The sequence below is a fragment of the Snuella sedimenti genome (assembly GCF_016428595.1).
GTDB classification, from domain to species: domain Bacteria; phylum Bacteroidota; class Bacteroidia; order Flavobacteriales; family Flavobacteriaceae; genus Snuella; species Snuella sedimenti.
This window is the reverse complement of record NZ_JAELVQ010000009.1, coordinates 1-57,671: the sequence shown is the minus strand read 5'-3', so window position 1 is coordinate 57,671 and position 57,671 is coordinate 1. Positions and strand designations below refer to the sequence as shown.

51 protein-coding genes, 1 pseudogene and 1 riboswitch (1 of these 53 running past the window's edge) are annotated in these 57,671 nt (G+C 35.1%); of the genes and pseudogenes, 7 read left to right on the top strand and 45 right to left on the bottom strand.

Translation table 11 applies throughout. The features are described from left to right. The 6 genes from JF259_RS08815 to porW all read right to left on the bottom strand — a co-directional run. Positions 1 to 417 carry the 5' portion of a F0F1 ATP synthase subunit B gene (locus JF259_RS08815; RefSeq protein ID WP_199114951.1) on the bottom strand. The gene continues 84 nt to the left of window position 1, outside the view, so 417 of the gene's 501 nt are visible here — the first part of the coding sequence; its start codon is at positions 415 to 417; its stop codon lies off the left edge, out of view. 77 nt (positions 418 to 494) lie between these two features. Further along, positions 495 to 686 carry an ATP synthase F0 subunit C gene (gene atpE / locus JF259_RS08810; RefSeq protein ID WP_199114950.1) on the bottom strand — a complete coding sequence of 64 codons (192 nt, stop codon included), beginning with the start codon at positions 684 to 686 and terminating at the stop codon, positions 495 to 497. A 38-nt stretch (positions 687 to 724) separates the two neighbouring features. Beyond that, a complete protein-coding gene (atpB, locus tag JF259_RS08805) occupies positions 725 to 1,804 on the bottom strand; it encodes a F0F1 ATP synthase subunit A (protein WP_199114949.1) in 1,080 nt (359 codons plus the stop codon). Between the two features lie 503 nt (positions 1,805 to 2,307). Further along, positions 2,308 to 2,538, bottom strand: coding sequence for an AtpZ/AtpI family protein (locus JF259_RS08800; RefSeq protein WP_199114948.1), 231 nt, complete (start codon positions 2,536 to 2,538; stop codon positions 2,308 to 2,310). Then, positions 2,498 to 2,911, bottom strand: a complete 414-nt coding sequence (locus tag JF259_RS08795; RefSeq protein ID WP_199114947.1) for a bactofilin family protein — start codon at positions 2,909 to 2,911, stop codon at positions 2,498 to 2,500. Before JF259_RS08795 ends, JF259_RS08800 begins: the two co-directional genes overlap by 41 nt. A gap of 5 nt (positions 2,912 to 2,916) precedes the next feature. Beyond that, positions 2,917 to 5,481 (bottom strand): type IX secretion system periplasmic lipoprotein PorW/SprE, encoded by a 2,565-nt coding sequence (gene porW / locus JF259_RS08790; RefSeq protein ID WP_199114946.1) that lies wholly within the window; start codon positions 5,479 to 5,481, stop codon positions 2,917 to 2,919. A 330-nt stretch (positions 5,482 to 5,811) separates the two neighbouring features. Here porW and JF259_RS08785 point away from each other — a divergent pair, with 330 nt between their 5' ends. After that, a complete protein-coding gene (locus tag JF259_RS08785; RefSeq protein WP_199114945.1) occupies positions 5,812 to 6,867 on the top strand; it encodes a ferredoxin--NADP reductase in 1,056 nt (351 codons plus the stop codon). 117 nt (positions 6,868 to 6,984) lie between these two features. Here JF259_RS08785 and JF259_RS08780 read toward each other — a convergent pair whose 3' ends face one another. The 3 genes from JF259_RS08780 to JF259_RS08770 form a co-directional block, all read right to left on the bottom strand. Further along, positions 6,985 to 7,986, bottom strand: coding sequence for a glycosyltransferase family 9 protein (locus tag JF259_RS08780; RefSeq protein ID WP_199115024.1), 1,002 nt, complete (start codon positions 7,984 to 7,986; stop codon positions 6,985 to 6,987). 126 nt (positions 7,987 to 8,112) lie between these two features. Continuing rightward, positions 8,113 to 8,718, bottom strand: coding sequence for a DUF4254 domain-containing protein (locus JF259_RS08775; protein ID WP_199114944.1), 606 nt, complete (start codon positions 8,716 to 8,718; stop codon positions 8,113 to 8,115). A 114-nt stretch (positions 8,719 to 8,832) separates the two neighbouring features. Beyond that, positions 8,833 to 9,756, bottom strand: coding sequence for a DUF6427 family protein (locus JF259_RS08770; protein ID WP_199114943.1), 924 nt, complete (start codon positions 9,754 to 9,756; stop codon positions 8,833 to 8,835). A gap of 71 nt (positions 9,757 to 9,827) precedes the next feature. Between JF259_RS08770 and JF259_RS08765 the strand changes: the two genes are divergently transcribed. Beyond that, a complete protein-coding gene (locus JF259_RS08765) occupies positions 9,828 to 10,055 on the top strand; it encodes a DUF6341 family protein (protein WP_199114942.1) in 228 nt (75 codons plus the stop codon). Here the strand turns inward: JF259_RS08765 and purD are convergent. Then, positions 10,050 to 11,321 (bottom strand): phosphoribosylamine--glycine ligase, encoded by a 1,272-nt coding sequence (purD, locus tag JF259_RS08760; RefSeq protein ID WP_199114941.1) that lies wholly within the window; start codon positions 11,319 to 11,321, stop codon positions 10,050 to 10,052. The genes JF259_RS08765 and purD overlap by 6 nt on opposite strands. Positions 11,322 to 11,475: 154 nt before the next feature. Here purD and JF259_RS08755 point away from each other — a divergent pair, with 154 nt between their 5' ends. The 3 genes from JF259_RS08755 to JF259_RS08745 are packed head-to-tail and all read left to right on the top strand — an operon-like array spanning position 11,476 to position 15,052. Next, the gene (locus JF259_RS08755) at positions 11,476 to 12,795 is read left to right on the top strand and encodes a phenylacetate--CoA ligase family protein (RefSeq protein ID WP_199114940.1); all 1,320 of its coding nucleotides are present in this window, start codon (positions 11,476 to 11,478) and stop codon (positions 12,793 to 12,795) included. Further along, on the top strand, positions 12,792 to 13,889 hold the full coding sequence (gene wecB, locus JF259_RS08750) for a non-hydrolyzing UDP-N-acetylglucosamine 2-epimerase (RefSeq protein ID WP_199114939.1): 1,098 nt from the start codon (positions 12,792 to 12,794) through the stop codon (positions 13,887 to 13,889). Before JF259_RS08755 ends, wecB begins: the two co-directional genes overlap by 4 nt. Further along, positions 13,886 to 15,052, top strand: a complete 1,167-nt coding sequence (locus tag JF259_RS08745; protein ID WP_199114938.1) for a glycosyltransferase family 4 protein — start codon at positions 13,886 to 13,888, stop codon at positions 15,050 to 15,052. Before wecB ends, JF259_RS08745 begins: the two co-directional genes overlap by 4 nt. Here the strand turns inward: JF259_RS08745 and thiH are convergent. The 7 genes from thiH to thiS form a co-directional block, all read right to left on the bottom strand. Continuing rightward, positions 15,042 to 16,145, bottom strand: coding sequence for a 2-iminoacetate synthase ThiH (thiH, locus tag JF259_RS08740; protein WP_199114937.1), 1,104 nt, complete (start codon positions 16,143 to 16,145; stop codon positions 15,042 to 15,044). The genes JF259_RS08745 and thiH overlap by 11 nt on opposite strands. A 30-nt stretch (positions 16,146 to 16,175) precedes the next feature. Continuing rightward, a complete protein-coding gene (locus JF259_RS08735) occupies positions 16,176 to 16,946 on the bottom strand; it encodes a thiazole synthase (protein ID WP_199114936.1) in 771 nt (256 codons plus the stop codon). 78 nt (positions 16,947 to 17,024) lie between these two features. Next, on the bottom strand, positions 17,025 to 17,696 hold the full coding sequence (thiE, locus tag JF259_RS08730) for a thiamine phosphate synthase (RefSeq protein WP_199114935.1): 672 nt from the start codon (positions 17,694 to 17,696) through the stop codon (positions 17,025 to 17,027). After that, entirely contained in the window at positions 17,693 to 18,457 is a 765-nt protein-coding gene (locus tag JF259_RS08725) for a hydroxymethylpyrimidine/phosphomethylpyrimidine kinase (protein WP_199114934.1), read from the bottom strand. Before JF259_RS08725 ends, thiE begins: the two co-directional genes overlap by 4 nt. After that, positions 18,447 to 19,046 (bottom strand): thiamine phosphate synthase, encoded by a 600-nt coding sequence (locus tag JF259_RS08720; protein ID WP_199114933.1) that lies wholly within the window; start codon positions 19,044 to 19,046, stop codon positions 18,447 to 18,449. Before JF259_RS08720 ends, JF259_RS08725 begins: the two co-directional genes overlap by 11 nt. A gap of 3 nt (positions 19,047 to 19,049) precedes the next feature. Next, the gene (thiC, locus tag JF259_RS08715) at positions 19,050 to 20,909 is read right to left on the bottom strand and encodes a phosphomethylpyrimidine synthase ThiC (protein WP_199114932.1); all 1,860 of its coding nucleotides are present in this window, start codon (positions 20,907 to 20,909) and stop codon (positions 19,050 to 19,052) included. A 41-nt stretch (positions 20,910 to 20,950) separates the two neighbouring features. Next, positions 20,951 to 21,154 carry a sulfur carrier protein ThiS gene (gene thiS / locus JF259_RS08710; RefSeq protein WP_199114931.1) on the bottom strand — a complete coding sequence of 68 codons (204 nt, stop codon included), beginning with the start codon at positions 21,152 to 21,154 and terminating at the stop codon, positions 20,951 to 20,953. 110 nt (positions 21,155 to 21,264) lie between these two features. After that, a riboswitch (TPP riboswitch) is annotated at positions 21,265 to 21,361 on the bottom strand. A 290-nt stretch (positions 21,362 to 21,651) separates the two neighbouring features. Here thiS and JF259_RS08705 point away from each other — a divergent pair. Further along, on the top strand, positions 21,652 to 23,523 hold the full coding sequence (locus tag JF259_RS08705) for an endonuclease/exonuclease/phosphatase family protein (protein ID WP_199114930.1): 1,872 nt from the start codon (positions 21,652 to 21,654) through the stop codon (positions 23,521 to 23,523). A gap of 159 nt (positions 23,524 to 23,682) precedes the next feature. Here the strand turns inward: JF259_RS08705 and JF259_RS08700 are convergent, their stop codons facing one another. The 3 genes from JF259_RS08700 to JF259_RS08690 are packed head-to-tail and all read right to left on the bottom strand — an operon-like array spanning position 23,683 to position 27,196. Continuing rightward, positions 23,683 to 25,038 (bottom strand): exopolysaccharide biosynthesis polyprenyl glycosylphosphotransferase, encoded by a 1,356-nt coding sequence (locus JF259_RS08700; protein ID WP_233164182.1) that lies wholly within the window; start codon positions 25,036 to 25,038, stop codon positions 23,683 to 23,685. A gap of 1 nt (position 25,039) precedes the next feature. After that, a complete protein-coding gene (locus JF259_RS08695) occupies positions 25,040 to 26,026 on the bottom strand; it encodes a UDP-glucuronic acid decarboxylase family protein (protein ID WP_199114929.1) in 987 nt (328 codons plus the stop codon). Positions 26,027 to 26,038: 12 nt separating this feature from the next. Next, positions 26,039 to 27,196, bottom strand: coding sequence for an ATP-binding protein (locus JF259_RS08690; protein ID WP_199114928.1), 1,158 nt, complete (start codon positions 27,194 to 27,196; stop codon positions 26,039 to 26,041). 883 nt (positions 27,197 to 28,079) lie between these two features. Here JF259_RS08690 and JF259_RS08685 point away from each other — a divergent pair. After that, positions 28,080 to 28,334, top strand: a complete 255-nt coding sequence (locus tag JF259_RS08685) for a GIY-YIG nuclease family protein (RefSeq protein ID WP_199114927.1) — start codon at positions 28,080 to 28,082, stop codon at positions 28,332 to 28,334. A 46-nt stretch (positions 28,335 to 28,380) separates the two neighbouring features. Here the strand turns inward: JF259_RS08685 and tnpA are convergent, their stop codons facing one another. The 25 genes and pseudogenes from tnpA to rfbA all read right to left on the bottom strand — a co-directional run bounded on the left by tnpA (position 28,381) and on the right by rfbA (position 57,445). Beyond that, positions 28,381 to 28,785 (bottom strand): IS200/IS605 family transposase, encoded by a 405-nt coding sequence (gene tnpA, locus JF259_RS08680; RefSeq protein WP_199114926.1) that lies wholly within the window; start codon positions 28,783 to 28,785, stop codon positions 28,381 to 28,383. A 1,769-nt stretch (positions 28,786 to 30,554) separates the two neighbouring features. Beyond that, on the bottom strand, positions 30,555 to 31,952 hold the full coding sequence (locus JF259_RS08675; protein ID WP_199114925.1) for a UDP-glucose 6-dehydrogenase: 1,398 nt from the start codon (positions 31,950 to 31,952) through the stop codon (positions 30,555 to 30,557). After that, entirely contained in the window at positions 31,949 to 33,094 is a 1,146-nt protein-coding gene (locus JF259_RS08670) for a glycosyltransferase family 4 protein (RefSeq protein WP_317192072.1), read from the bottom strand. The genes JF259_RS08675 and JF259_RS08670 overlap by 4 nt, the downstream gene beginning before the upstream one ends. Positions 33,095 to 33,204: 110 nt before the next feature. Next, positions 33,205 to 34,395: a glycosyltransferase gene (locus JF259_RS08665; protein ID WP_199114924.1), complete on the bottom strand. Its 1,191-nt coding sequence runs from the start codon at positions 34,393 to 34,395 to the stop codon at positions 33,205 to 33,207. Positions 34,396 to 34,525: 130 nt separating this feature from the next. Beyond that, complete coding sequence (locus JF259_RS08660; RefSeq protein ID WP_199114923.1) at positions 34,526 to 35,698, bottom strand: O-antigen polymerase; 1,173 nt, start codon at positions 35,696 to 35,698, stop codon at positions 34,526 to 34,528. A gap of 224 nt (positions 35,699 to 35,922) precedes the next feature. Beyond that, positions 35,923 to 37,050, bottom strand: a complete 1,128-nt coding sequence (locus tag JF259_RS08655; protein WP_199114922.1) for a glycosyltransferase — start codon at positions 37,048 to 37,050, stop codon at positions 35,923 to 35,925. Between the two features lie 11 nt (positions 37,051 to 37,061). Further along, positions 37,062 to 38,255, bottom strand: coding sequence for a hypothetical protein (locus tag JF259_RS08650; protein ID WP_199114921.1), 1,194 nt, complete (start codon positions 38,253 to 38,255; stop codon positions 37,062 to 37,064). Between the two features lie 7 nt (positions 38,256 to 38,262). After that, the gene (locus tag JF259_RS08645) at positions 38,263 to 39,411 is read right to left on the bottom strand and encodes a glycosyltransferase (RefSeq protein ID WP_199114920.1); all 1,149 of its coding nucleotides are present in this window, start codon (positions 39,409 to 39,411) and stop codon (positions 38,263 to 38,265) included. Next, positions 39,395 to 40,915, bottom strand: coding sequence for an oligosaccharide flippase family protein (locus JF259_RS08640; protein WP_199114919.1), 1,521 nt, complete (start codon positions 40,913 to 40,915; stop codon positions 39,395 to 39,397). The genes JF259_RS08645 and JF259_RS08640 overlap by 17 nt, the downstream gene beginning before the upstream one ends. Positions 40,916 to 41,106: 191 nt before the next feature. Then, a complete protein-coding gene (locus tag JF259_RS08635) occupies positions 41,107 to 41,844 on the bottom strand; it encodes a formyltransferase family protein (protein ID WP_199114918.1) in 738 nt (245 codons plus the stop codon). A gap of 1 nt (position 41,845) precedes the next feature. Continuing rightward, positions 41,846 to 42,517, bottom strand: coding sequence for a hypothetical protein (locus tag JF259_RS08630; protein ID WP_199114917.1), 672 nt, complete (start codon positions 42,515 to 42,517; stop codon positions 41,846 to 41,848). Beyond that, positions 42,514 to 43,584 carry a DegT/DnrJ/EryC1/StrS family aminotransferase gene (locus JF259_RS08625; RefSeq protein WP_199114916.1) on the bottom strand — a complete coding sequence of 357 codons (1,071 nt, stop codon included), beginning with the start codon at positions 43,582 to 43,584 and terminating at the stop codon, positions 42,514 to 42,516. The genes JF259_RS08630 and JF259_RS08625 overlap by 4 nt, the downstream gene beginning before the upstream one ends. Positions 43,585 to 43,605: 21 nt before the next feature. After that, entirely contained in the window at positions 43,606 to 44,694 is a 1,089-nt protein-coding gene (locus JF259_RS08620) for a DegT/DnrJ/EryC1/StrS family aminotransferase (RefSeq protein WP_199114915.1), read from the bottom strand. Between the two features lie 8 nt (positions 44,695 to 44,702). Beyond that, positions 44,703 to 45,734 (bottom strand): polysaccharide biosynthesis protein, encoded by a 1,032-nt coding sequence (locus JF259_RS08615; protein ID WP_199114914.1) that lies wholly within the window; start codon positions 45,732 to 45,734, stop codon positions 44,703 to 44,705. 105 nt (positions 45,735 to 45,839) lie between these two features. Then, entirely contained in the window at positions 45,840 to 47,108 is a 1,269-nt protein-coding gene (locus tag JF259_RS08610; RefSeq protein WP_199114913.1) for a nucleotide sugar dehydrogenase, read from the bottom strand. Positions 47,109 to 47,227: 119 nt separating this feature from the next. After that, positions 47,228 to 48,238: pseudogene (gene pseB / locus JF259_RS08605) on the bottom strand (UDP-N-acetylglucosamine 4,6-dehydratase (inverting)). A 418-nt stretch (positions 48,239 to 48,656) separates the two neighbouring features. After that, complete coding sequence (locus tag JF259_RS08600) at positions 48,657 to 49,790, bottom strand: aminotransferase class I/II-fold pyridoxal phosphate-dependent enzyme (protein WP_199114912.1); 1,134 nt, start codon at positions 49,788 to 49,790, stop codon at positions 48,657 to 48,659. A gap of 872 nt (positions 49,791 to 50,662) precedes the next feature. Continuing rightward, positions 50,663 to 51,274, bottom strand: coding sequence for a sugar transferase (locus tag JF259_RS08595; RefSeq protein ID WP_262894892.1), 612 nt, complete (start codon positions 51,272 to 51,274; stop codon positions 50,663 to 50,665). Positions 51,275 to 51,897: 623 nt separating this feature from the next. Continuing rightward, on the bottom strand, positions 51,898 to 53,163 hold the full coding sequence (locus tag JF259_RS08590) for a nucleotide sugar dehydrogenase (RefSeq protein ID WP_199114911.1): 1,266 nt from the start codon (positions 53,161 to 53,163) through the stop codon (positions 51,898 to 51,900). Between the two features lie 208 nt (positions 53,164 to 53,371). Then, a complete protein-coding gene (gene rfbD, locus JF259_RS08585) occupies positions 53,372 to 54,292 on the bottom strand; it encodes a dTDP-4-dehydrorhamnose reductase (RefSeq protein ID WP_199114910.1) in 921 nt (306 codons plus the stop codon). 326 nt (positions 54,293 to 54,618) lie between these two features. Further along, complete coding sequence (locus tag JF259_RS08580) at positions 54,619 to 54,918, bottom strand: type II toxin-antitoxin system RelE/ParE family toxin (RefSeq protein ID WP_199114909.1); 300 nt, start codon at positions 54,916 to 54,918, stop codon at positions 54,619 to 54,621. Next, positions 54,911 to 55,162, bottom strand: a complete 252-nt coding sequence (locus JF259_RS08575; protein ID WP_199114908.1) for a type II toxin-antitoxin system ParD family antitoxin — start codon at positions 55,160 to 55,162, stop codon at positions 54,911 to 54,913. Before JF259_RS08575 ends, JF259_RS08580 begins: the two co-directional genes overlap by 8 nt. Before the next feature lie 155 nt (positions 55,163 to 55,317). Further along, entirely contained in the window at positions 55,318 to 55,863 is a 546-nt protein-coding gene (gene rfbC / locus JF259_RS08570; protein ID WP_199114907.1) for a dTDP-4-dehydrorhamnose 3,5-epimerase, read from the bottom strand. Positions 55,864 to 55,896: 33 nt separating this feature from the next. Then, positions 55,897 to 56,193, bottom strand: coding sequence for a four helix bundle protein (locus JF259_RS08565; RefSeq protein ID WP_199114906.1), 297 nt, complete (start codon positions 56,191 to 56,193; stop codon positions 55,897 to 55,899). A gap of 388 nt (positions 56,194 to 56,581) precedes the next feature. Continuing rightward, positions 56,582 to 57,445 (bottom strand): glucose-1-phosphate thymidylyltransferase RfbA, encoded by an 864-nt coding sequence (gene rfbA / locus JF259_RS08560; protein ID WP_199114905.1) that lies wholly within the window; start codon positions 57,443 to 57,445, stop codon positions 56,582 to 56,584. Positions 57,446 to 57,671: the final 226 nt, after the last annotated feature.

Here is a 57,671-nt window from a genome sequence, read left to right as displayed (position 1 = left end):
TTCTGCAATTTCTATAGACAGTCCAGCAACATGGTTTTTAAGTTCTGCCATAGCAGACTTCTTTTCTCCTTCAATAGCTGCTTGTGCTTGCTGAATCATTTTATTGGCTTGATCTTGTGCTTCCTCTTTAGCATCTTCTATCATTTTTGATTTGATATCCCTAGCTTCTTTAAGCATGGCTTCACGCTCCATTCTAGCTTCTTTTAAAAGCTTCTCATTATCGGCCTGCAAGTTCTCCATATCCAACTTTGCTTTCTCTGCAGAATCCAAAGCATCTTTAATTCCTTCTTCGCGTTTTTCAACTGCATCAAGAATGGGTTTCCAAGCAAATTTTCTTAACAATAAAACTAAGCCTACAAATAATACCAATTGCCAAAAGAACAATCCAATTGAAAATTCATTAATTAACTTTTCCATGTATATCTATGTTATAATCTTAACTAATCTTTTTTAACAACAGCTATAACCAACCGTTATAGCTGTTGCTAGTGTTACTAAGCTGCGAATAAAGCAGCAAATCCAATACCTTCAATAAGTGCAGCTGCAATAAGCATAGCTGTTTGGATTTTTCCAGAAGCTTCTGGTTGACGGGCAATAGCTTCCATAGCTTGTCCTCCAATTCTACCAATACCTAAACCGGCACCGATAACAATTAATCCTGCTCCTACGATACTTGGAATTTCCATAAAATATATATTAAAAAATTAAACATTCAACTTTTAAATTAATGATCGTGGTGCTCTTCTACTGCCGATCCAAAATACAATGCCGACAACATTGTAAAAATATACGCCTGCAATGCTGCTACTAACAACTCTAGTAATGATAAAGCAAATGCTAAACCAAATGACAGCGAACTTCCTAGCCAATTCTTGAAGATAAACATTAAGCCAATAATACTCATCAACACAATATGACCTGCTGTAATATTAGCGTACAAACGTATTAACAACGAAAATGGTTTAATAAATATCCCTAATAATTCAATTGGGGCTAATACAATTTTCATAGGCCATGGCACACCCGGCATCCAAAAAATATGTCCCCAGTAATTTTTGTTCGCCGTAAAGTTGGTTATAAAAAAGGTCAATAAGGCCAAGGCCAATGTTACAGCTATATTGTTTGTTACGTTAACTCCAAGTGGCGTTAACCCTAACAAGTTTATAATCCAGATGAAGAAAAATATAGTAAGCAAGAAACTCATGTAACGCTTATAATGTTTTTTTCCGATATTAGGAATAGCAATATCATCACGAATATAAAGCACTATAGGCTCTAACAAACGCCCCATTCCTTTTGGCAACGCTCCTTTACGGTAGGACTTAGCCATAGAGCTAAACATGTACAGCATTAACAACCCAACCAAAATGATTGTAAACACATTTTTAGTTATTGACAAATCCAAAGGCTTCGCATTGGTTGGATGATGGTGATCATCGTAAGTTATTGTACCAGAAGCATCCGTTTTATAAATTTTACCATGGTAAGATTTATAATAATTCCCATCTACCTCAGCAACTGTTTCTCCATGGTGAAACTTAGATGACCAAAACACTTGCAAACCATTGTCCCATAAAATAACCGGAAGCGGCGCCCCAATATAAACATGCTCTCCTTGATCGTTTGTATAAGAATACAAACTAAAATCGTAAGAATCCTTTAAATGGTGCTGGATATATTCCTTAATTTCTGTTTTTATATCGCTCTTTGGCTCCCCATCAGAATGTCCTTCTTTAGCAAAAGAAGCAAATGTTATTAAAAACAGTAGTAGTGTTATTGGTTTTAAAGATATTTTTCTACGCATATCACTTTAAATAATAGTGGCTTAAAAATCGCTGCAAAGGTAGGTTTTTATCTCAAAAACAAAAACTATTTTTCTTTTTATTTCAATTCACTTATTAATAAGAATTTAAGGAGCAATTAATCCATTTTATTTAACCATTTGCTCAGGCTAATAGTTTCTATAATTAAGCCCAAACCATAAGGCACAAAAAAAGCCATGAATTCAAGTCTTGAAACCTCATTGTCCTGTTTATAAAAAGGATAGAAAAACACGAAGAACATTGCAAACTTGAAAAAACTACCCATCATAAAAAGAAAGCCTAATTGACTTTTGTACTTATACCTCATCAAATAAAGAAAGCCAAAAACCCCAATAATTAATAAAAGATTAATCGCATAAGCCAAAACAATCCTGTTATCGAATAAAGGCAAGTTAAAAACAGACAATATACTTATGTGAATGCAAAAAGCCAACAACAAAAATATGCTTGCCTTTATTGTAAAACTTAAAAAAGGATTTATCATTTAATCTTGAATTCGGTTAAGCTGTTTCAAAACTACATACAATGAAACACCAACCCCTAGAAGTGTAAAAATTATTAAAAACGCTTTACCGCCAACATTATAGGTAGCATCTAGCCACCTACCCAAAAGCACAAACAAATAGATAATAACACCCATTTGGATACCAACTCCTGTAAGTACCGCAATTTGCTTAAGCGGATTGTTCGGCTTTTGTCCCTTTTTGCCCACCATTAATTTCTTTTACAGATCCCTTCATAACACAGGTTACGTTAAATGTTGCCCCTGGCTCGACGGCTAACTTTCCTGCCACCACTTCTCCTTCAATATGTGCCGAGGATTTTAACGTTAAAGTACCCGAAAGTGTTAATTTACCTGAAAATTCACCTTCAAAATAGGCATCGGTACCCTGTAAAGTTCCTTTTATTAAACCTGCCTTTCCTACCACTACTTTTCCAGATGTTGTAACATTGCCTTCAACAACACCATCAATCCTAAAGTCTCCTTCACTAATAAGGTCACCGACTATTTTAGTGCCTTGTGCTATAATATTCTGACTTGACGATCCCTCTACCATTTGCTTTTCTTTTTTATTATCAGAAAACATAATATCTATTTATTGGTTCTATTTAAGTATATACCTAAATTCTTGTGGATTTGGATGATTTGATAATTTTCAGACGCCATTACAAAATAAGGTACCTGTATTTTTTGTCGATCTTCCTTTGTCAACAATTGATCAAAAGTTTTAGCTACCTGAGCTGTTTTTAATCCATGAACAACAACTAAAGCAGTACTCTGGTCATATATATCCAGAGAGGTTTTTAAATCGTAATACTTTATATTTTTTAAAACAGTATCCAACACTTTCTGAAAAGGCTTAGCTTCTAACAGTGTTTCGTCTTGAAACTTAAAAATCACCTTAAAATTATTTGACATATTATCTTCGACAAAATCCTTATTGGCTAATATAGGTAAGACGTTATTTTCAATTGTTTGTGCTTGCATCCCTTCTGGCGTATTTGCATAAGTCACAGCAATGTAATTAATCGCTTTACTATATTTTTCGAAACCATACAAACGTCCCATAGCGGTCGCCTTTAACAGTTCAAACTTAGGAACTATAGGTTCTCCATCGAATTTATTAATGTAGGTCTCGCAGGCTGTAATCACCTTAGCGTATTCTTGATCTTCATGTTGTTCATATAGCGCTTCATACAAACGCTCTGGACTATCGCCATCTTCTGTGTCTGCTAACTCGGGGTTGTTTAAAATTGCTGCATAACGTGATTCTGAGTACTTTGTGACAATGTCTTGTTTTGCAATAGTTGCTTCATCATTTTCACCTAAAACCGTATAAATCTTATACAAATTATATTTAGATGGAAGCACCAAGCGTTCTTCTGGGTTATTGTTGAGCAAGGTTTTAAATTTGCTTTTCGCTAAGGGGTATTCTTTAAATTTTTCCTTATAAATAAGCCCTAATTGATAATAGGCAAAATTGCGTTCTTTGGAAATGCTATCTATTTCTTTTTCTTCGGATGGGATTTTAGAAATGTAAAATTGCGGATCGTACAATTCGTCTTCTGAAGCCGATGCCAGAATATCTTGGCTCGAAGTATTATTGACCGTTCCTGTGCCTCCTTTGGACGACCACCTCCAATTATCCTCCAGGGCACGATCTCCCCAAATTTTAACAAACTCATTCTTACCATAAGCAACCGTTGTTGGATTGTAAAAATAAAACATTGACGCCTGTCCTGGAACACCTCTTCCAGAAAGCTGCTGTCCGCCCGGAACGTTATTTACAGCGACACCTCCTCTATTGCGTTCTATAGCTTCTTGGCGTTCTTTTTCTTCTTTTTCTTCCTGGGCTTTTAGCCTCAAGCGTTCTATAAACGATTCGAAGTACTGCACACGATCTACATCCGACAAACTCACTAACTCCAAGATGCTATCATTAACCCGAGCAACGGTTTCATAAAATATAACATCTTCCAAATTATCACGCTTACGCTTTATAACACGATAAGGTTTAGAGTCAACAACCAAATTACCCATAGTGCTATCGTAGTAAGCACCGGCATCACGATACAACAATTTATCAAAACTCATATCGCCAAGTATTTCATAATTCTTAGCTTTTAACAATCTATCTTGTGTATTGGTCCGCAACGATTTATTATAATACGACACAGCCAAGGTATCCGATCCATTTTTTAAATGATAGGTTGCTATCTGATGGTAAATTTTATCTAAAAAAGGCCTGTTTTCTCTATTTTCTTCAAGCTCGGTAAGACGCTCCAATAGCTCTAGTTTGTTGCCACTTTTATAATCAAAATTTTTTATCTTTTCAATATGGGCGCTTATTAAATAAATGCGCGGCGTTTTTCTATTTAGTTCAATTACTTTATCAAAAGCATAATTAGCACTATCGGTTTTTCCTAAAGTATTATATAGCTGTCCTTGTATAAACCGGTATCTACCTCGTTCATCATTTCGCTTGGTCGCATTGGCAGCAACTTCCAATTGGGTAATAGCACTATCTACAGCCTTGGTATTTAAGTATGCCTGCGCCAACATGGAAGTAGCATCCGCTAAATCTTGATCTTCTAGTGCTTCTTGTTTTAGCAAACGCTTTAAATTATTGATTGCCAACTCATCATTTTCTAAACGTATGTTCGTTTTTTCCCGCCAAATCTTGGCCTGATTTATCTTGTCGCTCGCTGGATACTTGTAAAGAATGTAATTGAATGCTTCAAGTGCAGGAACAAAGCGCTGATCGAAATACCTTGCCTTTCCCAAAAGCAGGTACGCTTCGTCTATTTGCGGATTCTTCTCCTTTCCTTGAAAATTCATACTATGCTTTTGTATGGTTTTCACGGCTTTTTCCTCTGCCTTGGAAAAAAGTTCACTTTTAGATTGCCCAGGAAGCATAACCTCATCGGTAACTTCCATACGTTCTATAGGAAGTACTTCCCAATAATTATCAAAATAACTTTCATTAAGACTAGTACGTCCCTGCTCTAAAACATCATACCCATTGTATAACGTATTAAATTCTGCAGTGACTGCGTGGTAATTACGACTTACGAAGCTATTCTTTTTTCTTGAACAACTCGCCACTAAAAAAGTAGAAACTACTAAAACAAGTATGACTCTATAAACTGTTCTCAATGCTGGTTTTTTAGTCTAATAAATAACTTAAAACTCTCTTTATTATTATATATAGAGGTAAAAATAAGCATCTTTTTGGATTTAGCTATAAAAATGGAACTTTTAACGAGGCTTTGACTCTTGACAAAAAACTGCCAGCAAACATCCATTTAGCTTACAGAAGATTGCCGAAAAAATCAAAAACCCTGTTTTATTCTACTCTTTTCGATTTATTATGACCTATCAAATTCTTATTCACCAGTATACGCCATCTGTTACATTATCTTAAAATTAGTTAAAAACAACATCCTATTTACAAATCAACTTATTATTTTTGTCAAAAATTTACACATGTCATCATTTCACAAACTTAGCATAAAGGAAATAAAAAGAGAGGCAAACAAAGCCATCAGCATTGCTTTTAACCTCCCTGAAAACTTAAAAGAAACCTTTGCTTTTCAAGCAGGTCAATATATTACTTTAAAAACGACTCTTAATGGCACTGAAATACGTCGTGACTATTCACTTTGTGTTTCGCCCAAAAGCGGCGAATTAAAGGTAGCCGTAAAAGAGGTAAAGGACGGTACGTTCTCATCATACGCAAACAATGTATTGCAAATAGGAGACACATTGGATGTAGCACCGCCTAAAGGACATTTTACTTTCGAGCCCAACGACTCTATAACCAAGAACATCGCTGCCTTTGCCGCAGGAAGTGGCATCACACCTATTTTGAGTATTATTAAATGTGCTTTAGAGGAAGAAGTACACAGCAAGATTATTTTAGTTTATGGCAACAAGACCACTAAAGACACTATGTTTTTAGATGAATTACTAAATCTACAGCATCAATACAAAGAACGTTTTTCCATCCAGTTTGTGTTTAGTCAGGCAGATGAAGAGGATGCCATATTTGGCCGTATTGAAAAGAGCACCGTAAATTATATTATGAAAAACAAGCATAAACATATAGAGGTTGATGCTTTTTATCTTTGCGGCCCAGAAGCCATGATACATACTGTTAAAGATGTTTTAACCGATCATGGCATTGATGAAAACAGAATCCATTTCGAACTCTTTAAAGCTGCAAAGCCAGCCGAAATTGATGTGGCACCCATTAAAAGTGGGAAAACACAAATCACCATTACTGTTGATGATGAAACGACCACTTTTGAAATGTCCCAAAAACAAACGGTTCTTGAAGCTGCCCTAGATGAAGATTTAGACGCGCCTTACTCATGTCAAGGAGGCATTTGTAGTAGCTGTTTGGCTCGTATAACCGAAGGTGAAGTGATCATGAGACAAAATAATATCCTAACAGACAGTGAAGTTGCAGAAGGCCTTATTTTAACATGTCAAGCACATCCAACAACCTCTACGCTTTCTGTTGATTACGACGATGTTTAGGCTCCTTCTATCCTTTAGAAAGTCCCATAAGAGGAAACATAAACACTAAATTTTTCGTCATTGCGATGATCGATCGCAGAGCGAGAAGAAGCAATCTCTCTGTTTTTAATAATGGGATTACTTCGTTGTTCGCCCCTCACGCCTCGTAATGACGGATTTGATTTTCTCCACAACAACTTTAGGAAGAATACTTCCAGCCGCTGTTTTGTAGCCCTCGGGGTATTTGTTACCATAAACCGACGTAGGGATATCCGGAAATTGTGTTCTATCTGCCAGTAAGGCATAATCTTCTGGTTGGTTAAATGGTGCAAAGCCAGCATAAGGATGGGTAACCCCCCAAATAGTAACAACCTTTACGCCTAACATCGCTGCTATATGGGCATTACCAGAATCCATTGACAACATGACATCCAAATTCGAAATAACATCCATTTCCTCTTCCAGAGACAATTTTCCGGCTATATTAACAACATTCTTGAAGTTTTTTTCAACAGCATCTAGAATCGCAATTTCCGATGCGCCCCCTCCAAACAGAATCACCTGATAATCCTTGGATAAGGCTTCTATAACCCGCCGCATCAAATTTAAAGGGTACATCTTTCCCTCATGTGCAGCAAAAGGTGCAATACCTATACACTTCTTGACATTTTCACCTAAAAGACGTAAAGTCTTTTTATTTAAAACCGATGGATCCGGAAATACAGGATGTGATAAATCCAACTGGAACCCCAAGGTTTCAAAAACACGCGCATACCGCTGATGTGTGGTGGTTAGGGGCTTAAAAACGCGGCCTGAAGTTAGCTGTTTTTTCTCTTTTCGCCCTTTATCAATAGAAACAAAACGCTTGGTCTTTAAAAATTGCTTTAACAATTTACTCCTTAACACATTATGCAAGTCGGCAATAGCATAAAACTTATTTTTATTAAGTTCACGAGCTAGTTTATACAATCCAAAAACGCCTTTGTGCTGTCCTTTTAAATCTACTGGAAAAACCGTTACATTTTTTATGTCTCTAAAAAATGGAATGAAAAAAGTCCGTGTTAGAACCGTTATTTTAAGTTCTGGATATTGTTCGGTCAATGCTCGCAATACGGGAACGGTCATAGCCACATCGCCCATAGCGGATAGGCGGATAACTAAGATGTGTTTGGACTTAATTTGCATAACCTTTCCGTATTTCAATTTTGAAAAATTGAAATCCACCTTTCCTTAAAAGGGAAAGGATTTTTTTATATTATGACCCTATTATTTCTGTGAACGCAATACTGGGTTAAGCTCCTCGTCATTATACATTTTCATTTGCTTATACACTTTCATATACTTATCGCCACTTTCGATATCGCCCAACAAAGTATCGATTGCTGTTGATAGGTCTACACGCTGCTCCAATAAGACATTTAACTTTTTTTGGCATGCAGCACGGTGTTCATCTGAGGCATCAGCTCTTGTTGCCTCTTCATTCATATGATATATTTTTAAAGCTAAAATAGATAGCCTGTCAATACCCCATGCAGGGCTTTCAGTATTTATTGTGGCACCATCCTTAGGTGTTATATCTTTATATTTTTCAAGAAAATAACTATCGATATACTCTACCATATCTGTACGGTCTTGATTTGAAGCATCAATCTGTCGCTTCAATTTTAGTGCAGCTACAGGGTTAATTTCCGGATCACGGATTATATCCTCATAATGCCACTGTACGGTATCGATCCAACATTTCCTGTATAATAGATGCTCTATCAAATTGCTTTCACCATAAGCGTTCTCAAATGGCTGATCTACAGTGTTAATAATATGGTATTTTTCTATTACTTGCTGAAATATTTTATTCGCCTTACTTGTAAACATATGCTTTTAATTTAAACCGTAAATATACATCTATTTGGTCAACTTTAAATCTGATACAGCTATGAAATTACCTAAAAAAAGACCAACCTAAAGCATTCTTATCTTGAAACTCCTCTAAATGAACAACAACACAAAAGGCACTAAAAACAATATAGCAAGGAAGAGTTCCTTAAACCATGTCTCCTCAATAGTTTCAATATAATTGGTAATAATAACTGCAGAGGGTGCAAATAAAAACAAAAATTCACTACCATTCTTTTCGGGCGCCAGTACAATTATGGCAGTCGCTATGACAGCTGCTATGATTACAACTGTAAATGAAGGCCGAAATGCTTTCTTCTTTTGTTTTAAATTTTTAATATAAAATAAGGAAGACCATAATCCAAAGGAAAACAATGTCGTTATAAACAACAAAAACTTAAGCGTATTGTAATTTTTAAAGTCATAACTCCATTCCGGCAAGTTTACAAATATGCCAAAGAAACTACCATTCCAAACAATAGAAATGCTTACACATATAACAAAAACAGTTACGACTCCCACAAAAGGAATAATCCAATGCTTTATTTTATTGTCTGTATACAATAGCAACGTAATAGGAATCAATATAAAAAATAATAGCGCCCAAAAGTAAAACAAGGAAGCTATTGCAATCCAAAAAGCGGTGTCGAACAACTTTTTCCTAACATGTAACTGAGAGCGCAAACTTATTATACGCCGTATGGCCAATAACACAAAAAAATTAGCCAACAGAATATTTGCATCACCTGTGCTCTGTGGTAATGCCAATAAAAATAGGCTAAACAGTAGTATTTCATAATTACCAAACCGCGTTAGGCTGTTTTTACTCACAATAAAATTAAGCAATAACACCGACCCCAAACAAACAAAGAGCAATCCTAATTCTTTAAAAACAAGCCCTATAGTAATTGCTTCATTTACCAACTGAACTCTAGCGATTAAAAATGCTAAAAGCACAATAAAAAAAACAACTATAAAATTTATAGGCTTAGATTTACTAAAAATGCTTGTAATCATTAACTGTTTTTGTATTTTTGTCGGGTAAATATACTAACTATAAATGGTTAGAAAACAATAAAAACAAACACATGAAAGATTTCTTTTACGCAATACAGGATTTATTTGTGGATCACCTTTTTGCCCCCTTTGACGCTTTAAGAGCATTAGAGCTTGAGAATTGGTTTGCAGCAAATATTTTTTCTTGGATTTTTATGCTGATAGGCTTTGTTGCGTTCGTATACTGGATGAAACAATTAAAAACCTATAACGATAACAACGAAGAAGATAAAAGTATTTCTTCGCACTCGTTTTTATAAATCGAATCCAATATCCTTACGATAATACATCGTATCGAAATGTAGTTTTTCTATATTTTGATACGATTTTTTTATGGCCTCTTGATACGATTCCCCATAAGAGGTAACAGCCATCACACGTCCTCCTGAAGTTACAATTCTACCATCTTGTAACTGCGCCCCTGCATGAAATAAAATAGAATCTTCAACAGACTTTACACCTGTTATTTCCTTTCCTTTTTGGTAAGCTTCTGGATATCCCCCAGACACAAGCATAATGGTTGTCGCTGCGCGCTCATCGATTTCAATGTCGATCGTGTTTAATGTTCCATTGGCCATGGCTTGTAATATCTCTACGAAATCGTTTTTAAGTCTCGGTAAAACCACTTCGGTTTCGGGATCTCCCATACGCACGTTATATTCAATTACTTTCGGGTCGTCTCCCACTTTAATAAGTCCTATAAAAACAAATCCAACATATGGCAGGTTGTCTTTTTTAAACCCATTGATGGTAGGCTTTACAATACGTTCTTCAATTTTATTTAAAAATTCATCGGTCGCAAAAGGCACTGGGGAAACAGCTCCCATACCACCTGTATTTAAACCCGTGTCACCTTCACCAATACGTTTATAATCCTTTGCTGTTGGTAAAATCTTATAGTTTTCACCATCGGTCAACACAAAACAACTCAATTCAATTCCGTCTAAAAACTCCTCAATAACCACCTTAGTACTGGCTTGCCCAAATTTAGCATCTACCAACATACTTTTTAATTCAGCTTTGGCTTCTTCTAAACTGTTAAGAATAACCACTCCTTTTCCTGCTGCCAAACCATCTGCCTTTAAAACATATGGCGGTTTTAAGGTTTCCAAAAATGCATATCCTGCCTCTACATTGTCTTTTGTAAAACTCTCATATGCTGCCGTTGGAATATTATGGCGGTATAAAAATTCTTTTGCAAATTCTTTACTGCCTTCCAAGGTTGCCGCCTCTTTTTGTGGCCCTATTACAGCCACATGCTTAAGTGCTTCATCGTTTAGAAAAAAATCATGAACCCCTTGCACTAACGGATCTTCCGGACCAACTACAACCATAGTAATATCTTTGTCCAAAACAAGTTCTTTTATAGCGCCAAAATCAGTTACTCCAATATTCACATTGGTTGCTATTTCTGCTGTCCCAGAATTCCCAGGAGCAACAAATAAATTATCACATAAAGGACTTTGTGCAATCTTCCAAGCAAACGTATGTTCTCTTCCGCCAGAACCAAGAATTAAGATATTCATTGTATTGTATTTTTATGAAGTGCAAAAATAATTGCTTTTACCTTTAAAAAAGAATTATTCTGCAAGAATTATCAAATGCTTATTATAGGCACGGAATCTCTTAGAAATTTAAAATATTTCTTTACTTTACACAAACCTATTTGATGTATTGCTTTTGAATTTATTTGACCTTTCATTACAACTTAATGGCTTCCCGATTCGAAAAGCCAAACATATGCTACGTGATATTCAAAACAGAAACGACGCTGAATACACTACCTATATCAATGTCCAAAGGCAAACAATTGTTGAACACCATTTAAAACATAACTCCTTTTACAAACAATTCGCAGGAAATGCTGATCCCTTAAAATGGAGCAATATTCCCGTAATGACTAAAAGCGACTTACAGCAACCTTTAGAAAATCTGCTATCGGATGGCTTTTCAAAAAAAAATGTTTACATCGATAAGACCTCGGGCGCTTCGGGTACACCTTTTATTTTTGCCAAAGACAAGCTTTGCCATGCTTTAACCTGGGCCATTATAAAAGACCGATTTGGATGGTTTAACCTAGACTTTAACAGCTCTAAACAGGCTCGTTTTTATGGAATTCCCTTAAATAAAAAAAACTATTATAAAGAACGCCTTAAGGATTTTGTAAGTAAGCGCATCCGGTTTAATGTGTTTGATCTTAGTGACGCTGCCTTAACAAACATTTTGGAAGCTTTCAAAACAACACATTTTAACTATATAAATGGCTACACTAGTGCCATAGTTCAATTTGCTAAATTTCTAAAGCGCAAACAGATAGTCCTTAAAACAATCTGTCCGAGTTTGAATGTATGTGTTGTGACTTCTGAAATGCTTTTTGAAGACGACAAACAACTTATGGAAACACAATTTGGTGTCCCCGTTGTTAACGAATATGGAGCTTCGGAACTCGACCTTATTGCTTTTGAAAATCCTAGCGGCAAATGGCAAACCAATAGTGAAACCTTGTTTATCGAAATTTTGGATGCGCAAGATAATGTACTCCCGCTTGGTGAAACAGGGCGCATTGTTATTACATCGCTATACAACAAAGCACAACCATTTATCCGTTATGATATTGGTGATCTCGGAGCACTTTCAATACATAGTACACCTAAAAAACCTATATTAAAAAAACTTACCGGACGCACCAATGACATGATAACGCTACCTAGCGGAAAACAGGCAGTAGGCTTAACGTTTTATTACGTTACCAAAAGCATTATCGAAGATGGTAGCAATGTTAAGGAATTCGTGATCGAGCAATTAAAAACCAATACCTTTAAAATCAATTATGTTAGCCCGGAAGTGCTATCTACCAATAAAATAAAAGCTGTCGAACAGGCCATTGAAACCTATCTGGAAAAGGGACTTGTCTTAGTCTTTGAGCGCCAAAAGCAACTGCAACGTTCAAAAAGTGGTAAATTGAAACAGTTTTCATCATTAATCCAACCAGCCTCATGAATATACTACTAGTCGCCGGTGCACGACCTAACTTCATTAAAATAGCACCAATAATAGATGCTATAAAAACCAAACAAGCGCAAGGCATTAATATTAACTATAAGCTTATCCATACAGGACAACACTACGATAAAAACCTAAGTGACACGTTCTTTACCGAACTTAACATTCCATTTCCAGACACTAATTTAAATGTTAAAAGTGGCACACAGGCCGAACAAACGGCAGCTATTATGGTTGGTTTCGAAAAAGAATTGCAACAACACCAATGTGATTTAGTAATGGTTGTGGGTGATGTTACTTCTACTATGGCATGTGCCATCGTGGCTAAAAAAGCAGGTATTAAAGTAGCTCATGTAGAGGCTGGTATTCGCTCTGGCGATCTTAATATGCCCGAAGAGATTAATCGTATTGTGACCGATAGCCTAACCGATTATTTTTTTACAACCTCAACTCATGCCAATAACAACCTAATACAGTTAGGCGTTACTAAAAACAACATTTTTTTTGTTGGCAATGTTATGATCGATACGCTACTTAAAAACAAACACCGTCTGAAGAAACCAAGCATTTGGAGCAATTTAGACTTAAAACCCAACTCCTATTTGGTCATGACCTTACACCGACCAAGCAATGTAGATGAAAAGAATAATCTTAAAGCACTTATTACCCAAATCGCAACCCTTGCAGAAAACCATCCTATCATTTTTCCCGTGCACCCAAGAACGAAGAAGATTTTAAAGGGTTTAGACCTTAATTTCAGCAACCTACACTATATAGATCCGTTAAGCTATTTAGAATTTAATTATATGGTGAAACACGCTTTAGCCGTAATAACGGATTCTGGAGGTATTACGGAAGAAACCACAGTCATGAACGTGCCTTGTATTACTTTACGAGCGTGCACCGAACGCCCCGAGACCTGTAACATTGGCACAAATGTTTTAGTTGGCAATAAAACTGAAAAAATTGAAGCAGCCTTTACCTCCCTATTCTCAAAAACATGGAAACAAGGACAAATCCCTGAATTATGGGATGGTAAAACGGCAGAACGCATCGTAAATCATTTAATTGCAATCTATCAATTACAATGAAAGAGGTTTTAATCATAACGAATTATTTTCCTCCGGAGACAGGTGCCGCTGCCAACCGTATATTCCACTTAGCTGAAGGCTTAGAAAAGCGCAATTTTAAGGTTTCTGTCATTACGCCCTTACCCAATTACCCCTCCGGGAAAATCTTTACAGCTTATAGAGGCACTTTTAAACACTCAAACAAAGAACAAAACTTAACCGTCCACCGTTTGTGGATTTATGCCAGCAATTCCAAAAATAAATTTGTTCGCCTTATCGCTATGCTATCCTATAGCTTTAGCTTACTTTGGTTTTTTATGTGGCATAAACTACCGAAAACCATTATTATTCAGTCGCCACCGCTGCTAGTTGCTTTTACCTGTATCTTCTTTTTGCGCTTCCGAAAACGACAGCTCATCTTAAACGTTAGTGACTTATGGCCCTTAGCGGGTCTTGAACTTGGTGCATTTAAAAAAAATGTTAGCTACCGCTTGTTGGAATGCATGGAACGCTTTAATTATAAGCATGCCAGTGTCGTTTTAGGTCAAAGTCAGGAGATTTTAGATCACATCTCAAGTATTGAACCCAAAAAACCATGCTTTTTATATCGTAATTTTCCAAATTTCGATGTTTTAACACCAATACTGCCTAACACAAATACAAAAAAGCTGAATATTGTTTACGCTGGACTTTTAGGCGTAGCACAGAGCATTTACAAACTTTGCAAGGCGTTGGACTACTCTAATATAAGTTTTCATATTTACGGAACGGGTCCTGAACAAAAAGACATAGAAACATTTATTGCCAATCACCCCGAATTAGACATGCATTACCACGGAGAACTACCTAGAAACAAACTACTTCAAGCACTTTTACAATACGACCTTACCATTATTCCGCTACGAAACCGTATTTATGGTTCTGTTCCCTCTAAAATTTTTGAATATGCACGCCTAGGGTTACCTATGTTATACTTTGGCGGTGGTGAAGGCGAAACCATTATTAATACCTACCGTTTGGGCTGGTTAGCCAATTCTGGGGACTACCAACATTTAAATCAAGTTATTGCAAACATCAGCAAAAAAGACCTTAATCTTCAACTTAAAGAACGCATACAAAAAACTGCTCTGGAGCACTTTGACTTTAACAAGCAATTGGATGCTTTTATTACGTTTATCGGTTAAACCAGTCTTTCCAAACCACTTCATAGCCTTGCGATTGAATCATTTGCTCAATAGTTGCTGTAGAACGCTCGTCCGAAATCTCAAATTGCTCTAAAGATTCTGGTTCCACACTATAACCACCAGGATTCGTTTTAGACTCGGCACTCATACTTGTAATCCCCAAATGCACACTGTGGTTTCTAAACCGTTCACTTTCGCGCGTAGACAGCGACAATTCAACATCCTCATCCAACAAACGGTACGCACAAATTAATTGCACCAAATCGGCATCGGTCATTTCTACTTTTGGTTCCACATCGCCCTGATGGGGACGCAATCTAGGAAATGAAATGGAATACTTGGTCTTCCAATAGGTCTTTTGTAAGTATTTCAAATGCAGGGCTGTAAAAAAACTATCCACACGCCAGTCCTCGAGGCCAAACAAGGCGCCCAACCCTATTTTATGGATACCTGCTTTTCCTAACCTATCGGGCGTATCCAATCGATATTCAAAGTTCGATTTTTTCCCTTTAGGATGGTGGGTCTTATAAGCTGTCCTATGGTATGTTTCTTGGTAGACCAAAACCGCATACAAACCTGCTTCTATTAACTGTTCATATTCTTCCTGGCCCAAAGGTTGCACTTCGATACTTATATTCGAAAAATTGGACTTAATCAACTCTATGGCATGTTTTATATAAGCAACTCCAACCGTTTTGTTAGCCTCGCCTGTAACCAATAAAATGTGATCATAGCCTAAACTTTTAATATGGGCTGCTTCCTTTAAGATCTCGGCATCACTTAATGTTTTTCTACGAATCTTATTGGTTAAACTAAACCCGCAATAGGTACAAATATTTTGGCACTCGTTAGAAAGGTACATGGGGATATACATCTGAATGGTATTACCAAAACGCTTTTTGGTCAACTGGTTGCTACGTTGTGCCATTTGCTCTATAAAAGGCTTGGCTGCTGGTGCAATGAGTGCTTTAAAATCTTTTAAAGTTATCTTTTCTTTCTGGAGAATGGCTGCCACCTCATCTTCCGTAACATTATATATTTCTTGTTCTAATGTATCCCAATCGTATGTTTCAAAAACAGTTAAAAATGACATGTGGTATAAGCGAATTGAATGGTTCTTTAACTAAAGATTTAAAAACGACGTTAGTGGACTACTCGCTTCTGCCTGTTTTTTAACAGGTGCCAACTTTGCATTGTAAGCCATTCTTCCTGCTTCAACAGCCTTTTTAAAGGCAATCCCCATTTGTTTCGGATTTTGCGACACTGCAATGGCCGTGTTTACCAGCACTGCATCAGCCCCCAGCTCCATAGCATGGGCTGCATGCGAAGGCGCTCCAATTCCAGCATCGACAATAACGGGTACATTGCTTTGCTCGATAATAATTTCTAAAAAATCGAGGGTTTTTATGCCTTTGTTACTCCCTATAGGTGCTCCCAACGGCATAACACATTGCACTCCTACCTCTTCTAAGCGTTTGCATAACACAGGGTCGGCATGAACATAGGGCATCACTACAAAACCCAGCTTTACCAATGCTTCTGCAGCTTCTAAGGTCTCTATCGGATCGGGCAATAAATATTTTGGATCTGGATGAATCTCTAATTTTATCCAATTGGTTTGCAAAGCCTCTCTGGCCAACTCGGCTGCAAAAACAGCTTCTTTAGCCCTTCGAACGCCAGATGTATTAGGCAATAAATTAATAGAGGCCGCTTTTAAATACTGTAATATGTCATCCGACTCATTTTCAACATCAACACGTTTTAATGCCACGGTAACCAATTCGCTTTCGGAAGCTAAAATAGCCTCTTGCATTAGTTGGGAACTGCTAAACTTTCCCGTACCTGTAAACAATCGTGATGTAAAGGTTTTATCTGCTATCTTAAGTGTATCCATCTTATTTATTATTTTGAATCTACTCGATTATCGAGATTTAAATACTCAGAGACTTCCCCCGAATTCAAAGTCTTTAATCTAATTAATGCCTCGCGGGCTGGCTCCGAGACGGTTTACTTTCCAAATCTGCTCCTTTACAGATGGCGCCTGTAATAGTTTATGAAAGCTATTAATACTATTAACGTTATTTGTAATTGCCCCTGAGGCAGCAATGCCATAAACACCAGTATTTATCAAGTCCGTAACATCTTCTAAAGTGATTCCTCCAATAGCTATAATGGGGGTTTCTCTTTGTAAAGCTTCTACAATCCCAGCATACCCTGATATACCCAAAACGGGGCTTAACTTTGTTTTGGTTTTTGTAAACCGAAAAGGACCCAAGCCGATATAATCTACACTTTTGTTAATAAGCACTTCACAATCCTGAATGGTATTGGCCGTCCCCCCAATAAGCTGCCAAGATGCAAGATGTTTTCTCGCTATTGTTGGACAGGTATCTAATTTCCCCAAATGCACGCCATCGGCTTTAACGGCATGTGCTACTTTGTAATAATCATTAATGATTAAACGTGTTTGAAAATGTGATGTAATCTCCCTAGCCTTTTCAGCCGTTTGTAACACCTGTTTTTCTGATCGGTTTTTGAGACGCAATTGAACCAATTCGGCTCCGGCAGTACATGCCTTTTGAATATTGTCTAAATGGGCTTGAGGGGTTTCGCCTTGCGATATATAATGCAATTTAGGAATCATAGGTTTAAAATGTTGTTGTGCACGCCCAATAAAGAGGCATCGGAATTTAAAAACTGTTCGGTATAATACTTTGCTTTTTTGGAAGCCTTTTCCAAATCGGATTCTTTTAAAATATTACTTGCTAAAGCCGATGACAACACACAACCGCTACCGTGTTTTTCATGTATTGCTTCGGTATACGGCGGGATGTTAACCATTACAATACCACTATGGTATAAGGTATCCCATCCTTTTTTATCGGTTCTGTGCCCTCCTTTTAAATAAATATTGGTAAAACGACCGATATGGGCAATGGTATCTTCGATAGTCCTTTCTGGATATAGCATTTTAATTTCATCATAGTTAGGGGTGATGATGTAACATTGTTTCCAAATATTATCCAATAGCTCCTGACTTTCCGTACTATGAAAATCAAAACCAGTACTTGCTTTAATGATAGGATCCACGACGATTTTAACATTGGGGTTTAAGGTATGTAATGTATCCAAGACCCGTGATAAGGTTGACCAACTTTCAATGATGCCTATTTTAACCACCGAAATATTGAAACGTTCAAATAATATCGCTATCTGATCTGTTATAACGGCTGCATCCACCCACTTACAAGCACGAAAGGCTATATCATTTTGTACAGTAATAGCCGTACAAACCGATAAACCATAAAGATTGTAGGACGCAAAGGTTTTAATATCAGCCGTAATTCCAGCGCCACTGGACGGGTCTAAACCTGCAATGGTTAAAATATAATCTCTATCCAACATACGCGTTATATGCTTTTTGCAAAGTCTCAAAGCTGTCCACAGGTGCTTTACTATTCCATACACTCCCTAAAACAGCAGCCCCTTGATAACCCAATTCTTGTAATGTATCCAGATTATTAGAAGTCACACCTCCCATGCCTATTACTTTTTTTTTGCATTGTATCACGTTAAACCCTTCTCCCTTATATCCCTCTTTTGAAACGGATGTAAATACAGGGCTCAAAAAGTGGTAATTGAATGCTGTTGTACAATTATTCAAAGCATCAAGTGTATGAAAAGAGGAACTGGTCGCTTCAATACAACCATTATAGCTTTCAATATAATTATCTATATCCGCACCCAAATCCCTCCTTTTTTCCTCTTGAAAGTGAATGCCCTTTAAATTAAAATGCTTTGTTAACTCATGAAACCGATGTACCATAATCCGATCATGAAACGCTGTATCAATTTGACTGATATACCTACAATGTCCTTCAAAATCCAGTTCTGGTTTTCTGAGGTGATAGCATGTTAAACCAACTTTAAACAATCGGTTTAACACTACTATTTCATTGGATACCGATATTTCTGGAGCAACAACAATTAACATCTGTTATAAATAGACCTCACTTCCTTTGTCCTTAAATTCTTTTGACTTTTCTGCCATGCCTTTTTCAACAACCTCGTTATCGACAATGTCATTCTCGGCTGCAAAATCGCGTACTTCCTGTGATATTTTCATAGAACAGAATTTAGGACCGCACATGGAACAGAAATGCGCAATTTTTGCGCCTTCGGCAGGTAGGGTTTCGTCATGATAGGCTCTTGCCAATTCCGGATCGAGCCCTAAATTGAACTGGTCCTCCCATCTAAATTCAAATCGCGCTTTACTTAAGGCGTTATCGCGATGCTGCGCTCCCGGATGTCCTTTTGCCAGATCTGCTGCATGCGCCGCCAATTTATAAGTGACCACACCAGTACGTACATCCTCTTTATTAGGTAGTCCTAAATGCTCCTTTGGTGTTACATAACATAACATAGCACAACCATACCAACCAATCATAGCTGCTCCTATACCAGATGTAATATGATCGTATCCCGGTGCGATATCTGTGGTTAATGGTCCTAAAGTATAAAATGGTGCTTCATCGCAAACGGCAATTTGCTTTTCCATGTTTTCCTTAATCATGTGCATGGGTATATGTCCGGGTCCCTCAATAAAACACTGCACCTCATGCTTGCGCGCAATTCGTGTTAGTTCGCCCAAGGTTTCCAATTCAGCAAACTGGGCTTCATCATTCGCATCGGCAACCGACCCAGGACGCAAACCATCTCCCAAGGAAAAGGCCACATCGTAAGTTTTTAAAATCTCACAAATGTCTTCAAAATGGGTATAGATAAAGTTTTCTTTATGGTGTGCTAAACACCATTTCGCCATAATCGATCCACCACGGGACACAATACCCGTAATACGCTTAGCCGTCATAGGCACATAACGCAACAAAACGCCTGCGTGGATGGTAAAATAATCGACACCTTGCTCGGCTTGCTCTATAAGGGTATCACGAAAAATCTCCCAGGTTAAGTCTTCGGCCACGCCTTTTACTTTTTCCAAGGCCTGGTAAATAGGTACTGTTCCAACAGGCACCGGCGAGTTACGAATAATCCATTCTCGTGTTTCATGGATGTTCTCTCCGGTTGACAAGTCCATGATATTATCGGCTCCCCAACGACAAGCCCAAACGGCTTTTTCGACCTCTTCTTCAATAGATGATGTTACTGCCGAATTTCCAATATTAGCATTAATCTTAACCAGAAAGTTACGCCCCAATATCATGGGTTCTGCTTCTGGGTGGTTGATGTTTGAAGGAATTACGGCACGCCCTCGGGCTACTTCGTCGCGTACAAACTCGGGCGTAATCTTTTCTGGAATGGCTGCTCCAAAATGTTCGCCTTTATGTTGTTTTCTAATCTCCGTCATTTCATCAATACGCTGGTTTTCGCGAATGGCAATGTACTCCATCTCTGGTGTAACAATCCCTTTTTTGGCATAATGCAGCTGCGTAACATTCCTTCCTTTTTTAGCTCGTAAGGGCTTTTTCAATAAAGAAAAACGCATATGATCTAAACTGGCATCGTTTAAACGCTGATTACAATACTCCGACGTAAAGCCATCTAAATAGTCTACATCGTTACGCTCTAATATCCAAGGTTCCCGAATGCGTTCCAATCCTTTGTAGATATCTATTTCTTTGTTAGGATCGGTGTATGGCCCAGAGGTATCATAAACCGTAACCGGTTCGTTGGGAATGCTATTACCTGTAATGGCTTCCTTGGTATCGCTCAAAGCAATCTCTCGCATGGCCACCCTTATATGTGGGTGCATAGTACCCTTAACATAAATTTTTGTCGAATTGGGAAATGGATTCCTGGATATTTTTTCGGCGTTTGGTGCTGTATCTTTAGGTTTCATAAATAATGTATTTCTTCTTTTTATACTTAAACATTTTGAAACTATCCACCCTGAGTGGCCTGTATAATCAAAACATTATCGTTATTGGTAAATTTCATCTTATCCCAAAGGTTTCTTGGGATAATTGTATTGTTTATGGCAATGGCAACACCATCAATAGGTGATTTTAATTGTTCCAATACCTGTATAATATTGGTATTTTCTCTAATTTCTAAAAAAGAGTCGTTAACCTGAATTTTAATCATGTCGGTTTCATTTTAAAATTGAAACAGATAAGGAAATTTAACAGCCTTTGAAAAAAGTAACCTTGCCAGACTTGCAAAGCTATTTATGAAAAGTTTACCAACACATGCCTGTGCTGTTCTCAACTTTTCCCTACGTCGGTACTAACCGCATCAGGTTCAAAGGGTCAATCTCAGTTCCTATTATGAGGAACACCCCTAAAGTTTCGGTTCAAAAATACTAAAAGAAAGTATACCTTCTTCTCTTTTTCTCTAAAATATATTGAAGTCACTTAAGTTTACTCCTATTATTAATTCCATTTACTCGATAATCGAAATTTAAAACACCTCAAGGTAATTTACCAAAATTTCCTACGTAAATGCCGAAAACGACCCCACTGCGAAGTAAGATAAATCTATATATTTGAAATTATTTTGATTGAGTGTTCAATCAAAATACTATTGTATTTAATTATAAATCATATGACTATACTAAAATCACTAACTATAATCCATAAATTATGAAGAAAACTATTATGACATTGTGCTTCCTTTTTACAGGAAGTATCCTTGGGTTACATGCACAGAGCGTGAGCCCTTCAAAGACTACGTACGCCCTAGGAGAGGCCATTATTATCAATTTTTCGGGAGGCCCTGGAAATTCAAAAGATTGGATTGGCATCTATAATCAAGGTGAAACCCCTGGTAATGTTAATGCTACTGACTGGTTTTACGTAAACGGAAAAAAGAATGCCACCAAGAAATTGAGCAGTGGTTCAATAACCTTTTCATCGGGCTTACCCAATGCCGGGAATTACGATGTGCATTTTCTGGAAAACGACGGACATACCATTTTGGCCTCGGCGAGCTTCTCAGTAGGAGCTACATCTGGCGTTCCTATTGCTAGCTTCACTTCCAATGCAACTACGACGACAACACCAGGACAAAGTGTTTCGTTTACCGATAACTCTACAAATAGCCCTACGTCTTGGAATTGGACTTTTGGAGGCGGAACCCCAGCAACTAGCAGCTCCCAAAACCCTACGGCAACCTATAATACCGAGGGGACTTACGACGTAACCCTTACCGTAACAAACGCTTCTGGAAGTGACTCGATAACCAAAACAGGCTACGTTACTGTGAGCAACTCCAATAGCATCAAGGCTCTACAATTCAATATCTGGCAGGAAGGTACCTCTGTGCCTAATGGAATGACCTATATTAGGGATGTTATTGCTGAGGTCAACCCAGATATCGTATGCTTTAGTGAGGTAAGGAATTACAATAGTGACTGGACCACAAAAATTGTAAATGATCTTGCTGTCATTGGTTTAACCTATAACCGAGGCTATGCTAATGGCGATGTTTCTATTATTAGCAAACATCCCATTACATCGTCGGGTACAAACCTTGGGGCTGTCTCTCTATTTGATGTTGATGTGAACGGACAAAGTATAGTAGTGGCTACTGCCCACTTGGATTACACCTATTACGCGACTTACCTTCCACGGGGATACAATTGTGGCGGATCTGCTCCATACGATGGGTGGGATAAAATAGGTAAAGGCAATCAAACCCCACAACCTGTTACCGATATAGCCATTATTTCAGATCAGAATTTAGGTTCGCAAAGGGATGAACAAATTGCAGCTTTTATCAATCATGTGAGTAGTGAAACCCGCCCTGTTATACTATTGGGTGATTTTAACGAACCTTCTCATTTGGACTGGACATCAGGTCAGGCAGCTATGTTCGACCATCATGGTGTCGTCATGGAATGGCACACTACTAAATCTTTAGAGGACAATGGTTTTGTAGATGCCTTTAGAGCCGTATATCCTGATGAAATAGCCAATCCAGGCATTACGTGGCCTTCAGTTGCCACTGGTGTTGGCAGTACCAGTTGGACACCAGAAGCAGATGAAAGAGATCGTATCGATTATATTTTTTATAAAGGTGCCAATGTTTCGGCAACAAGTGCAGCCATCGTTGGGCCAAAGGCATCTTATGTGAATAATGTGTCTAGCACAGCGAATACAACAAACGACACTTTTGAGGCCGACCAATTGCCCTGGCCTTCAGACCACAAGGGTGTTACAGCAGTTATCAACCTGTCATCTGGCACTAGTTCTAAAATAACTGGTAAAAAATTACAGACTGCATCGCATATCAAAATATTCCCAAATCCAACGGAAGGACAATTTAACATAAGCTATAACGGGCATGATGCTTTCTCATACAAGGTGAGAAACATTTTAGGAGAAACTGTTCTACAAAAATGCAACTTACAAAGTAAGAGCACTGTTGATCTTCAAATTAAAACTGCTGGTCTCTATTTTATTGAAGTAAAAACCGAAACAGAGACATTGGTCTATAAAATAATCAAAAAATAGGCTGACCAACCATTATATGTATTGTTTTACTATTTGTGAGGCTGAATTCTAAGTTAAAATCCAAATAATTCAGCCTCTTCTTTTTCACTCTACATCAAGAATAATCAGTAACATTTTCTCCTTGATAAAACATGCTGAATATTCACAATAAAAACTGTTTTAATATGCCTTTTCTTCTCCCTTTATAGCATTTAAAAAGGTTTGCACTATAATTTTTATATCGAGTAACAGCGACCAATTTTCGATGTAAAAGATATCGTATTTTACACGGTTAATAATATCCTTATCGTTTTCTATTTCACCTCTACAGCCACTTACCTGAGCTAAACCTGTAATACCAGGTTTTACAGTATGCCGAAACATAAAATCGTAAGCATCAATTACTTTTGCGTATTCATCATTAAACACAGGCATATGGGGTCGTGGACCAACAACAGACATATCTCCAATTAACACATTGAAAAACTGGGGGAGTTCATCAATACTAATTCTTCTAATAAACTTACCTAATCTAGTTAGTCTAGGATCCTGTTCCCTAACATGCTTGACATTTGTGTCCTCGATTATTTTTAAGGATCTAAACTTATAGCAAGTAAACTCTTTATAATTAACCCCATTTCTTTGGTGCTTAAAAAAAACAGGGCCTTTTGATTCCAATTTAATCAATATCCCCAGTAATGGCACTAACCATGATAAAACACAAACAATGACTATTAAAGAAAAAACAATGTCAAAAAGGCGTTTAATTACTTTATTTAATTCAATATTAATTACCCCTCTTTGAAATGATAATACGGGGAGATAGTCATAATAATCAATATGCATCTTTTTTGACACTAAGCTATTGGTATTTGATATAAACTTTAACGTCATATTTCTTTCGTTCGCAACTTTTATATATTGCCGTACTTGATCTTCACTTAAATCATCAATAGCACAATAGATCTCATCGAAACCCCCATTTTTAATTGCTTCAATGTTCTTATTTGTAGCTTGCAAATCTGGGCTTACAAACCCCTTAAGTATGTACCCTAGATCTCTTCTTTCCTCAAAAAAGGTTTTTAGCTGTTCTGCAACCAAACTATTCCCAACAATCAAAACATTCCTATTATTTCCTTTGTAATACGCCCTATACTTTTTTAAAGCATAATATACTACAAACTTCCCTAAGGTAATACTGAATAGTGTTAAATATACATATTGAAATGTTTGTGCCTTACTTATAACGTCAACACTGTAGAATCCCCAGAAAGCAAATAAGACTAGCGTTAAAAAAAAGAATTGCTTTATTAGCAACGATACAATTCGTAATTCTGAAGTGAATCGATACACTTCATAATACTTAAAAAATACAGCAGAAAGTAACCAAGAAAATGAAATAACACCATGAAAAACCAGCACATATTCAATGTTAGCAAATCCCCAATATGCAAAACCATTAATGACACTTAAGTCAAACACTATAAGCATCGGACGAATTAGCCAAGAGTACCTTCCGTGTCTTCCTTCACTCAATTTACAACTTTATATGGTTAGTAAAATCTTTGTGTTCACTTTTATAAAGTTCCTCTTCAGAGAGTCCTTTAAAATAATCGAAAGTTGTTTTCATGCCTTCAACCCTATCTACTTTGGGTTGCCAATCCAGAATCTTTTTAGCCAAACCAATATCTGGCTGACGTTGCAAAGGATCGCCTTCAGGTAAGGGTTTGTACACTATTTTTTGTTTGGTGTCGGTTAGTTTAATAATCTCCTCTGCAAACGCCTTGATCGTAATTTCATGTGGATTGCCTATGTTTACGGGATAGACATAATCACTTAACAACAACCTATAAATGCCTTCTACCTGATCGTCTACATAACAAAAGGATCGTGTTTGCAACCCATCTCCAAAGATTGTTAAATCTTCCCCGCGTAAGGCTTGCCCCATAAAAGCCGGAATCACTCGACCATCATTCAACCGCATACGTGGACCATAAGTGTTAAAAATGCGTACAATACGCGTTTCCAGACCATGAAACCGATGATACGCCATGGTTATAGACTCCTGAAAGCGCTTGGCTTCGTCGTATACACCCCTTGGTCCAATGGTATTGACATTACCATAATAATCCTCCGTTTGCGGGTGCACCAAAGGATCTCCATAAACTTCAGAAGTAGACGCAATTAAAATACGTGCTTTTTTAGCTTTTGCCAATCCCAACAAATTATGGGTGCCCAACGATCCTACTTTTAAGGTTTGTATGGGTATCTTTAAGTAATCAATAGGACTTGCAGGAGAGGCAAAATGTAAAATATAATCCAATCTGCCTTCTACTTTCACAAACTCCGTTACATCGTGCTCAATAAACTCAAAATTGGGATGGTCTTCTAAGTGCAACAGGTTCTTCTTATCACCGGTAATAAAGTTATCCATGCCAATAACATGATAACCTTCCGAAATAAATCGATCACATAAATGAGATCCTAAAAACCCTGCTGCTCCTGTAATTAAAACACGTTTCAAATCCGACTTCCCTTAATTATCAATTTTTTCAGTTAACAAATTTAAAGGAATTACTTCAAAACCATTACTTCTTTTTTGATAATCTGCTCCTGCATAAATGACCATCCCCCCTTTAAAGCCAGTTATAGTACTCCAGAACCTTAACCCTTTAAAATAGTCTTGAGTAATGGTCTTTCCCGACTTTACTTCAATAGGAATTAAAGCATCAAAATTATCAATTACAATGTCTATTTCATTTCCTTTACTATCTCTCCAAAAATAGAGATTGTTTAATTTCCCTTTATTTAAGCACTGTTTTAACAGTTCTACAACAACCATATTTTCAAATAAACTACCTCTAAACGGGTGTAACTCCAGTTGGTCTGCATTTTGTACCCCCAATAAAGCACTAGCTAAACCAACATCATAAAAATAAAGTTTTGGAATCTTAACAATGCGCTTATTAAAATTATTGTGGTAGGGAGGTAATCTAAACAAAATAAAACTTGCTTCTAATATGCCTATCCATGACTCGATAGTTTTACTGTCTACTCCTACCTCAATGGCCAAAGCACTTTTATTTAATAATTGTCCAATTCTTCCTGCGCATAATCTCATAAAACGCTCAAAGACAACTAAATTTTCAATATTTTTTAATTGTCTCACATCCCTTTCTATATAAGTTCTAATATAGTTTGAAAACCATTTTTGAATTTCAAAAGGCTTATCATATAACGGCGGATAAAAGCCTTTAAACAATTTTTCGTTAATGGTTTTTGGCGCGCTGTCCTTTATTTCTGACAAAGCAAATGGCAATAAATTTAAATAGCCAACCCTTCCTGCTAAACTTTGAGAAATGTTTTGTTGTAATAAAAAATTATTTGAGCCCGTTAAAATAAATTGAGCAACATCTGGATTTTCGTCTAATACCTGTTGCAAATATGAAAATAGCTCTGGTGTTCGTTGTACTTCATCAAACACAGCCCCGTTTGGAAATTGTTCAAGAAAACCTCTTGGATCTTCTAAAGCAAAGCTTCTTATGTCGGGATTTTCCAAACTCACATAAGGCTTCATTGAAAAAACAGCTCTTACTAATGTTGTCTTTCCTGATTGCCTGGGACCAATAACTGCAATAGCCTTATACTGCTTGGCTAAACTCAGAAGTTCTTGTTGTGCTTCTCTTAAAACCATAAACAAATATACAAAACAAAGTACAATTTCGGAATTGAATTCCGAAATTGTACTTTGTTTGCCTTGTTCTACTTTTATGGTGACTCAAATAACTTCATTTTTAAAGATGTATTCCACTGCATTGCTTTCTGAACGGCGTCAAGATTGCATTTTTATAATAATCCCTAGCGCCTTACTTTTTTGCATTGCTGGAACCCTTCTTCTGAGCTCAGGATAATCCAAACAAAAAAACAGTGACGTCTGGCGAGGGAGCTACGACCGAAGCCATCTCTTGATTAAGGACACCCTACTTACAGATTACTTCACTACGTTCGCAATGACGTTACAAAATGATTTGATATGCTAATAATGACCTGTCCTTCCTCAAACTAATTATCCGAGTCTTAATTACAAGCCCAACCGAAAACAAATATGCGCGTCATTACGAGAGAGCACAGCGACCGAAGTAATCCCATGTTTAGACTACTGAACTTAAAGATTGCTTCACTGCGTTCGCAATGACGTTATAAAATGATTTGTTACGCTAATAATGACCTGTCTTCCCTCCAATTAATTGTCAAAACCTATGTTGCAAATCCAAACAAAAAAACAGTGACGTCATGGCGAGGGAGGCACGACCGAAGCCATCTCTTGGTTAAGGACACCTTACTTAAAGATTGCTTCACTGCGTTCGCAATGACGTTATAAAATGATTTGTTACACTAATAATGACCTGTCTTTTATTCAATTAATTGCCCAAACCTTTGTTGCAAATCCAACAAAAAAACAAATAGGTACGTCATTACGAGGGCGCACAGCGACCGAAGTAATCTCATGATTAGTCTACTGAACTCACAGATTGCTTCACTGCGTTCGCAATGACGAATTATTCTTATATTTAAAAATGGAACTATCTTATGTTTATTTCTTAACCAATAAAAACAATACCGTTATATATATTGGTGTCACCTCAAACTTATTGAAAAGAATATATCAACATAAAACCAAAGCTTTCAAAGGTTTTACTTTAAAGTACAATTGTGATAAATTAGTTTACTATGAAACCTTTACAGATATCAATCAAGCTATAGCTAGAGAAAAGCAACTAAAGGCAGGTAATAGAAAAAGAAAAGAAAACTTAGTAAACAACCTCCGTTAAAAACGGAGGCTTTGATTTTCAGATTAGACCCAAAGGGTCATAAGACTCATTCATGATGTTCTTGATATTTCACATAACGTTTAATCATTTCCTCATCCAATCCTACTGTACTTACAAAATAACCTCTTGACCAAAAATGATTACCCCAGTAAGGCTTCTGTTTTAAACTTGGATAAGTTTTAAAAAGTTTAATAGCTATTTTTCCTTTCAAAACTCCCATGTATTCTGAAATTGAAACTTTTGGAGGAATTGAACAGACTAAATGGATGTGGTCTTTCTGGACATTCAACTCTTGTACTTGAACATCTTTCCAAGTACTGATAACTTGCAAATCATGCTCTACCAAAGATTTAACCATCCCTTCAAGTATCTGAAATCGATACTTGGGCGTGAATACAATGTGATAATCACATTTGTAATACACATGTGTTAATTTTCTATATTTACTCATCTTTAAAAGTTTTAGATGAGCAAACCTAAATAATGGCAAAGCCTTTAAAACATGACCACCGTCAAAGACGGTGGTTTTTTATGAGTAAATAAACTCTTTAAATCCCGCATGGAATGATTTGTCCGATGGTTGGCTGTTTTATTTTGATTAACGTCATGGCGAGGGAGGTACGACCGAAGCCATCTCTTGGTTTAGAGCACCCTACTTACAGATTGCTTCGCCATGCTCGCAATGACGTTATAAAATGATTTGTTACACTAATAATGACCTGGCTTTCCTCCAATTAATTGTCAAAACCTATGTTGCAAATCCAACAAAAAACAAACACGTACGTCATGGCGAGGGAGGTACGACCGAAGCCATCTCTTGGTTGAGAACACCCTAACTTAAAGATTGCTTCACTGCTTTCGCAATGACGTTATAAAATGATTTGTTACGCTAATAATGACCTGTCCTTCCTCAAACTAATTATCCGAGTCTTAATTACAAGCCCAAACAAAAAAACAGTGACGTCATGGCGAGGGAGGTACGACCGAAGCCATCTCTTGGTTTAGAGCACCCTACTTACAGATTGCTTCGCCATGCTCGCAATGACGTTATAAAATGATTTGTTACACTAATAATGACCTGGCTTTCCTCCAATTAATTGCCCAAACCTTTGTTGCAAATCCAACAAAAAAACAGTGACGTCATGGCGAGGGAGGCACGACCGAAGCCATCTCTTGGTTGAGAGCACCCTACTTACAGATTGCTTCGCCATGCTCGCAATGACGTTTAGCATCAACATTAAGAACCCTTCCCTATAATGTAACAAGTAAACCCTATTTTTTTAAGGGATTCCGTATCTAAAATACCACGTCCATCAAAAATAACATCAGTCTTATTCATATCATAACGAATGCCTTGTATATAAAACAAAACGTCAAAAATCAGAAATAATGAGCGAAAGAATGAAACTGCGAAGCGTAGCTTCAAGCATGCCATTCTGAAAACGAATGATGCCTTGCAATTTCCTATTTTTTGACTTGATTTTTTGGTTTTGTAATTATTTAAAATGCCTATCAGGCATCTTAAATAATTAGTGTATCAAGACAAAATGAACAAGTATCAAAATAAACTTACTTTTTTGCATTGCCCAAAAAAGTAACAAAAAAGTCTAGGCTCACGATAAAAACCTAAAAAATACTACGGTATGCCCCAGCCACGGATGAAAAAGACCTCCCCCTCATTACTTCGGGGTCAAACAGGCTTTTCATCCTCAATCCAACACTGCTACCTTGATTTTAAAGGTTTTTATAGCTAGGCCGAAGTGTTACTAAAAATGTACTTCTTTCCTAAATTATTGTCCTTATATTATATTGATCTTAGATAGAGTTTTGTCAAAAATCAGAAATAATGAGCGAAAGAATGAAACTGCGAAGCGTAGCTTCAAGCATGCCATTCTGAAAACGAACGGTGCCTTGCAATTTCCTATTTTTTGACTTGATTTTTTGGTTTTGTAATTATTTAAAATGCCTATCAGGCATCTTAAATAATTAGTGTATCAAGACAAAATGAACAGGCATCAAATTTCCTATTAACGCCAAAACTCGTTAGAGATGCTTCACTCCACACTACGCTTCGTTTTTCATGACACACCTTGTCATTTCCGATATTTCGACAAGCTCAATACTGGCTTTGGAGGAATCTCTTAATCATTAAATGGCTTAGTGTTAATGAAAATATATTGAGATTCTTCGTTCCACAATGTTACACTCTGAACGACAAAATTATGAGCCCTTCCCAATGGTATAGCACACAAAACCTATTTTCTCTAAGGCTTTCTTATCTAAAATACCGCGTCCATCAAAAATAAAGGCGGGTTTATGCATACTGTCATAGATACGTTGCCAGTCGTAGTATTTAAATTCGTCCCATTCAGTTAGCACGGCTATCGCATGCGCGTCTTTTGTCACCAGATAAGGATCGGTATCAACTGTTAATAAACTTCTATTCACAGCTTCTGTGCGTGTGTTTAAATAATCTAAATCAGCATACATGCGTTCTGCAACCACTTTAGGATCGTACACAGCTATGTTTGCCTGTTCGTTTAATAAGTTGTAGGCCACTTTAATGGCTGGTGATTCCCGGGTATCGTTCGTATCCTTTTTAAAGGCCCAGCCCAAAAAGGCGATTTTTTTACCGGACACGGTATTGTATAAGGTACTGACGATATTATCGGAAAAACGATTCTTTTGGTGATCGTTCATCAATATAACCTGTTCCCAATAATCGGCTACTTCGTTTAATCCATAGGTTTTGGCTATATATACCAAATTTAAAATATCTTTTTGAAAACAGGAGCCTCCAAAGCCAACGGATGCTTTTAAGAATTTAGGGCCAATACGACTATCCATCCCAATCGCTCTGGCCACTTCGTCGATATCTGCTCCCGATTTTTCACAGATTTCAGACATCGCATTTATGGAAGACACCCGCTGCGCTAAAAAAGCATTAGCCGTCAACTTAGACAACTCGGATGACCACACATTCGTTGTCAATATACGCTCCTTAGGCACCCAATTAGCATAGATATCTACTAAAGTTTGTATGGCCGCTTGCCCTTCTTTAGTTGTATCTCCTCCAATTAAAACCCTGTCCGGATTCAGTAAATCCTGAACGGCAGTCCCTTCTGCCAAAAACTCAGGGTTTGATAATATTTGAAATTGCACACCATTACCTGTATTATCCAGAATGTTTTTAATAGCGGAAGCTGTACGCACAGGTAAAGTAGATTTCTCCACCACGATCTTATCTTGCTTAGCAACTTTGGCAATTTGACGCGCACAAAGTTCAATGTATTTTAAATCGGCTGCCATGCCTTTCCCTTTACCGTAAGTTTTGGTAGGGGTATTTACTGAGATAAAGATCATATCGGCCTCTTCAATGGCCTGGTCTATATTCGTTGAAAAAAATAGATTTCTACCCCTGGCCTCTTTAACAATGCTATCCAATCCGGGTTCAAAAACAGGTAAGTTATTTAAATCATTGTCATTCCAGGCCGCAATACGGGATGCATTAACATCTACAACGGTTACTTTAATATGTGGACATTTTTGTGCGATCACGGCCATGGTTGGTCCGCCAACGTAACCGGCTCCGATGCAACAAATGGTTTTAATTTTCATTCGTTATTTTTGCCTATTATATTTTTACTCTTTTCTTTAACATCATCGATTCTTCTCTTGAAGCGGATTTTTCTTCTAATGTTCGCAAAACTATAATCAAAACGATAAAACAAATATCCCAGGACTATTACTGTAATTACCAAAACCGTCACTAACCAAAAATTATAGGATGCACTTCCTAATATTATAAAAAGATATACAAAAATTAAGTTAAAGCCTCCAATAATCAAACTTGCCTTGCGATGGGATATTTTAAAATAATCTATCAAAATATGGTGGGTATGATTCCTATCTGCCGAAAAAGGACTTCTTTTACTCGCAATCCTTATTGTAAAAACCCTGGCCGTATCAAATAAAGGTACAATCAAAATACTAATGGCTATAAGAGGAATGTTCTCTATTAAAAAAGGTAGGCTATCATATTTCTCTGGAGAAAGTGCTAAAAACTTAAGTGTCAAAATACTTATAACAAACCCAACAATAAGCGAGCCCGTGTCACCCATAAATATTTTTTCACTGGTTTGAGATAAATTATATTTCAAAAAAGAAATCAAACAACCATTAAGGGTTAAACTAATCAAAAGAAAAAAATATTCTTTGGTCATGTAGAATATGGTGGCATAAATTATCAGTATTACGATCCCTACAATTGAAGCCAACCCATCAATACCATCTATCAAATTATAAGCATTGATAATTGTTATCATCATAAATCCTGCAACGGCATAATAAATAACAACTGGAATTTGATCAATTCCTAAAAACCCATGTAATGAATGAATTGTAAAACTCTCATTACTAATTATAAATGTTACTGCTAAAATCTGAGCTATTAACTTGGTATAAGGCGAAAGGACCACTAAATCATCTTTCAAACCCACAATAAAAAGAATGGTGAGTCCTGGTATTAAGTATATTGCTTCACTATATTCACACCAGTTTCGCAAAAAAAATAAGGCAAAAATTAACACATAAAAAAAAGCAACGCCCCCTAAGGTTGGCGTTCGCCTTACGTGCGAACTCCTACTATTCGGATTATCCATTAAATTTTTATATTCAACCAGCCCAATAATTTTGGGAATTGTAAAATAGGTAAGGATATAAGCTCCTACAAAAAAAAGTATTGGAAAATAATATGACACAATATCTTATATGTTTTAATTTATACAAAAGTAGTCAAAGTTAGCTCTATTCCCCAATGACTTTTTACTTCTTTATAGTACATGCAAAGTCTTACTTAGTTGAATATAAATTAAGTTTCCATGACATATAATAAGTCTTTTTTTATTTTGTTAAATGAAAAATAATTACTTATATAATTGTAAGCGCTTTCTCCTATTTGATCTCTTTCGGTTTTATCCTCTAATAATTCAATAGTACTTTCAATTAAATCTAATGTTGATTCTGAAACCTCAATAGGTCTATTGTTTTTTACATCCAAATTTTCAAGTCCTTCAGCACCAATTTTAGTTGTAACTACACATTTCTTGAGCCCCATCGCCATTAAAATTTTATTCTGTATACCAGCTCCAGATATCATAGGAGCTACTACTAATTTAGATTTTAAAATGACATCTTCTAAGTTTTCAACGTAGCCAACAACTTTAATATTTGATTTTTTTGATAGTGATTTCACTTTTTTTGTAGGGTTAACTCCAACTATATAAAATTTTAACTTAGGAAACCTTTCCAAAATTCTAGGAAATACTTTTAATGAAAAATACTTTACAGCACTAATATTTGGTTCATAGTCCATCTTGCCAACAAAAATAATATAATCTTCTTCTTTCTTTGATTCTACCAAACTTGTTTGGACAGCATTTTGTACAATATCAATTTGAACGTTAGAATTAGATTTACTTAATATGTAGTTCCTATCAATTTCAGAAATAATGATTTTTTTATCAAATAGTTTTAATAAACTTAACTCGTATTGCAAGACTCTACCTTTGTCTATTTTATATAATAAATTCCACATACCAAAATTGCTTTTGTTTGCCGCTTTTTCGTAGTTCATAGAAATAGCATCTACAAAATCTATAATTTTAAATATTGCCTTATCCTTCACATATTCAGCAGACCTTATTGTATGACAAAAAACTAGATCATAATTATTTATGTTATTATCCACCCATTTTTGAACCTCTTTAAAATAGTAATAATTAACTTGAAGAGGGTTTCTATTAAAAACAAATCCAAAAAGAGTTGTCAGATAAAATTTATATTTCTTAAATTCAAAAATTATGACTTCATTTGCTAACTTTAAAATGTTCTCTTTTATACTTTCATCTGTTTTTTTATCATTTACAAATAGAACATCAATATTATATCTCCCTGATAAGATCTTTAAATTTTGATACATTCTTATCTTATCTCCACCAATTAACGGGAATGGAGGGCGATGAAATATCATTAATAATTTTGGCTTATTTTTATCAGTCATTAATTAGTGTTTCTAAGCTAGAATTTAAAAGCATAAATATAATTGATTAAATACAAAAACATCAAAAAGTTTAGTGTATCTTTAAAACAATTATTACCATTCTATACCAACCATAATAATATTAATAATTCTATTTTAAATTTAATTCGCATGTACAATAAATAAGCAACATAAAGAATATAAAGAATAGAACACCATGCTGAAGGTCAAAAAGGTGTTCAACAAAACCAAAAAAGAAAACCATAAACATAAGCATTACTCCCAATGTCGATTTTACTTTAAAAAATAATTTAGTTAAACTCCAAAGTATCGTAGATAACACAAAAAAACCTAGTATCCCATTAGAAAGCAATTCTTGCAAAAAAACATTATGTGTGTCTTTTAATCCCAAACTACTATTACAACTTACAATGAAGCTCTTTACATTACCATCTCCTATTCCAATAAAAAAATTGGAGTAAATCCCTTCTAAAGAACAGTTAATTAGATCCCATCTTTCATTAATACTAATATTTAATGTTCTAAATAGATCAGTCTTAAAATATAATATAATTATCACTATAAAAAACGTAAAAGCTAAAGTTACTATTAGTGTTATTCTCCTTAAAAATGACCACTTCAAATTGAGCATTAAATAGGTAAAAAGCGTCATAATGAAAAACACAATAGTTAATTTACTAGCAATTATAAGAATCGAAAAAAATAAGATAAAACATAAAAATATTTTTACATTGGTTTTTAGCTCCAAAAAAAATAAAACAATAGAAGTAGCAAAACATAAATATATTCCCATATATGTATGATGGATAGCAAAAGGTAAATAATGATAGGTTACATATTTTAAAAAATAGTCAAATGCAAAAACCTCAATCGAGTTAGTGTAGAAATAAATAACAAAAAGCAGTGTAAATACAATGTAGCCAAATGTTCCTGCTGTAAAAGCAAACAGGATTTTACTCTTATACTTGATTAACAAATCTTTACAAAGTAAAAAAATTATTGGAACAATTAAAAAAGGCAACCTTAAATCTTGTAAGTAAAAGCCATTTCCCCTTATAAGAGATAAAATAGGGTCAAGCAGATAAAGAACAAAAAATAAAGTAACTACTTTGTTTGTAAATAAGTTTTTATAATCAATTATTTTAAAAGGAGTATTAAAAAACAGGGTGATTAAAAAAACAATAAAAGATATACTCTTAATATTTAATGGAGTAGGGAGTGGTAACACAATAGGAAAGGTTAACAACCCAATATTAATCCATATTTCTTTAGCTCTTGAATATTTATTGATAACAGTATCCATTTATTAGTTCTTTTGTAATTAGATTACAGTATTCTTTACAGGGCTCTCATATCTAAATTGTTCTATAGTTGAACTATATTCTTTTCTAAATCCCCTATTATAAAAATTAAATTCTCGCCCCTTTAAATGTTGCTAAATTATAGTTATTTGCTTTACACTTAATGAGCACAACTTCAAAAATCAGGATGCTTTCATATCACAACATTTAATAATTACATTATTATTTAGCTTTGTAATACCTGATTATAAAAGCTTTTTACTTTTAAAAGTTCTGATGATTCCCAACTATACTTTTCAATAGCTCTTTTACACCCTTCATCTCCCATAAAAACCCTTTCAGAATCATTATTTTTAATTGCCAAAATAGCTTCACTTACTTCTCTTACCGAAGATGGATCAACCACTATCCCGCACTTTGCATCTTCTATTATACCTCGATACAAAGGAAAGTTAGATGTAATTATTGGTAATTTTAACAACATATATTCAAATAACTTAGTAGGATATGAATCAATAAAATTAGGAGAGCTTTGAAGCACGGCCATACCTATGTGACATTGAGACATATAACGCCACCCTTCTTTAGGTTTTAATCTGCCTTTAAAAGTAACCCATCCTTCCTGTTCGGCTTCCTTGAAAACAGAAAAACACTCTAAATCATCATCAATTGGCCCAACAAAAAGGAGGTGAATATCTTCTCCTTGTTTTCTTAATTCTGCAACAGCTTCCAACATAACTAAAGCGCCTCTTTCAACTGTAACACTTCCCATGTAACCTAAAGTAAAATGAGGTTTCTTTCTTTCAGAAATAGCTTCAAACTCTACTTTTAAAGGATAATTTAATATCGTCTCTTGGAGCTGTACTTTAGTAAAATATTTAGCATACGAAAACTCAGCGAATATAACTGGGATAAATCGAAAAAAAATATTTTGGAAAAAATGAACTCCTTTGCTTAAAGAAATTCTAAAAACCTTAGGTAGATAGGTTTTTGTGAGAATTTGTAAAGGCAAAATTTCGTGCATGTCGAAAATAAGCTTTCTCCCAATTAACCTTAAAGCAATCATTGAAGGTAATAATTCTGGATCATGAAAATGTATTAAATCCCTTTTATTCAGTATGCAAAACTTTAAAACTTTTAAATTACCTAGAATAACCCTACCTATTCTGCCAAATTTTATTCTTCCGAGATCCAAAACTTTTAAATCACTAACCTGTTCTGTTCCTTTACCATCCGCGACAACAAGGTCCATTTTTAACCCTTCCTCCTTTGATAACGCTTTACAGTATTTATAATGAATTCTAACATCATACCTATAATGCACTGTTGTTATATGTACTATTTTTAGTATCATTTTTAAGGTGATTAGTTATATAGTTTATCTTTAAGCTCTTTATGAAATAGTAAAACCCCAAATAGAATAAACAAATTCCTATCAGTAGAAAAACTAAGGGTTTTCATTGCATTTAAAAATGCGAAAAGAGCAATAGCAAATAGTATTTGTTTTCTTTTTAAATGGAAAAAAGGTAAAATAAAAAAAAGAGCGAGCAAACACATCGCAATAAAGCCCAATTCGTACCAAGCTTCTAAAAAAATATTATGAGGGTAGGCTAATATATCTTCTTTTAAGTAACTGATTCCAAAACTAGCTAAACCATTACCTATAGTTAGCCCATGAATGGTCAAACCTTCATCTATAACGTAAAAATAATGATTTAACCTTCCTAGCACTGATTCATCACTAGATGCGTTCAAGAGAGAGATGAATCGAGAAAAACCAAAGCCAATTAATTTTTCAATTTTATCAAAAAAAACTACAATGAAAATTGGAATTGGAATAAACGAAAGAAATAAAAAATTAAAAAAGGATTTTTTTAATTTTAAGTTATTAAAAAAGAAAACAATTTGCTTAAAATATACTATTGCAATACTAAAAAAAAGAAACAATAAGGCTCCCCTAGATCCTAAACCTAGCATAGCTATAATACCTAAGATAAAAATTAACATAGGTTTTTTAAAAAACTTCAAAGACAATATACACATTAGTCCCATTAAATATCCAAAATTCAAATAAGTGTTTCTTAATGGATTGAACCTAAGTGTATCTGTCCTAAATTCAATAAAGCTTATATCATTCCAAAGTAAAAACTTAAATAAAATAAACCAAAATGAAAGTGGCAGCATTATATATAACAAGATTCTGAATAATATTTTCAAGTTTAATTCTTTGATAAATTTTGTGTATAAAAACCCAGTCAAAGGTATAAGCATTAAAAAAAATTTTTCATAACCCAGAGTAGATGGTGTATATAGAATACTTAGCCCTGCAATTAAATAAAAAATCAAAATAATAAATATATAGATAACCTCTACCTTTTTAAATACTATTCTCCTTTTTATAAAACTAATATAAAAGATATCAACAACAATTAAAAACAATATAAATAATGTTATATCGTACGGAAAATTATAATATGACAATACTACTTTTAAAGAACCTGAAACAACTAATAACGCGAATAAATAATTTTGATATTTTTTATGAGTTGCTAATTTCATCGGTAATTCAAACAGTTTTTTTAATAAATGGAAGTCCCTTTTTATTTGTTTTTTTATCTAAAATTTTTATTGCTTCACCAATGTTATCTATTTTATAAACAGTAGTTATTTTAAGTCTTAACCTATTTTTAAAAAAAGTAATAACCCTTTTAAAAAAAACAGAAATTAAGTTGAAAAAAAACTTAAAACTATAAATTGAATTATTAAAATCATTAAAAATTTGCTTTCGGTATGAAAATTGAAATACGTATAACTCTGCATATAAATAAGAAAAATTTATTTCTGAAACCTTAGCACCACCACCACATGCTTCTAACGATTTAATAACAGACTCAGCCCATATCGTAGGTCCAGTCCAATATTTAGGCACTTTATTACTCCAATTTGAATTCGTTGTGCTAGGTAAATGTGGCACATCTTCAATTTTTGCTATATGCTTATGCAAAACACCTTTTCCTCCTGTACTACTCATAGACTTTCCACTTATAACTATTGGAAAACCAAAAAGACGGTAATCTTCCACATACAATGATAAAGCTATAGCATTTGCCATATCTGGACTTGGTCCAGGAAAATACGATTTTGTATTATTATATATTTTATTTAAAACATTTCTTGAAACGATACCATGGTATAAACAGGGTAAAGGAGACAAGTCTGTACCTCCTTTTGACAAATTATATTTAAGAGCTTTTTTTACATCAATTTTCTTAACTCCATAATTAAAATTTTCATACCTCAAAACGCCTGAAGCATTTTTTTCTAAATAACTAACTTGTTGTCCTGGCCATGAATATGAAGGTTTATACCCCTTAACAGCTTCTATATCATTTATTTTCATCCAACCAGCTACATCTATAATATATGGCATTACACCATCATCATCTCCTATAAAACAGATATAATCGCCTTTAGAATTTAGCACAGCTCTGTCAGAATTTTGTACTATAGATAACTTTTCATTAGAATAGTAATAAGAAAGGTTTAATGGTTTTTTTAGTTCAATGTATTTTAAAATATCATTATTATTAACACTATTGTCTTGAACTACAATTTCTAATTCCTTTGAATCAATGTTAAGCAGGGAATCTAAGACAGGAAGCAAAGTAGTATATCTGTCTTTTGTGGGTATTATAATACTAAGTAAATAGTTCATTCTTAATAAATTTAAAAATATTCTTTAATTTGATTTTAAATGTTAGGGAAAAACTTATAATAAATACAGCTATTGAAGTGATTAATATATATAACCCTTTCAAAATAAAATTTAAATCAAGTTTTAGGTTTATAAAATAAAATATTGATGATCCTAACACAATTATGATTATTGGCTTTACTAAATTGTTTAAACCCCATTTATAACAGTTCAAGTTAGTTAGTTTGTAAACAATAACTCCTATATATATAGGTGTGATGATTAAATAATATAAAAAAGTTGTCAAAGCAACAATTACAATGTCATAATACTTAGCAACTACAATAATAATTGGAATTAAAGTTATTATCCCTAAAAGGCCAACAATTATATTAATCTTTGTATTTCCTTTTGCCAAAGCTAAATAAAATGGTATTACCTGAAGGGAAAGGAGCACTTGAGAAAGCAATAAAAAAGTTGCAGGCAATGCTCCTTTTATTGCAATTTCTTTATTTTGAGTCCATATTTCCAAAAAATATCCTGAATAAAAAGCCAAAATTGTTCCTGCAGTAGTTGCTAATAATAAAACTAAATTGAATGAATTATTAAATACTCTATACAGTTTTACATTGTTTTTACGATCAAAATATTGTGTTAATCGAGGAAAAATTGCTGTTGCTATTGGTCCGGACAAAACAACAGGTATTGTTGATAATGAATAAGCGACAGTGTAAATCGTAAGTTCAGAAACAACCAGATAACTGCTTAAGACTATTTTATCAAATTGTGAATTTATAGATGCAATAACGGCTATTATAAACATTCCTACAGCGTACTTCCAAACTGATTTTAAAATTTTAAAATCAGTTTTTATTACCCATTTAAATCTATCTTTCTTTTTTAGAACTTTTAAAAGAAAAATGCGTAAAATGATAACATACAAAATATTAATTATTAATTGCCATCCAAAAAAAACAGTTAGACTTTTGTCAATTAATAAAACGGCAATAATGACTCCTCCATTTTTTAATACTCCCCATACTATCTGCAAAAAATTAGATGCAATTTGTTTCTCTAAACCAATAACACCGCCTTGGTATAATGTAGAAAGAAAATTAAACCCTAATGCTATTCCCATTAATTGGATACCTGATTTTGTAGATTGAAAGTCTAAATCTTCTATATTTAACCAGCTATCTACTATAAAATCAGAGCCACAAAATATAGAAAAACCAATTAGGAATACTATAAAAATATAAATTACTTCTATTGATCTTAGGATTTTAAATTTTGTAAACCTGCTTTCGAATGAATCATCTCCTTTGGCCAATTCTCTTTTTAATGTAGCTGTTAAACCAGCATCAGCAAAAATTAATATGCCTTGAAGAATGACATAAAAACTAATGACACCATACATTTTTGCACCCAAAATACTAATATAAATAGGTATAAAAATGAAAACAGAAATCATGCTCAACCCTCGACCTATGATATTTGCAATAATGTTTTTATTTACGGCCCCCATTAACGAAAATTGATTTCTTTTGAAACATAATTGTTACTAACTACTCTTAAAATATTAAGTGTTTTTAATTTAAAACTACAAACAGTTTATCAAATTTGTATAACTAATTAAGATACGATCATTATTAAAGGCTCGTAAATTTTTATCCTTTTGATATCCAATTTATACTCTATCTTAAATAAAAAACTTAATTATACATCATTCAATGATAAATACATTTTTTGTCCATTATATTCAAAATAGGGTTTTGGTCTGTCTTTAAAGCTCCAACCCCTTACAAAATCATATATTTCTTCTATTGAAGATTCTGGGTCTAACTTCAAGTTTTTGTTTGAATCTTTATCGTAATAATAGGTCATCTCTGAAGGCTCAAGAAAGCTTTCGACTCCATTTAGTATATCCTTAAATTTTTCTTTAAAAAGATCAACCGCCAGTATTTCTACTTTATTAAACAACGTTTCTGCTGTATCCTTCTCCTCTATAGGACAAGAACTACTGGCAATAATTTTTCCTTCATCTAATTTTTCATCTATATAATGCAATGTTGTTCCGTGTTTCCAATAATTATCCTTCCTTGCATTAATAATAGCCCAACTAGTCGAGTACCTTCCTTTAAATCTTAATAAGTGAGAGTGATGTATATTAATGATTCCCTTTTTTACTTTAGATATACATTCTGAAGAAATTAATTTCCAATAATTCAAAGAGAAAATTAAATCTGGTGAGGTTTGTTCTATTAATTCTTCGATACTCGAATAAACCGGTATTTTTAATTCTTCATAAACATGTTTTACTTGTTCATCCCACCATCCTTTAAAACTTGGGGCGATTCCTCCTACTAGCTCAATGTCATATAGACTCTTATTTGTATCAATCCATCGAATTATTTCAACAGCCAAATTTCGACTTGCGGCAAAAGCTATTCGCATATTATTTCTTTTTGAATTCTGTATTTTTTATATATAACCGACCAACCTCATCTTCAATATATCCATTTGGATATGGTTCTTCTAGAGATCTAAAAAAGTTATACAACTGTTCTGTATTCATTTTCATGAATTGTTCTTTTGACAAACGACTATCATTAGGAACTCTTCTTTCTCTTTTGACCTCTTCTTTTGGCCAACTTTTCCATGTTATATCAGGGAAGTCATGTAAATACATATTAAAAAGAACGATGCTTGTAGCTGTCATTTGAAATAATATCTCTTTCATATTTCCAGATAAATCAAGATCTACTTCATGAGAAAATAAACAGGCATGAGCATGAGCTCTATCAGAGTTTTCATCAAAAGTTAATTTGAAAATTCTATGTTTAGAGAATACTATTCCATCAATAATTTGATTCTGAATTGGTGACCCATAGGAGTATCTATCTAACTCTGCACAATGCACACCAATTACTTCTATCCTGCTTAAAACTGTATTACCTAGTTTTTCACTGGTGCCGCAAGTAATTAATAAATTATAATCTTCTATATTAAGAGATTTTAGTTCATCTTGCGTTTTACAAAAAGTGATTTTTGACAATTTAGGATTTTTTCTAATTGCTTCATACACCTCGATTGCCCATTCTCTATAGGCTAAAAAAATTACTTTCATCCTGCTTTATTTGTAAACCACCAACCACAAGGAATAGCTACAAAATGATTCATGAATTCATTTACTCCTTTTAACTCTACTCTATTTTCAAAAACAGAGTATATATTGTTATTTATATGCACGCTTGTGGCATAAAACCCTTTTCCTCTAAAATCTTTCATTACAGCATATTTATCTTTTGCTATTATACCATATACCCAATAATTAGGTAGGGAATCGGGTAACAATTTGAGACTCTTTATGTCTTTCATCTCTTCAATACTATCCATCCATACAGAGGCATTGTCTCTTTGTTTTTGAATTAATGTATCTATATGGTCGATTTGTCGTAAACCAATTAACGAATTTATCTCACTCATTAGCGCTCCATAACCTTCTAATTTTATGTCACAAGCTGTATTGATTTCGTTAAACTCATTTCTAAAAATAGATCTATCTATACCATAATCTCGAATTAATTTAGCTTTTTGAAATAATTTTTCATCTTCAAAAACTAATGCTCCGCCGTCTATTGTATTTGGTAACCTAACTGTTTGAAACGAAAAAACGGTTATAGCCGTTCCAAGATTTCCTGTTTTCTTATTATTTAATTCAGATCCAAATGCTTCGATACAATCATCAATCACAGGAATACCATGTTCTTTACCTATGGCATTGATTTCATTGATATGCCCCAAATATCCGCAATAATGATTATGAAAAATAGCCTTTGTGTTCTTAGTTATTTTCTTTTTAACATCCTCTGGAGACATTGTTCCAGAGTTTGGTTCTACATCTGTCCAAATAACTTTTAGTCCTTTAATAGCAAAAGGCTGATTAGATGCTAAGCAACTAACTGGTGATGCTATAACTTCATCTCCGGGTTGTAAACCTAAGGTAGATAAAATAATAAGTAATGCGTGATTGTAAGAACTAATTGTTAGTACTTTTTTAGTACCAATATAATTTGATAATTTTTGTTCAAACTCTTTACCATTTTCACCAAATGCTAATCTTCCAGAATAGAGTATTTTCTCTAGTTCAGAAGTTACATTATCAGGCATATAAGGTTTAAATATAGGAATCATAAAAATTTGGTTTCATTGAGATTACCACCCATTTTTAATAACATTTACAATTTTTTGCCTTTCCTCATTAGTTACCCACCATCCGCAAGGGATATGTACCATTTTTTTGGAAAAAACATCCAGATTTGGCAAAACCGTTTTTGAGTTAGAAAATATAGAATGTATATCGTTTCTTTTGTGTAATTCTGAAGCCATAATACCATGCTCGGCAAGTTTAGAAATAAACCGACCTCTATTTTCTACTTTAAGTGTATATAACCAATACGATGGTTCTGAATTGGGATAGTATTTTAAAAGCTCAACACCTTCGACTCCTTTTAATTCTTCATCATAATATTTTCCATTTTCTATATATGGATCCACCAATTCATGAATTCTATTAAGTTGCGTAATACCAATTTGTGCATTAACATTATTCATATGATATTTGTACCCTTGCACAGTAATATCATTGTCTTGTCTTGTTTTTTTCTTATCTAAACCGAACCATCGAATTAATTTGGCTTTTTCGTAGTCTTCCTTATCTCTAAAACAAATCATCCCTCCGTCTACTGTAGTCATATGCTTAATCGCCTGAAAAGAGAATGTTGTAAATCGAAAATGATTTCCTAATTTTTTGTTTGAAAACTTTGCTCCTAAAGCATGAGCTGCATCTTCTATAATTGGTATTTTGTATCTTTTCTCAATTTTTTTAAAAGAAGCAATATCGATTGGTATCCCTGCGTAATCGACAGTCATTATTGCTTTTGTTTTTGAGGTAATTTTCCTTTCGACATCTTTCGGGCATATATTTCCAGTACAAGAATCAATATCTGCCCATACTATCTTAGCTCCTGTTTGACCAATTACTGTATTTGTAGGTTCTGCAGTAAGTGGTGTACTAATTACTTCGTCTCCTTCTTTTACATCTGCCAATATTAGAGCTATATGTAAGGCTGCTGTTCCTGAATTTACCGAAACCGAAAATTTATTTCCAATATAGTCCGAAAACAAATTCTCAAACTCATCTACTACAGTACCTTGTGCAATATAACCGCTATACAGCACCTTTTCTAGTGCTGGCATTAAAACATCTGATGTAGGTAAGCCCGTTTTTACTAATGATATCATCTAAAATATTATATGTTATTGGTGTCTTGAAGAGATAATTCTTCTCTTACATAATCAATTGTCAATAATAATTCTTTTAACTCTTCTACATTTAGTTGTTGAGTGTTATCAGAATTATACTCTTCGTCTTGTAGTCTTGGCCCGTCTTCTTGTACATATTTGGTATAGTTTAAATCTCGCATATCTGCAGGTACTCTATAGTAGTGTTCCAGATCTTCGGATTTAGACATTTCTTCTTTTCCACATAGTGTTTCATACATTTTCTCACCATGTCTTGCTCCAATAATAGTAATCTTATTCTCGGCTTTAAATAAGCTTTTTAATGCTTCGGCTAAGGTTAAAATAGTTGCAGCAGGTGATTTTTGAACAAAAATATCTCCGGGATTTGCATTTTGAAATGCAAACATTACTAAATCAACAGAATCTTTTAAAGACATCATAAAACGAGTCATTCTGGTATTTGTAACCGTAAGTTCTTTTCCTTCTTTAATTTGTTTTATAAATAAAGGGATAATAGACCCTCTTGATGCCATTACATTACCATAACGAGTAGCACAAATTACACCATCATTTTCTTGTACTCTGGGGTCTCTTGATTTAGAAATTGCCAACTTCTCCATCATAGCTTTAGACATACCCATAGTATTTATAGGATACACAGCCTTATCTGTACTTAACACAATGGTTTTCTTTACCTTATTTCTTGCTGCAGCCTCTAAAACATTTTCGGCCCCTAATATATTTGTTTTAACGGCTTGTAAAGGATAAAATTCGCAAGAAGGAACTTGTTTAAGAGCAGCTGCATGAAATAGATAATCAACCCCTCTCATTGCATTATTAATACTATCAAAATCACGTATATCCCCAACAATAAAATTCAGTTTATCATTCTTATAGTTAATACGCATATCTTCTTGTTTCTTTTCGTCACGACTAAAAATTCGTATTTCTTTGATTTCAGAATCCAAAAATTTATCCAATACTGCATTCCCAAAGGACCCCGTGCCTCCAGTAATCATTAATACTTTATCTTTAAACATTTATTTATATTATTAATTTAAATCTAACCTTCTAATAACAACAATTCTGTGTTTTCTTTTTAAAACATCATAAATATACACGTTGATATACTTAAAACAACCACCTTAAAGCCTATCTGTAATCATTTCTTTTGGCAAAAAACTTTTAACATCATAAATAACAGTTTCCAATCCATTGCCAAAGGATTTAAAATCCAATTCTCTAAATTCTTCATGTCCAACAGCCAAGATAACAGCATCATATCCAGTCTCAGGTTTTTCTTTTAACATAATACCGTACTCATCAAAAACTTCTTCTTTTAAGGCATATGGATCGTATACGTCAACTCTAATTCCAAAACTCTGCAATTCTCTTACAACATCAATAACCCTTGAATTTCTTATATCTGGACAGTTTTCTTTAAAAGTTATTCCTAAAACCAAAGCTTTAGCTCCTTTAACAACATGCCCTTTCTCAACCATTAATTTCACAACCTTATTGGCAATAAAAATCCCCATGTTATCATTAACACGTCTCCCTGATAGTATAACATCCGGGTAATACCCCAAGCTTTCCGCTTTATGGGTTAAATAATACGGATCAACACCAATACAATGCCCTCCAACTAATCCTGGTCTAAATGGTAAAAAATTCCACTTAGTTCCTGCTGCTTCTAGGACCTCCAAAGTATCTATCCCCATTCTATCAAAAATCAAAGACAATTCATTCATCAATGAAATATTAACATCCCTTTGTGTGTTTTCTATAATTTTACCAGCTTCTGCAACTTTTATTGAAGATGCTTTATGAGTCCCGACAGTTACAATCTCATTGTATAGTTTGTCAATAATATCCGCTATTTCAGGGTTACTGCCTGATGTTATTTTTACAATGTTATGTACTTTACGCACCGGATCTCCCGGGTTAATTCTTTCAGGCGAATAACCGCAGAAAAAGTCCTTGTTAAATACCAAACCACTGACTTTCTCTAACTCTGGTACACAAATTTCTTCGGTACATCCAGGATACACCGTAGACTCATAAATGACTATATTATCTTTACTTAATATGGTTCCAATTGTTTGACTTGCTTTTTTAAGAGGTAATAAATCGGGGGTTTTATAATTATCAATGGGTGTTGGAACAGTAACTATATAAATATCTGCCTCTTTAATAGCTTCTAACTTAGTTGTAAAATGCAAAAAAGGAACTTCTGCAAGCTCCTTTTCGGAAACTTCTTTAGTTGAATCTTTTCCCTTCTTAAGTTCATTAATTCTTTTTTCATTCACATCAAAACCAAAAACTTGAAATCTCTTTTTTGAAAACTCAACCGCTAGAGGCAAACCTACATAACCAAGTCCAATTATCGCTATTTTATATTCTTTTAAATTCACATTAGTAGATTTTATATTCAGAAAACGATCTTTTTCAATCTTGTGGCAAAAGTACTATAATTCCTCTTGTTAACAAGTTTATTTAGTCGATAAAATTGTTAAAAAAACTGTTTAAATAATTACACCTTGCTTACCAAGGCCTTCAAACTTTCTACAGTTTCCCATTTTGTATTCTCGCCGGAATTATAACTAAATCCCGTATTCACTTTTTTAGCCTTGTAAATTTTAACAAATTCCTCTACCTCCCAGTTAGGATTCGGTGGTAAAATAACATAGAAGTTTCCCAAATCGTAAGTGCAAAAGGCATCGGCAAGCGCTATCATTTCTTCATGGATCTTTTCTCTGGGGCGTATGCCCACAATAGGTTTCTTACAGTCTGGACTTATCGCTTCGGCCAAATCTGTAATTCTATAATAAGGGAGTTTAGACACAAAAATTTCGCCGCCCCAAGCGCACTCCAAAGCATACAATACCATATCTACCCCCTCCTAAATCGAGATATTAAACCGTGTCATCTCGGGATGTGTAATAGGCAAAATCCCGGACTCTTTTTTCTTCAAAAAAAACGGCACTACCGAACCACTGGATTCCATCATGTTACCATAACGCACTACTGAAAAACGTGTCTTCTGGTTGCTTGGAATACAATTGGTCGCCACAAATAATTTATCGGCTGCCAGTTTGGTTGCTCCATACAAACTGACTGGAGCACAAGCTTTATCCGTAGACAACCCCACCACACGGGATACTTTTGTTTTTAAAGCTGCTTCAATAACATTTTCTGCCCCTCCAATATTCGTTTTAATACATTCCCCGGGATTCGCTTCCGTAATACTTATATCTTTCATGGCCGCTGTATGAATCACATAATCGATACCCTGAAAGGCTTGTAATACACGCTCTTTATCCCTTACATCACCAATTATAAAGTGTAATTGCGGATATTCTTCAACAGATAATTCCCGTGCCATCAATGCCTGTTTCTGTTCACCCCTTGAAAAAACAACCACACGTGCCACTTCAGGATGTTTCTTTAGAATATGTTTGGTAAGTGCTTGACCAAGCGAGCCTGTGCCACCCGTAATTAATATGGATTTTCCTTTATAATTGAATGTTGTTTTTGAATTCATTAGAATTTAATATTAATACTGCAAATTCCTTTATAAAAAAGAAATTGCTTCATTCGCTCCTCATTCGCAATAGCAAATTTTAACAGCTAATTTAAGGTAAATATAGTTTTCTTGAGATTAGTTTATAGAATTCTATTATTTAAATGATATAAAATACCTAATTGGGAAAGAAGTACAACCGAAGCTATGTGTTGTATATGAAACTTGCCTCCAAGGGATTGCTTCATCCAGACTGCAAACGTCTGGATTCGCAATGACGGACTGCCCTTTATTTCATACAACACCCCAACATGCGTCATGCCGAGGACGAAGGACGAAGCAATCTGTTGAAAACAAAGCCTGCGACCGAAGTAATCTCATAGTTAGGCCTACCGAACTTACGGATTGTTTCGCTATGCTCGCAATGACGGACTGCCCATTATGTTATATACCCCAACACAACCTGTACAATAAACTCTTTATCCGTTTTACTTAAATTTGATCCCGATGGCAAACACAGTCCCTGTTCAAAAATCGATTTCGACACTTTATTACCGTAAAGCGAACAACCTTTAAACGCGGTCTGTAAATGTAATGGTTTCCATATGGGTTTTGACTCAATTTTATGATCCTTCAGATATTTCAATAAGCCCAAAGGGGTTATATTGGCTTCATTTGAATGGATTTGGATACAATTTAACCAATAATTCGAAAAGCAATCTAATGATGGTTCTGAAAACACCTCAATAAAATCATATGATTGAAATAATTGCTGATAAAATTGATGGTTCGCTCTACGCTTTTCAACATAATCGCACAACACCTTCATTTGTCCTCGACCAATGCCCGCAGAAATATTACTCAAACGATAGTTGAACCCTACCTCGCTATGCTCATACCATAGAGCATCATCTTTAGCTTGTGTAGCTAAAAAAATAGCCTTTTGTTTTAGTTTTTCATCCTTACAAATTAATGCACCTCCTCCCGAAGTCGTTATCATTTTATTACCATTAAATGATAGGATTCCAAAATCACCAAAAGTGCCACATTGCTGCCCCTTATATTTACTTCCTAGGGCTTCGGCGGCATCTTCTATAAGTGGAATGCCATATTTTTGGGAGACCTTAAGTATCTCATCCATTTTGGCAGGCATGCCAAAAATATGAACCACAATAATGGCTTTGGGTTTTTTACCTTTCGCAATCCGATCTTCAATACCTCGCTCCAAATGTTTGGGACACATATTCCAAGTCTCGCTTTCGCTATCAACAAATACGGGCATTGCTCCCTGATACAGGATAGGATTTGCTGATGCTACAAAGGTCATGCTCTGGCAAATCACCTCATCTCCCCTTTTTACACCTGCGAGTATCAAAGCCAAATGAATAGCTGCAGTGCCCGAAGATAAGGCTGCGACATAAACACCTCTTCCTAAATAAGCTTCTAAAGCCTGCTCAAAAGCACCTATGTTTTTACCAGCCGGCGCTATCCAGTTTGTATCAAAGGCCTCTTGAATGTATTTCAATTCCTGGCCTCCCATGTGGGGTGTGGATAGTTTTATTTTAAAATCCATAAGATGAATTATAATGTTCGGTTTGGATCGTATAAAGATAGAAAAAGCAATCTTGTGAAGAACATTTTAGGGGTTGAACTGTTCTCGATACATCCGTCATGGCGAGGGAGACACGACCGAAGCCATCCCTTGGATAAGGACTCCCCACTTAAAGATTGCTTCGCCATACTCGCAATGACGTTAAAAACTGATTAACTGTACAAATAATGACCTGCTTTCCCCAAATTGATTGTCCAAACCCTTGTTACAAACCCAAACAAAAAACAAACACGTACGTCATGGCGAGGGAGACACGACCGAAGCCATCTCTTGGTTAAGGACTCCCCTACTTAAAGATTGCTTCGCCATACTCGCAATGACGTTAAAAACTGATTAGCTATACAAATAATGACCTGCTTTCCCCAAATTGATTGTCCAAACCCTTGTTACAAACCCAAACAAAAAACAAACACGTACGTCATGGCGAGGGAGACACAACCGAAGCCATCTCTTGGTTAAGGACTCCCCTACTTAAAGATTGCTTCGCCATACTCGCAATGACGTTAAAAACTGATTAGCTATACAAATAATGACCTGCTTTCCCCAAATTGATTGTCCAAACCCTTGTTACAAACCCAAACAAAAAACAAACACGTACGTCATGGCGAGGGAGACACAACCGAAGCCATCTCTTGGTTAAGGACTCCCCTACTTAAAGATTGCTTCGCCATACTCGCAATGACGTTAAAAACTGATTAGCTATACAAATAATGACCTGCTTTCCCCAAATTGATTGTCCAAACCTTTGCCGAAAGTCCAACCAAAAAACAAACACCTACGTCATGGCGAGGGAGGTACGACCGAAGCCATCCCTTGGTTAAGGACTCCCCTACTTAAAGATTGCTTCGCCATGCTCGCAATGACGTACCAAATGAAGTGCAAATCGTTTTAAGAATTATAATGATGTCCTTATAAAAGCTATATTCAGCAATATAGGTTTTGTTCAATTCAACCTTTTTAGGCCAAATCACAGTTCTATTATAGAATTCAGGATCTGTTTGTTGCGCTAACAAATGTTCTTCATTTTTAAAATACAACGATGCTGGTCCTGTAATACCTGGTTTTACCGACAATATAATGCGGTCATCTCCTTCAAGCATATCTACAAAACCGGCAATGTCCGGACGTGGCCCTACCAAACTCATATCTCCTAAAAGCACATTCAATAATTGGGGTAATTCATCTAACTTGGTTCGTCGCCAAAAATGCCCCAATCGCGTAACATTTAGTCTATTATCAGGCATCATTTTCATACTACGCAATTTATAAATCTCAAACAATCGGCCATTTTTGCCTACGCGCTGTTGTTTAAAAATTCCTAGCTGCTTAGTGTCCAACCATGCCATGAACACAAATATTAAAATGAGCCAGCCGAATAAGAGCAATAACACTATCGACAACGAGAGGTCAAAGATTCGCTTTATGATAAGGTCTTTTCTTTTCAATACTATTAAATTAATTTGTTCGGTTTATAAAAATAGTTAAAACTTGTATACCGTGTAATCTTAGATTATTTATGATTTTCATATGGATACCTGCCTACGCAGGTATGACATTAATACGCTATTTTTTTCTTACTCAAAACCCTCGACAGCACTTAACGTAAAAAGTCAAAATATGCGCAGTTATGAATAGAGTCACCCTCTTATACTTTAGCCTGACCTAACTAGCAACAGAGCCTTTTAAGTTACTTGTCATGCCTGTGAAAACAGACATCCACTTAGCACTATGTGCTTATAAAAACTAAAAAATGTCGATAGGACTATGGGATACCTGCCTACGCAGGTATGACAACGAAACGTTTTTAATACAATTCCAAACACTATTTAGTCTGTCGTAAAGACTTTACCCCAACTATAACGCTTTAGGCTTGTAACCCGCAACAAGACCAATAAGGTTACCTGTCATGCCTGTGAAAACAGGCATCCACTTAGTAGTAAGTACTAATAAAAATTAAAGAAATGCCGATATGGTAATGTGGATACCTGCCTGCGCAGGTATGACTCACTGTACTGGCTAATAAAAATCATCTTGAATACAAACACACACCTATCTACTTCTACTTCTATTACAAACGCGCAGTGACCAATGCCTTTGGAAGAAAACTTTTTACATCATAAATAACACAGCCCTTATCTCTATACGATGCATAATCAATAGCCTCAAACTCGTTGTGACCAACCGCTAATACAATGGCATCGTAGCCGTCTTTCAACGTTTCCACCAATTCAAGATTATATTCTTTTCTAACTTCATCGGCCAGTGCATGCGGATCGAATACATCAACATCCAATCCAAACCCTTGTAATTCACTAACAACATCTACTACTCCTGAATTTCTTATATCCGGGCAGTTTTCTTTGAAGGTAATCCCCAAAACCAACACTTTGGCCCCTTTAATGACACTACTCCGTTCCACTAATAATTTTACGACTTTATTGGCTACATGGACACCCATCATGTCATTAACACGCCTTCCCGACAAGATAACATCTGGATAGTACCCCAAACTCTCGGCTTTGTGAGTTAGGTAATAGGGATCAACCCCAATGCAATGCCCTCCTACCAACCCCGGTCTAAAGGGTAAAAAATTCCATTTGGTTCCTGCGGCTTCTAAAACTTCCATAGTATCAATCTCCAGTTTATCGAACACCAGGGCCAGCTCATTAATCAACGAAATATTCACGTCCCGTTGAATATTCTCTATGATCTTACCAGCCTCGGCTACCTTTATACTAGAAGCTTTATGGGTACCTACTGTTACGATTTGGTTATATAATTCATCAATAACACTTGCTATTTCTGCGGTGCTTCCGGAAGTAATCTTTACAATATTATGAACTTTTCGAACGAGGTCACCAGGATTGATACGTTCAGGAGAATAACCGCAGAAAAAATCTTGATTGAATTTTAAACCACTTGACTTTTCCAATTCTGGTACACAAACCTCTTCTGTACAACCAGGGTATACCGTCGATTCATAGATAACAATATCACCTTTGGATAAAACACTACCCACCAATTGACTGGCATTGATAAGAAATGACAAGTCTGGTGTATTAAACCTATCAATAGGTGTTGGCACCGTAACGATATAGATATTAGCACCTGTTAGCGCTTCAAGCTGTGTTGTAAACTGTAAGCCCTTAGCTTGCAAAAATGCATTCGAAGGTACTTCTTTAGTGACATCAATACCCTTTTTTAATTCCGATATGCGTCCCTCATTAATATCATAGCCTTGAACCTGAAATCCTTTTTTTGCAAATTCCATCGCCAAAGGTAAACCTACATAGCCCAGGCCTATTATTGCTATTTTATACCGTTCTTTATTCATGTTTTTAATCTAAATTGCAATAAACTCATTTAAACTTTTTCAATATATTAATTCTCACAATATACACTTAAAATCCGTACTATTTTTTGTTAATCTGTATAGTTATTTTAGGACGAGTCAATCTGTATAGGTACTGTATAGATAAAGTATGGATACAGTATGGATAGTGTATGAACACAGAATAACAATTTTTACTAAAACACCGCTCCTAAACACATTTTGCCAAAGCCCTTTTAAGGCTATATTCCCAACTGGGAATACATAGACTCAATTCATGCCGTATTTTTTCTTTATTTAGGACACTATAAGAAGGTCGCTTTGCTGCTGTATGATAAGCTTCTGTTTTTATAGGACTTACTTTTATTTTTGTTTTGGTAAGCTCAAAAATCGCCTTTGCAAAATCACACCAGCTCACAGACCCCATATTACTATAATGATAAAGACCATAATGTTTTGACTCAGTACAAATAATAGCAACTATAACTTCTGCCAAATCACCCGCATAGGTTGGCGATCCTATTTGATCGCAAACAACTCCAATCTCATCATTTGTTTCTGCCAATCGCAGCATGGTTTTCATAAAATTATGCCCGTATTCCGAATACAACCAAGACGTTCTAATAATAAAATAGTGCTCTAATAGCTCCTTAATTTCAATTTCACCCTGTAGTTTAGATGCCCCATATACACTCATTGGATTAGGAATATCCGTTTCAACATAAGGCTCTTTTTTTTCTCCATCAAAGACAAAGTCGGTTGATATATGAATCAAGACAATACCATACACCCGACAGCTTAAAGCTAAATTTTTAGGCCCCGTTGCATTTATGGCAAATGCCTTTTCTGTTTCAGTTTCTGCGCGATCGACTGCAGTGTATGCGGCACAATTGATACAGTAGTCTATTTTATTAGCCTTAAAAAAGGCTTGCACCTGATTTACATTGCAAATATCCAAGTCCTGATGGCCGGTATAGATAACTTTTAAATCCTCATACCCCGAAATTATATCCTTAATGCACGATGTCAATTGCCCATTTGCCCCAGTAACCAATATGGTTGTTAGTTGTTGATTCCCTTCGACAAGCTCAGGGTAACAATTGGTTGTTGGCAAATTTGATGCTTTTTTCATTCAAAAAATACTATTATATACGATCAATAGATTCTTCAGTCGTCAACCTGCCCGCCATCTGGCATTTTCGCTAAACACATCCACTGGATGTATTTTTAACGCTCAATCCCCTTCTGAATGACAGAGAAGACACTTTCGTCGGACAAAAAGCCCCTCCTTGATGACAATATACTTTATAACAAAAGCCGGCTATTATATTATTCAAAAAATCATCTTTCTTTAACGGTCTCGGCACGTATAAGTAGTTGAGTATCCCAATGGCAATCGTGCTTCAGGAATAAGCAAGTAGAGGCAATTACTTATAGCAGTCATTGGGTGTAGTTTTTTTATTCTGTTATTCTATTTTTCAAATCCATTAGCCCGTGTAAGATTCTCGTGATTTCAATCGGTTGGTCAGTTCGTTTTCGATAAAAAATGATATGTCGGCTAGTTTTGAGTCCGAATAAGTCATTTGTTATTCCGTCATAATTCTTTCCCAATTCAGGATTACTAGCAATGTCCTGACAACTGTCCAACAGCAAATTATAATATCTGTCAGCTTGTGGTTCAGACCATTTTTCAATTGTGTATTCCCAAATTCCAGTCAAATCCTCAACCGCTTTGTTGGTCAGTTCATACTTAGCCATTCTTTTTACGTCTAGCTTTTAATTCCTGAAGATGTTTGTCTGGGTCAAAATCGTGTGCAATGCCGCTATCAATTCCTTCTTGAATTGCGTTTCTCAAGGCAATGACTTTACTTTCCTCGTTTTCCAAAAGACGAAGTCCAGCTCTGATTACTTCACTCACGTTTTTGTATCGTCCAGCAGTAACTTGACTACTAACAAATTGGTCAAAATAATTTCCGAGTGATATTGATGTGTTTTTACTCATAACTTCCTAATTATTTATTCAAAAATACCAAAAATTGGTAGGTTCCCCAAATTACATCCAACTCCTTTTACCTTATCTCCTTATAACTTTATCAATCCAACTAAGATTCTTCACTTCGTTGCTCAGCGTTTTGATGACCACACAAATTTAGATGATTACATATACAATGTGTCAAATAATGGTAAGTTTTGATCTTTTTCTGAAATAATTAACTGCGAATCAGGCATCCCCCAATCAATATTCAGGGTTCTATCATTAAATATAATACCGGATTCTGAAGCGCTGTTGTAATAATTGTCACATTTATAAGTGAAGATCGTATCGTTTTCCAATACCAAAAAGCCGTGTGCAAAGCCTCTTGGGATATAGAGCTGCTTATGTTCTATATCATCTAAAACCACGGAAAAGTGTTGACCGAAAGTTGGTGATCCTTTTCTAATATCCACACAAACATCCAAAACCTTTCCTTTTACGACACGCACCAGTTTAGCTTGGGCAAATGCCCCTTTTTGAAAATGTAAGCCTCTTAAAACACCCTTCGAAGACTGGGATTGATTATCTTGTACAAAATCAACCCTAATTCCCGTTTGTTCTTCAAAATCACGCTGATTAAAACTTTCAAAAAAATAACCGCGTTCATCCTCAAATATTTGGGGTTGTATGATATAACAGTCTTTTAAAGGTGTTGGGGTTATGGTCATTGTATTGTTATGCTGTTATGCTGTTATGCAATTTTACAAACTTTCAATTAATTTGGAGCGCATTCGCCTTATATAAATCAATGCTTCCGAAGTTTCTTTTTGACTATCAATATAATTAAAATTTTCGGCTATCATCAGTTGGGTTTCTAACTCTGCTAAAGATCCTAATGCAATATATAAGAACTGCTTAAATTCTTTGTTACCCCTTCTAGCTGCTCCTTCTGCTATATTAGAAGGAATAGACACCGCAGCACGTCGCATTTGACTTACTAATGAAAATTGTTCTTCTTTGGGAAAGGTTTTTGTGATTACATAAATTTCCGTAACCATTTTCACACGTTTAAATTTTAGTAATTAATTGATTTTATTGTAATTATAAAATTAAGAACGTGTGCAACCACTCCTTACACTCGTTCTCTCATTAAAAATTTTAAACATTTCCTTTTGTGAAGTAATTTTTAAAATTTCTTAATGTTCGTTTCATGGCTTCTTTCCATACATTTAAGTCCTTATGGGAATTTATTGGTGTCACGTATTGTTTGTTATGTTGTTATGCTGTGATCAAGTGATGTTCTTTTTCTGTTATGGTGTGATCAGGTGATAGTGTGATGATATTTTTCATTTCAACCCAAAAGTTTAAACCTCTTCAATTTATGTTCCATAACCAAGTAACTCTTCCATTACATCACATGATAACTGCATCACTTGATCACAAATTTTACTCATCAACCAGCTGCATTAAATATTCCCCATAACCACTTTTAAGTAATGGCAAGGCCAATGCATTTAGTTTTTCCTTATCGATATACCCCATTTTATACGCCACTTCTTCAATACACCCAATTTTTTGTCCCTGACGCTCTTCTATAACCTGCACAAACTGAGAGGCCTGCATCAATGAATTAAAGGTTCCTGTATCCAGCCAGGCTGTTCCTTTGTCTAAGATTTGCACGTGTAATAATCCTTTGTTCAAATAGGCCCTATTGACATCGGTTATTTCCAATTCACCTCGAGAACTTGGTTGGATTTGCTTGGCAATTTCCACAACGCTATTATCGTAAAAATAAACACCCGGTACAGCATAATTGGACTTTGGTTGTTTAGGCTTTTCTTCAATAGAAATCACTTTATTATCTCTATCAAATTCTACCACACCGTAGCGCTTCGGATCTTGAACATGGTAAGCAAATATAATACCTCCGTTAGGCTTAATACTTGCCTGTAACGTTTCATCTAATCCAGAACCGTAAAAAATATTATCGCCTAATATAAGAGCAACATCATCTTTCCCTATAAAATCTTCTCCGATAATAAAGGCTTCTGCCAGCCCATTGGGTTGTTCCTGAACGGCATATTCAAAACGGCAACCATAATCGTTCCCATCTCCCAAAAGGGCCTTAAATCTTGGCGTGTCCTTTGAGGTTGAAATAATCAAAATATCCCTTATGCCAGCAGACATCAACGTTGTTAACGGATAATATATCATGGGTTTATCATATACAGGCATCAGCTGTTTACTTACTACTTTCGTAAGGGGATGTAATCGTGTTCCTGAGCCGCCTGCTAATATGATTCCTTTCATTTATTAAAAGTTATGTAGTGATGAGGTGATGCTATTGCCAACAAAATGCATTATATAATTTCATTCTAAACGTATTATTAAATTTGATAACATACTTCTAATAAAATAATTGACTTAGGCATTTAACTACTAATATTTTTGATAAAGCATGGTTCGGTATTCACCATTCTGTTCAAAAGGTTGTCAAAAATGTTTTCTTTCATGAAGCTTCTATTAAAGCGATAAC

Coding starts and splice junctions, on each gene's coding strand:
- JF259_RS08665 (WP_199114924.1), bottom strand. CDS start 34,395: ATGACTGATAAAAATAAGCCAAAATTATTAATGATATTTCATCGCCCT.
- atpB (WP_199114949.1), bottom strand. CDS start 1,804: ATGCGTAGAAAAATATCTTTAAAACCAATAACACTACTACTGTTTTTA.
- JF259_RS08615 (WP_199114914.1), bottom strand. CDS start 45,734: ATGTTTAAAGATAAAGTATTAATGATTACTGGAGGCACGGGGTCCTTT.
- JF259_RS08630 (WP_199114917.1), bottom strand. CDS start 42,517: ATGAAAGTAATTTTTTTAGCCTATAGAGAATGGGCAATCGAGGTGTAT.
- JF259_RS08645 (WP_199114920.1), bottom strand. CDS start 39,411: ATGAACTATTTACTTAGTATTATAATACCCACAAAAGACAGATATACT.
- JF259_RS08800 (WP_199114948.1), bottom strand. CDS start 2,538: ATGGTGGGCAAAAAGGGACAAAAGCCGAACAATCCGCTTAAGCAAATT.
- JF259_RS08655 (WP_199114922.1), bottom strand. CDS start 37,050: ATGATACTAAAAATAGTACATATAACAACAGTGCATTATAGGTATGAT.
- JF259_RS08725 (WP_199114934.1), bottom strand. CDS start 18,457: ATGTTGGATAGAGATTATATTTTAACCATTGCAGGTTTAGACCCGTCC.
- JF259_RS08590 (WP_199114911.1), bottom strand. CDS start 53,163: ATGAATAAAGAACGGTATAAAATAGCAATAATAGGCCTGGGCTATGTA.
- JF259_RS08770 (WP_199114943.1), bottom strand. CDS start 9,756: ATGATTACAAGCATTTTTAGTAAATCTAAGCCTATAAATTTTATAGTT.
- JF259_RS08735 (WP_199114936.1), bottom strand. CDS start 16,946: ATGGATACACTTAAGATAGCAGATAAAACCTTTACATCACGATTGTTT.
- JF259_RS08720 (WP_199114933.1), bottom strand. CDS start 19,046: ATGTTAATTGTTGTTGCTCCAGAAATATCGGTATCCAATGAAATAGTA.
- JF259_RS08640 (WP_199114919.1), bottom strand. CDS start 40,915: ATGGGGGCCGTAAATAAAAACATTATTGCAAATATCATAGGTCGAGGG.
- rfbA (WP_199114905.1), bottom strand. CDS start 57,445: ATGAAAGGAATCATATTAGCAGGCGGCTCAGGAACACGATTACATCCC.
- JF259_RS08620 (WP_199114915.1), bottom strand. CDS start 44,694: ATGATATCATTAGTAAAAACGGGCTTACCTACATCAGATGTTTTAATG.
- JF259_RS08705 (WP_199114930.1), top strand. CDS start 21,652: ATGAAGAAAACTATTATGACATTGTGCTTCCTTTTTACAGGAAGTATC.
- JF259_RS08625 (WP_199114916.1), bottom strand. CDS start 43,584: ATGATTCCTATATTTAAACCTTATATGCCTGATAATGTAACTTCTGAA.
- JF259_RS08775 (WP_199114944.1), bottom strand. CDS start 8,718: ATGTTTACAAGTAAGGCGAATAAAATATTTCAGCAAGTAATAGAAAAA.
- purD (WP_199114941.1), bottom strand. CDS start 11,321: ATGAATATCTTAATTCTTGGTTCTGGCGGAAGAGAACATACGTTTGCT.
- rfbD (WP_199114910.1), bottom strand. CDS start 54,292: ATGAAAAAAGCATCAAATTTGCCAACAACCAATTGTTACCCTGAGCTT.
- thiS (WP_199114931.1), bottom strand. CDS start 21,154: ATGATTAAAATTCAGGTTAACGACTCTTTTTTAGAAATTAGAGAAAAT.
- JF259_RS08565 (WP_199114906.1), bottom strand. CDS start 56,193: ATGGTTACGGAAATTTATGTAATCACAAAAACCTTTCCCAAAGAAGAA.
- thiC (WP_199114932.1), bottom strand. CDS start 20,909: ATGAAACCTAAAGATACAGCACCAAACGCCGAAAAAATATCCAGGAAT.
- JF259_RS08580 (WP_199114909.1), bottom strand. CDS start 54,918: ATGGCTAAGTATGAACTGACCAACAAAGCGGTTGAGGATTTGACTGGA.
- thiE (WP_199114935.1), bottom strand. CDS start 17,696: ATGATTCCTAAATTGCATTATATATCGCAAGGCGAAACCCCTCAAGCC.
- wecB (WP_199114939.1), top strand. CDS start 12,792: ATGAATATACTACTAGTCGCCGGTGCACGACCTAACTTCATTAAAATA.
- JF259_RS08780 (WP_199115024.1), bottom strand. CDS start 7,986: ATGGGCGATGTGGCTATGACCGTTCCCGTATTGCGAGCATTGACCGAA.
- JF259_RS08675 (WP_199114925.1), bottom strand. CDS start 31,952: ATGAAAATTAAAACCATTTGTTGCATCGGAGCCGGTTACGTTGGCGGA.
- JF259_RS08575 (WP_199114908.1), bottom strand. CDS start 55,162: ATGAGTAAAAACACATCAATATCACTCGGAAATTATTTTGACCAATTT.
- JF259_RS08685 (WP_199114927.1), top strand. CDS start 28,080: ATGGAACTATCTTATGTTTATTTCTTAACCAATAAAAACAATACCGTT.
- JF259_RS08600 (WP_199114912.1), bottom strand. CDS start 49,790: ATGGATTTTAAAATAAAACTATCCACACCCCACATGGGAGGCCAGGAA.
- atpE (WP_199114950.1), bottom strand. CDS start 686: ATGGAAATTCCAAGTATCGTAGGAGCAGGATTAATTGTTATCGGTGCC.
- JF259_RS08795 (WP_199114947.1), bottom strand. CDS start 2,911: ATGTTTTCTGATAATAAAAAAGAAAAGCAAATGGTAGAGGGATCGTCA.
- JF259_RS08690 (WP_199114928.1), bottom strand. CDS start 27,196: ATGGTTTTAAGAGAAGCACAACAAGAACTTCTGAGTTTAGCCAAGCAG.
- JF259_RS08650 (WP_199114921.1), bottom strand. CDS start 38,255: ATGAAATTAGCAACTCATAAAAAATATCAAAATTATTTATTCGCGTTA.
- JF259_RS08765 (WP_199114942.1), top strand. CDS start 9,828: ATGAAAGATTTCTTTTACGCAATACAGGATTTATTTGTGGATCACCTT.
- JF259_RS08785 (WP_199114945.1), top strand. CDS start 5,812: ATGTCATCATTTCACAAACTTAGCATAAAGGAAATAAAAAGAGAGGCA.
- JF259_RS08745 (WP_199114938.1), top strand. CDS start 13,886: ATGAAAGAGGTTTTAATCATAACGAATTATTTTCCTCCGGAGACAGGT.
- thiH (WP_199114937.1), bottom strand. CDS start 16,145: ATGTCATTTTTAACTGTTTTTGAAACATACGATTGGGATACATTAGAA.
- JF259_RS08635 (WP_199114918.1), bottom strand. CDS start 41,844: ATGCGAATAGCTTTTGCCGCAAGTCGAAATTTGGCTGTTGAAATAATT.
- JF259_RS08660 (WP_199114923.1), bottom strand. CDS start 35,698: ATGGATACTGTTATCAATAAATATTCAAGAGCTAAAGAAATATGGATT.
- tnpA (WP_199114926.1), bottom strand. CDS start 28,785: ATGAGTAAATATAGAAAATTAACACATGTGTATTACAAATGTGATTAT.
- rfbC (WP_199114907.1), bottom strand. CDS start 55,863: ATGACCATAACCCCAACACCTTTAAAAGACTGTTATATCATACAACCC.